Source organism: Lysinibacillus sp. RS10 (assembly GCF_041956855.1).
GTDB classification, from domain to species: domain Bacteria; phylum Bacillota; class Bacilli; order Bacillales_A; family Planococcaceae; genus Lysinibacillus; species Lysinibacillus xylanilyticus_A.
Genome location: NZ_CP167122.1, coordinates 1,898,558 through 1,956,077, shown reverse-complemented (window position 1 = coordinate 1,956,077; position 57,520 = coordinate 1,898,558). Strand labels below are relative to the sequence as shown.

At 37.0% G+C, this 57,520-nt stretch carries 65 protein-coding genes (2 of these 65 cut by a window edge); 8 read left to right on the top strand and 57 right to left on the bottom strand.

What is annotated here, in order from left to right:
* The 11 genes from ACB089_RS10020 to ACB089_RS09970 all read right to left on the bottom strand — a co-directional run.
* A protein-coding gene (locus tag ACB089_RS10020; protein ID WP_374966271.1) for a sigma factor-like helix-turn-helix DNA-binding protein crosses the window boundary here: on the bottom strand, positions 1-352 show its 5' portion. Its footprint begins 146 nt before the window's first position; 352 of the gene's 498 nt are visible here — the first part of the coding sequence; it begins with the start codon at positions 350-352; the stop codon falls past the left edge of the window.
* A gap of 61 nt (positions 353-413) precedes the next feature.
* Positions 414-557, bottom strand: a complete 144-nt coding sequence (locus ACB089_RS10015) for a hypothetical protein (protein ID WP_374966270.1) — start codon at positions 555-557, stop codon at positions 414-416.
* A 2-nt stretch (positions 558-559) separates the two neighbouring features.
* A complete protein-coding gene (locus ACB089_RS10010) occupies positions 560-736 on the bottom strand; it encodes a hypothetical protein (protein ID WP_374966269.1) in 177 nt (58 codons plus the stop codon).
* Entirely contained in the window at positions 729-995 is a 267-nt protein-coding gene (locus ACB089_RS10005) for a hypothetical protein (RefSeq protein ID WP_374966268.1), read from the bottom strand. Before ACB089_RS10005 ends, ACB089_RS10010 begins: the two co-directional genes overlap by 8 nt.
* A 15-nt stretch (positions 996-1,010) precedes the next feature.
* Entirely contained in the window at positions 1,011-1,199 is a 189-nt protein-coding gene (locus tag ACB089_RS10000) for a hypothetical protein (RefSeq protein WP_374966267.1), read from the bottom strand.
* Positions 1,200-1,312: 113 nt separating this feature from the next.
* The gene (locus ACB089_RS09995; RefSeq protein WP_374966266.1) at positions 1,313-2,098 is read right to left on the bottom strand and encodes a hypothetical protein; all 786 of its coding nucleotides are present in this window, start codon (positions 2,096-2,098) and stop codon (positions 1,313-1,315) included.
* A gap of 13 nt (positions 2,099-2,111) precedes the next feature.
* Complete coding sequence (locus ACB089_RS09990) at positions 2,112-2,285, bottom strand: hypothetical protein (RefSeq protein WP_374966265.1); 174 nt, start codon at positions 2,283-2,285, stop codon at positions 2,112-2,114.
* Positions 2,286-3,036: 751 nt separating this feature from the next.
* On the bottom strand, positions 3,037-5,169 hold the full coding sequence (locus ACB089_RS09985; RefSeq protein WP_374966264.1) for a phage/plasmid primase, P4 family: 2,133 nt from the start codon (positions 5,167-5,169) through the stop codon (positions 3,037-3,039).
* Between the two features lie 113 nt (positions 5,170-5,282).
* Positions 5,283-5,597 carry a hypothetical protein gene (locus ACB089_RS09980; protein ID WP_374966263.1) on the bottom strand — a complete coding sequence of 105 codons (315 nt, stop codon included), beginning with the start codon at positions 5,595-5,597 and terminating at the stop codon, positions 5,283-5,285.
* An 80-nt stretch (positions 5,598-5,677) separates the two neighbouring features.
* A complete protein-coding gene (locus ACB089_RS09975) occupies positions 5,678-5,947 on the bottom strand; it encodes a hypothetical protein (RefSeq protein ID WP_374966262.1) in 270 nt (89 codons plus the stop codon).
* Between the two features lie 3 nt (positions 5,948-5,950).
* On the bottom strand, positions 5,951-6,187 hold the full coding sequence (locus ACB089_RS09970; RefSeq protein ID WP_374966261.1) for a helix-turn-helix transcriptional regulator: 237 nt from the start codon (positions 6,185-6,187) through the stop codon (positions 5,951-5,953).
* A gap of 179 nt (positions 6,188-6,366) precedes the next feature.
* Here ACB089_RS09970 and ACB089_RS09965 point away from each other — a divergent pair, with 179 nt between their 5' ends.
* The gene (locus tag ACB089_RS09965; RefSeq protein ID WP_374966260.1) at positions 6,367-6,939 is read left to right on the top strand and encodes a helix-turn-helix domain-containing protein; all 573 of its coding nucleotides are present in this window, start codon (positions 6,367-6,369) and stop codon (positions 6,937-6,939) included.
* A 50-nt stretch (positions 6,940-6,989) separates the two neighbouring features.
* Positions 6,990-8,192, top strand: coding sequence for a tyrosine-type recombinase/integrase (locus ACB089_RS09960; RefSeq protein ID WP_374966259.1), 1,203 nt, complete (start codon positions 6,990-6,992; stop codon positions 8,190-8,192).
* 214 nt (positions 8,193-8,406) lie between these two features.
* Here ACB089_RS09960 and ACB089_RS09955 read toward each other — a convergent pair whose 3' ends face one another.
* The 6 genes from ACB089_RS09955 to ACB089_RS09930 form a co-directional block, all read right to left on the bottom strand.
* Positions 8,407-8,655 (bottom strand): hypothetical protein, encoded by a 249-nt coding sequence (locus ACB089_RS09955; protein ID WP_068984663.1) that lies wholly within the window; start codon positions 8,653-8,655, stop codon positions 8,407-8,409.
* A complete protein-coding gene (locus tag ACB089_RS09950) occupies positions 8,648-9,151 on the bottom strand; it encodes an RNA polymerase sigma factor (protein ID WP_068984867.1) in 504 nt (167 codons plus the stop codon). Before ACB089_RS09950 ends, ACB089_RS09955 begins: the two co-directional genes overlap by 8 nt.
* A 7-nt stretch (positions 9,152-9,158) precedes the next feature.
* Positions 9,159-9,539 (bottom strand): group-specific protein, encoded by a 381-nt coding sequence (locus ACB089_RS09945; protein WP_374966258.1) that lies wholly within the window; start codon positions 9,537-9,539, stop codon positions 9,159-9,161.
* A gap of 304 nt (positions 9,540-9,843) precedes the next feature.
* Positions 9,844-10,968 carry an IS4 family transposase gene (locus tag ACB089_RS09940; protein WP_374963085.1) on the bottom strand — a complete coding sequence of 375 codons (1,125 nt, stop codon included), beginning with the start codon at positions 10,966-10,968 and terminating at the stop codon, positions 9,844-9,846.
* 118 nt (positions 10,969-11,086) lie between these two features.
* Complete coding sequence (locus ACB089_RS09935) at positions 11,087-11,707, bottom strand: ABC transporter permease (protein WP_374966257.1); 621 nt, start codon at positions 11,705-11,707, stop codon at positions 11,087-11,089.
* Positions 11,704-12,426, bottom strand: a complete 723-nt coding sequence (locus tag ACB089_RS09930) for an ATP-binding cassette domain-containing protein (RefSeq protein ID WP_374966256.1) — start codon at positions 12,424-12,426, stop codon at positions 11,704-11,706. Before ACB089_RS09930 ends, ACB089_RS09935 begins: the two co-directional genes overlap by 4 nt.
* A gap of 360 nt (positions 12,427-12,786) precedes the next feature.
* On the opposite strand from ACB089_RS09930, the gene ACB089_RS09925 reads away from it, so the two are divergent.
* Complete coding sequence (locus ACB089_RS09925; RefSeq protein WP_374966255.1) at positions 12,787-13,374, top strand: hypothetical protein; 588 nt, start codon at positions 12,787-12,789, stop codon at positions 13,372-13,374.
* A gap of 75 nt (positions 13,375-13,449) precedes the next feature.
* Here ACB089_RS09925 and ACB089_RS09920 read toward each other — a convergent pair whose 3' ends face one another.
* From ACB089_RS09920 to ACB089_RS09865, 12 genes are all read right to left on the bottom strand, one after another.
* Positions 13,450-14,553: a C45 family autoproteolytic acyltransferase/hydolase gene (locus ACB089_RS09920; protein ID WP_374966254.1), complete on the bottom strand. Its 1,104-nt coding sequence runs from the start codon at positions 14,551-14,553 to the stop codon at positions 13,450-13,452.
* An 86-nt stretch (positions 14,554-14,639) separates the two neighbouring features.
* Complete coding sequence (locus tag ACB089_RS09915; protein WP_374966253.1) at positions 14,640-15,509, bottom strand: MerR family transcriptional regulator; 870 nt, start codon at positions 15,507-15,509, stop codon at positions 14,640-14,642.
* Between the two features lie 418 nt (positions 15,510-15,927).
* Complete coding sequence (locus ACB089_RS09910; RefSeq protein ID WP_374967535.1) at positions 15,928-16,212, bottom strand: DUF3784 domain-containing protein; 285 nt, start codon at positions 16,210-16,212, stop codon at positions 15,928-15,930.
* 199 nt (positions 16,213-16,411) lie between these two features.
* The gene (locus tag ACB089_RS09905; protein ID WP_374966252.1) at positions 16,412-17,701 is read right to left on the bottom strand and encodes an alpha/beta hydrolase; all 1,290 of its coding nucleotides are present in this window, start codon (positions 17,699-17,701) and stop codon (positions 16,412-16,414) included.
* A gap of 13 nt (positions 17,702-17,714) precedes the next feature.
* Positions 17,715-18,794 (bottom strand): DUF1648 domain-containing protein, encoded by a 1,080-nt coding sequence (locus ACB089_RS09900; protein ID WP_374966251.1) that lies wholly within the window; start codon positions 18,792-18,794, stop codon positions 17,715-17,717.
* Between the two features lie 7 nt (positions 18,795-18,801).
* The gene (locus ACB089_RS09895; protein WP_374966250.1) at positions 18,802-19,179 is read right to left on the bottom strand and encodes a GntR family transcriptional regulator; all 378 of its coding nucleotides are present in this window, start codon (positions 19,177-19,179) and stop codon (positions 18,802-18,804) included.
* A 427-nt stretch (positions 19,180-19,606) separates the two neighbouring features.
* Positions 19,607-19,984, bottom strand: a complete 378-nt coding sequence (locus ACB089_RS09890) for a carboxymuconolactone decarboxylase family protein (RefSeq protein ID WP_374966249.1) — start codon at positions 19,982-19,984, stop codon at positions 19,607-19,609.
* Between the two features lie 210 nt (positions 19,985-20,194).
* Positions 20,195-21,568 (bottom strand): argininosuccinate lyase, encoded by a 1,374-nt coding sequence (argH, locus tag ACB089_RS09885; protein WP_374966248.1) that lies wholly within the window; start codon positions 21,566-21,568, stop codon positions 20,195-20,197.
* Positions 21,569-21,651: 83 nt separating this feature from the next.
* Positions 21,652-22,845, bottom strand: a complete 1,194-nt coding sequence (locus ACB089_RS09880) for an argininosuccinate synthase (protein ID WP_374966247.1) — start codon at positions 22,843-22,845, stop codon at positions 21,652-21,654.
* 323 nt (positions 22,846-23,168) lie between these two features.
* Positions 23,169-24,515, bottom strand: coding sequence for a serine hydrolase domain-containing protein (locus ACB089_RS09875; RefSeq protein ID WP_374966246.1), 1,347 nt, complete (start codon positions 24,513-24,515; stop codon positions 23,169-23,171).
* Positions 24,516-24,618: 103 nt separating this feature from the next.
* The gene (locus ACB089_RS09870) at positions 24,619-25,368 is read right to left on the bottom strand and encodes an SDR family NAD(P)-dependent oxidoreductase (protein WP_374966245.1); all 750 of its coding nucleotides are present in this window, start codon (positions 25,366-25,368) and stop codon (positions 24,619-24,621) included.
* A 14-nt stretch (positions 25,369-25,382) separates the two neighbouring features.
* The gene (locus ACB089_RS09865) at positions 25,383-26,330 is read right to left on the bottom strand and encodes an MBL fold metallo-hydrolase (protein ID WP_374966244.1); all 948 of its coding nucleotides are present in this window, start codon (positions 26,328-26,330) and stop codon (positions 25,383-25,385) included.
* 635 nt (positions 26,331-26,965) lie between these two features.
* Here ACB089_RS09865 and proC point away from each other — a divergent pair.
* Together proC and namA are read left to right on the top strand one after the other, a co-directional pair.
* On the top strand, positions 26,966-27,772 hold the full coding sequence (gene proC, locus ACB089_RS09860) for a pyrroline-5-carboxylate reductase (RefSeq protein WP_374966243.1): 807 nt from the start codon (positions 26,966-26,968) through the stop codon (positions 27,770-27,772).
* 197 nt (positions 27,773-27,969) lie between these two features.
* Positions 27,970-28,980: an NADPH dehydrogenase NamA gene (gene namA / locus ACB089_RS09855; RefSeq protein WP_374966242.1), complete on the top strand. Its 1,011-nt coding sequence runs from the start codon at positions 27,970-27,972 to the stop codon at positions 28,978-28,980.
* Between the two features lie 157 nt (positions 28,981-29,137).
* Here namA and ACB089_RS09850 read toward each other — a convergent pair whose 3' ends face one another.
* The 6 genes from ACB089_RS09850 to ACB089_RS09825 form a co-directional block, all read right to left on the bottom strand.
* Positions 29,138-29,752: an Imm43 family immunity protein gene (locus ACB089_RS09850; protein WP_374966241.1), complete on the bottom strand. Its 615-nt coding sequence runs from the start codon at positions 29,750-29,752 to the stop codon at positions 29,138-29,140.
* 234 nt (positions 29,753-29,986) lie between these two features.
* Positions 29,987-30,538, bottom strand: coding sequence for a hypothetical protein (locus ACB089_RS09845; RefSeq protein WP_374966240.1), 552 nt, complete (start codon positions 30,536-30,538; stop codon positions 29,987-29,989).
* A 34-nt stretch (positions 30,539-30,572) separates the two neighbouring features.
* Positions 30,573-31,079, bottom strand: coding sequence for an imm68 putative immunity domain-containing protein (locus ACB089_RS09840; protein ID WP_374966239.1), 507 nt, complete (start codon positions 31,077-31,079; stop codon positions 30,573-30,575).
* A gap of 7 nt (positions 31,080-31,086) precedes the next feature.
* Entirely contained in the window at positions 31,087-31,809 is a 723-nt protein-coding gene (locus ACB089_RS09835) for a hypothetical protein (protein ID WP_374966238.1), read from the bottom strand.
* A gap of 390 nt (positions 31,810-32,199) precedes the next feature.
* Entirely contained in the window at positions 32,200-32,526 is a 327-nt protein-coding gene (locus tag ACB089_RS09830) for a DUF5713 family protein (protein ID WP_374966237.1), read from the bottom strand.
* Between the two features lie 63 nt (positions 32,527-32,589).
* On the bottom strand, positions 32,590-33,201 hold the full coding sequence (locus tag ACB089_RS09825) for a hypothetical protein (RefSeq protein ID WP_374966236.1): 612 nt from the start codon (positions 33,199-33,201) through the stop codon (positions 32,590-32,592).
* 868 nt (positions 33,202-34,069) lie between these two features.
* Here ACB089_RS09825 and ACB089_RS09820 point away from each other — a divergent pair.
* A complete protein-coding gene (locus tag ACB089_RS09820) occupies positions 34,070-34,165 on the top strand; it encodes a putative holin-like toxin (protein WP_223553293.1) in 96 nt (31 codons plus the stop codon).
* Positions 34,166-34,494: 329 nt separating this feature from the next.
* On the opposite strand, the gene ACB089_RS09815 is transcribed toward ACB089_RS09820, so the two are convergent.
* A complete protein-coding gene (locus ACB089_RS09815; protein WP_374966235.1) occupies positions 34,495-35,376 on the bottom strand; it encodes a LysR family transcriptional regulator in 882 nt (293 codons plus the stop codon).
* Positions 35,377-35,498: 122 nt separating this feature from the next.
* Here ACB089_RS09815 and ACB089_RS09810 point away from each other — a divergent pair, with 122 nt between their 5' ends.
* Entirely contained in the window at positions 35,499-36,524 is a 1,026-nt protein-coding gene (locus ACB089_RS09810) for a DUF2332 domain-containing protein (protein WP_374966234.1), read from the top strand.
* Positions 36,525-36,593: 69 nt separating this feature from the next.
* Here the strand turns inward: ACB089_RS09810 and ACB089_RS09805 are convergent, their stop codons facing one another.
* The 11 genes from ACB089_RS09805 to ACB089_RS09755 form a co-directional block, all read right to left on the bottom strand.
* Positions 36,594-37,160 (bottom strand): NADPH-dependent FMN reductase, encoded by a 567-nt coding sequence (locus ACB089_RS09805; protein ID WP_374966233.1) that lies wholly within the window; start codon positions 37,158-37,160, stop codon positions 36,594-36,596.
* Between the two features lie 10 nt (positions 37,161-37,170).
* Positions 37,171-38,226: an LLM class flavin-dependent oxidoreductase gene (locus ACB089_RS09800; RefSeq protein ID WP_374966232.1), complete on the bottom strand. Its 1,056-nt coding sequence runs from the start codon at positions 38,224-38,226 to the stop codon at positions 37,171-37,173.
* Positions 38,227-38,241: 15 nt separating this feature from the next.
* On the bottom strand, positions 38,242-39,183 hold the full coding sequence (locus ACB089_RS09795; RefSeq protein ID WP_374966231.1) for a ring-cleaving dioxygenase: 942 nt from the start codon (positions 39,181-39,183) through the stop codon (positions 38,242-38,244).
* A 52-nt stretch (positions 39,184-39,235) separates the two neighbouring features.
* Positions 39,236-39,679, bottom strand: a complete 444-nt coding sequence (locus ACB089_RS09790) for a MarR family winged helix-turn-helix transcriptional regulator (protein ID WP_068984690.1) — start codon at positions 39,677-39,679, stop codon at positions 39,236-39,238.
* A gap of 98 nt (positions 39,680-39,777) precedes the next feature.
* Complete coding sequence (cdaS, locus tag ACB089_RS09785; protein WP_374966230.1) at positions 39,778-40,398, bottom strand: sporulation-specific diadenylate cyclase CdaS; 621 nt, start codon at positions 40,396-40,398, stop codon at positions 39,778-39,780.
* 584 nt (positions 40,399-40,982) lie between these two features.
* Positions 40,983-42,164 carry a thiolase family protein gene (locus ACB089_RS09780; protein WP_374966229.1) on the bottom strand — a complete coding sequence of 394 codons (1,182 nt, stop codon included), beginning with the start codon at positions 42,162-42,164 and terminating at the stop codon, positions 40,983-40,985.
* A 15-nt stretch (positions 42,165-42,179) separates the two neighbouring features.
* The gene (locus tag ACB089_RS09775) at positions 42,180-42,926 is read right to left on the bottom strand and encodes a 3-hydroxybutyrate dehydrogenase (RefSeq protein ID WP_374966228.1); all 747 of its coding nucleotides are present in this window, start codon (positions 42,924-42,926) and stop codon (positions 42,180-42,182) included.
* A complete protein-coding gene (locus tag ACB089_RS09770; RefSeq protein ID WP_374966227.1) occupies positions 42,919-43,875 on the bottom strand; it encodes a 3-hydroxyacyl-CoA dehydrogenase NAD-binding domain-containing protein in 957 nt (318 codons plus the stop codon). Before ACB089_RS09770 ends, ACB089_RS09775 begins: the two co-directional genes overlap by 8 nt.
* Before the next feature lie 19 nt (positions 43,876-43,894).
* Positions 43,895-45,205 carry a GntP family permease gene (locus tag ACB089_RS09765; RefSeq protein ID WP_374966226.1) on the bottom strand — a complete coding sequence of 437 codons (1,311 nt, stop codon included), beginning with the start codon at positions 45,203-45,205 and terminating at the stop codon, positions 43,895-43,897.
* Positions 45,206-45,229: 24 nt separating this feature from the next.
* Positions 45,230-45,865 (bottom strand): CoA-transferase, encoded by a 636-nt coding sequence (locus ACB089_RS09760; protein ID WP_374966225.1) that lies wholly within the window; start codon positions 45,863-45,865, stop codon positions 45,230-45,232.
* A complete protein-coding gene (locus ACB089_RS09755) occupies positions 45,849-46,535 on the bottom strand; it encodes a CoA transferase subunit A (RefSeq protein ID WP_374966224.1) in 687 nt (228 codons plus the stop codon). The genes ACB089_RS09760 and ACB089_RS09755 overlap by 17 nt, the downstream gene beginning before the upstream one ends.
* Positions 46,536-46,634: 99 nt before the next feature.
* Between ACB089_RS09755 and ACB089_RS09750 the strand changes: the two genes are divergently transcribed.
* Positions 46,635-47,234, top strand: a complete 600-nt coding sequence (locus ACB089_RS09750) for a TetR/AcrR family transcriptional regulator (RefSeq protein WP_374966223.1) — start codon at positions 46,635-46,637, stop codon at positions 47,232-47,234.
* A 661-nt stretch (positions 47,235-47,895) separates the two neighbouring features.
* Here ACB089_RS09750 and ACB089_RS09745 read toward each other — a convergent pair.
* The 10 genes from ACB089_RS09745 to ACB089_RS09700 all read right to left on the bottom strand — a co-directional run.
* On the bottom strand, positions 47,896-48,126 hold the full coding sequence (locus tag ACB089_RS09745; protein ID WP_068984691.1) for an acyl-phosphate glycerol 3-phosphate acyltransferase: 231 nt from the start codon (positions 48,124-48,126) through the stop codon (positions 47,896-47,898).
* Between the two features lie 97 nt (positions 48,127-48,223).
* The gene (locus ACB089_RS09740; RefSeq protein WP_374966222.1) at positions 48,224-50,218 is read right to left on the bottom strand and encodes a methyl-accepting chemotaxis protein; all 1,995 of its coding nucleotides are present in this window, start codon (positions 50,216-50,218) and stop codon (positions 48,224-48,226) included.
* Positions 50,219-50,570: 352 nt separating this feature from the next.
* Entirely contained in the window at positions 50,571-51,503 is a 933-nt protein-coding gene (gene rnz, locus ACB089_RS09735; protein WP_374966221.1) for a ribonuclease Z, read from the bottom strand.
* Positions 51,504-51,598: 95 nt separating this feature from the next.
* Positions 51,599-52,435 (bottom strand): class I SAM-dependent methyltransferase, encoded by an 837-nt coding sequence (locus tag ACB089_RS09730; RefSeq protein ID WP_374966220.1) that lies wholly within the window; start codon positions 52,433-52,435, stop codon positions 51,599-51,601.
* Entirely contained in the window at positions 52,432-53,931 is a 1,500-nt protein-coding gene (locus ACB089_RS09725; RefSeq protein WP_374966219.1) for a cobyric acid synthase, read from the bottom strand. The genes ACB089_RS09730 and ACB089_RS09725 overlap by 4 nt, the downstream gene beginning before the upstream one ends.
* A 119-nt stretch (positions 53,932-54,050) precedes the next feature.
* Positions 54,051-54,587 carry a cob(I)yrinic acid a,c-diamide adenosyltransferase gene (locus ACB089_RS09720; RefSeq protein ID WP_368636722.1) on the bottom strand — a complete coding sequence of 179 codons (537 nt, stop codon included), beginning with the start codon at positions 54,585-54,587 and terminating at the stop codon, positions 54,051-54,053.
* 14 nt (positions 54,588-54,601) lie between these two features.
* The gene (locus ACB089_RS09715) at positions 54,602-55,162 is read right to left on the bottom strand and encodes a nitroreductase (protein ID WP_374966218.1); all 561 of its coding nucleotides are present in this window, start codon (positions 55,160-55,162) and stop codon (positions 54,602-54,604) included.
* 39 nt (positions 55,163-55,201) lie between these two features.
* Positions 55,202-55,969, bottom strand: coding sequence for a uroporphyrinogen-III C-methyltransferase (gene cobA / locus ACB089_RS09710; protein ID WP_374966217.1), 768 nt, complete (start codon positions 55,967-55,969; stop codon positions 55,202-55,204).
* Entirely contained in the window at positions 55,966-56,604 is a 639-nt protein-coding gene (locus tag ACB089_RS09705; protein WP_374966216.1) for a bifunctional precorrin-2 dehydrogenase/sirohydrochlorin ferrochelatase, read from the bottom strand. The genes cobA and ACB089_RS09705 overlap by 4 nt, the downstream gene beginning before the upstream one ends.
* On the bottom strand, positions 56,597-57,520 hold the 3' portion of the coding sequence (locus ACB089_RS09700; protein ID WP_374966215.1) for a cobyrinate a,c-diamide synthase. 444 nt of this gene lie beyond the right edge of the window; only the last 924 of its 1,368 coding nucleotides appear in the window; the start codon falls outside the window, past its right edge — the gene reads right to left on this strand; its stop codon occupies positions 56,597-56,599. The genes ACB089_RS09705 and ACB089_RS09700 overlap by 8 nt, the downstream gene beginning before the upstream one ends.

The following is a 57,520-nucleotide window of genomic DNA, read 5'->3' as shown; positions in this document are numbered from 1 at the left end:
TCATTTGCTGAAGCGCAAACATAATTACTCTTTTATCATCATCTGATATGGTACGCTCTAAATGATTAGTACCTGGTTCACGCAAAGAAGGAACTTCATCGTAAACCCCAAACCATCGTAAATCCATATTCACTTTACGTTTATCATAGCCGTATCGCTTATTCGCGCTTTTATGGATCCCTTTCCTTGTTTCCTTTGGGTTAAAACCTTTACTCATCCATTCAATTGCTAGTTCCAAATCTGATAGCATTCCAGCGTATATTTTTTGTTCTGGATCCTCTTCATCTAGTGCAACACGTTCGGCTTTTAACCGTTTATAGGTTGCTCTGTACTCTTTTAATAAATCATTCAAAAGAAATCACCTTACTTCTTGATGATTATTGGTTTCTGTTATTTCGGAAACCATAAGTTTTCTATTTAATACGTATAATCACATGGTTACTGTTTTCGCTTAAATCAGTTGGTGCAGGCTCATTATTAGCTAATACAATAACATTCACCTGTTCATCTTCACGCTCAACTATTTCAATCTCAATTGATTTCACTTTACGGCTCATGTTCATACCTCTTTTGGCATTATGATAATAGCGTGTAATTGTTGATTTCGCTTCATGCGCACACTTCGGTTGTTGTAAGCGGCACGCCCACGAAAAACAGCTACTTGAAAAGTATTTATTCCACTAACAGCTTCCATAAGCTGTTCCAGGCGATTAAGACGTTTTTCAATATTACTCATCTCCGAACACCTCAACTCCCTTGTCACTCAAATACTTCATAAATTTTTCAGCTTTTTCAATACGCTTCTCCAGCTCACAGTCACGTAAGTTCATCTGCATAAGGCTGGCAAGATAACCGAGAACACGTGCCTTTTCAATTTCATCTTTTGGTGCCTTTGTCTTTACCTTTCGTAGGTTGTTAATTGTTTCAGTTAAAAGCTGTCGCACATGGGATTGTGTAGTTAGCCTTTTGTTTTTCACCTCTACTACTTCTGTCATCTAAATCACTTCCTGTCATCTAATCGTTTTTTCCCACTTAAAGATCTCACCTATATGAAACACTTTGCCAGCTGCTGAAGCGTTATCTTGAAAATAAGCTGTTAAATGCGTGAAATACTTTCTTAATTTTGTTTCTGTAGAAGGCTCTCGCTTCTCCATTATCAACTGCTCGATACGAGCAATACGCTTCTCGAGGTTGCTCACACCCCCCACCCCCTACATTGAAATGCTTATATACCATAGGTTGAGCGCTATTTTACGATTACATTTTGTAGCTCTCAACCTGTCAAATCATTACTTTACGTGGTCTAACAATGTCACCATTTTGGTGTATGGCCGTTAAATAGTTGACTGCCGTCTATATATGTGACTGTTTCATATAAGAATGCTCGGTCAGCATCTGGTGTAGAACCTACCAACATTAAGTTTTCATTAATAAGAGCTTTTTGCTCTTTTTCCAAATCACGTAACCCTTCTGGGTATGTCACATCTTTATATCGCTCAAGAACAGCTTCGTGTAGCGCTCGTACATTTTGTACGGTGTAGTCTGGTGAATTTCCTCCATGGTTATCAGAAATACGGGCACCTGTGCTTAGTTTGCCATTTTCCCAGGATTCTGCTTTTATAAATGATGGTTTGAAGTCATTTGCAGTAATACTGTATAAGACCTCAATAGCCTGTTTATTATCACTTTCAGTAATTTCAGTAATAGCACGTAAATAATCGTCATAATTATTGAGACGTGATAGGGTATTTTCTACATATTCACTTAGATACTTAATTCCCGTGATGTATTCAACATCTATCACCTTTTTCGTTCCTAGTTTTGTACCGTATTCGCCCTTGATATCTTCATTTTTGAAGTAGTGTTCAAAATTAAAAATCGGTAATGGTTTAGCCGCTGAGATTAATTCATCCAGTTCCTCTAATCGTGCTTGTACTTCAGCTTTTCGCTGACTTGCTTTGTTGTTATATTGATCTAATAGACTCTTTGCTTTCTTTTGGTACTCCTTACGCTTTACCTTTAACATGTTTTCGTTATAAATGCCTTTTGCATCATCATATTGTTTTCTGATTTTCTTCGCTTCTTCTACCCAGTTCATCTATAATCTCTCCTTAATATTCAACGTTATTTTGTTTTTTGATTCTATTGATAAATGCAGCTAAGTCCTGGATTTCATAGAGTTTGACTTCATAGAGTGGATTTTCATAGCTCAGTTTCTTAAACTCGCGTTCTAGTACATGTAGCTGCCGCTCAAAAGATTTAATAACCACTGACCTACGTTTCATTAGTTATCACTTCCTAAAATTCATATGCCATCCTTTTAAGCTCTTTATTGCTTGGTCATATAAAGTCATGAACATCCTCAATTGAAGATGTAGCTGATCATTCTCATAAGATTCCCGTGTGTAATTTTCCGATCTAGGGACCATCGCATAGTTCTTCCTACAACAAGGCGTTTTACGCGCACATCTAGGGCGATATTCCAACCCCCACCGTTCTTTAATTTCAGTTCCGCAATAAGGGCAATTGAACACATTGAAAAACTCATAGCGGAACACCTTGGCTTTTGGATTCGTTTCTACTCTTTCGACTTGCACATTAGTAACATCTAATCCTCTGGCATAACGATTGTTTCTTACCCTCATATGATTCTCACCTGCCTGTCTGTAATAAATTTCATAGAAGTGATGTCACTGTTTTCATGGCAATCAAGTTTATTAGCTTGTGCAAGTTTTAGTGCAGGTTTTTATACACTGTTGGTATCCCCATAAACCGTTGGTACTTCTAGCTTTTCAATCCATCCAATCTCTATTAGTGCAAATTCAAACTTTTTTTATTTTGATTCATATAAAGCTATTTATATATCACATAAGCATAAATACCTATATAACTATATATATACTTTTATTAGTTCTATAAAAAAGTTTGAATAGTTGCTATAAGATAGAGTAGAGCCTTGATACATAAAGGTTTGAAAGCATTCAATAGTTTGCACAAAACTTGAATAAAAGCTGCTTTTTACTTTCAAAACTTGCACTAACTTAACAATTCATCAATATCACTCGATTGGTCTTTTATTAAACCGATTCCGTAGAATTGGAAGGGTTCGCTGCTACTAGGACGTTTCCTTTCAAATCCTCTATTCTGCATAGCTCCATAGAATTTATTGCGCCCGATGTTGTGCTTTATTCCAGCTTCAAAAGCGTAATCCTTAAAGCTGTCGAATAATTGCTGAGTATCAATCAAAAGGCTTTTATTAAACTCACAACATTCCGAAAGAAATGCTTCGACTGGATCACTGGCAATCTTGTAATTTTCCAAAGCCTTACGCGTGCTGTCGTTTTCATCGAAGTGTCCACGCTTTTCAAGCTCTCGTAGTGAGAAGATAGCCTTTGTGAGAAGCCCGCTTAATTCTGCATCCGTTGACAACTTGTCCAATAGGTTTACATCTGCTTTCTTTCCACTGTCGCCACCAAAACGATTAGGAAAATTAAGAATGATAAGCCTTCTTAGGAATCCGTTTGATGTATCGCTACTGTGTGGTATGCTATTTGCCGAAAACATCAACCTGGCATAGTTCTTAAAACTGAAAGGATCCTTTCCTTTATGTTCAGCAGTGATTGATTCTCCAGAGGTGACAACCTTGAAAATATCGGTTTTATCTAGTGCTGTATCTGCTAAGTCGCTGTAGATATTTAGTAGCTTGTTTTTCATACTCGCTACCTTAAATCGGCTTCTCTCCATCTCCTGAAGTGATATATTAGATATTTGAGCTTTACCTATAAAACGCTCTGTTAGTTCAAGTGCGACAGACTTACCATTACTTCCAGTCCCTGTTAGAAATAAAGCTTTCTGATACTTCGTTGAAGGAATCAAAGCATATCCTAGCCACTCATAGAAAAGCTGTATACTATCTGCTGGCAATACATCGCTTACAAAGCTTTCGATGGCTTCACACGTAGCGTTTTCATCGTAGAGAACAGGAATCTGTGAAAAACTTAGAAAATCGCTTGTGTGAGGCTTTAATGTGCCAGTACGCCAATCCAGTAATCCATTCTTTACGTTGATAATGTCCGTATTCGGCTTTAAATCATCATCTGTAATGCTCTTTTCAATATGAAGATAGTTTAATACTTCACGGCTGTGCGCCCCCTTGTAGCGTGGGCCGAGCATGGATATAACAATCTTTTCTACTCGATGTTTTGTGTCAAGCTCATACACACCGTTGCGGTAGATATATATTTGACCATTCAAACTAACAAGTGGCATATTGTCTGCAATCACCTTACCGAGCGAAGCCGGCTCGAATCCATACCGACCAAAGAACACATTTGAGAAATCCTCTCCCTTTTTCCGTGACTCGGACGGCGGTTCATCGTCTAAAAAATCAAATTCCTCTGCAAGTCGCTTTAAATCATAATCCTTGCCGCTTTCTAACTTTTCAGCCTGACCACAAAGTACACGCATCTCATCATCTTCTAATGGCGAATCTGTAAAATGATCATTCAAGAAGTGTAATGCAGCTGTTACTTCACCTGTTTCTACATTTTTCGTTCTAAGCATAGTTGCCCACTCAAATAGAGTACTGTTGCGACCACCCTCACCTATAGGAAGTGAAGGGATATATTCATCCTTTAACTTACCCACGTTCTGCAAGAAACTCGGTAGCTCTTCCGTACCACTATTAATGGATTGCAGCCACATACGCCCTTCTGTATTGTCCGTTGGAAGAACAATATAACCTTTTCCTGATAACCTGTAGTCGACAGCAATCCCTAGATGAGTGATAGCTTTCACAGTTTGCTTTTCAACTGATCCGTTGTCTTTGAAAATAAACTGATAGCCGTTTGGTGTACGAATCGCTCCGAAGTTCATTACATTATCAGACAAAGCTTCATACAAGATTTCACCTAATTCACTATCATCAATATCTACAATGACAAATCCTTCAGGAACTGCAGCACCTAACCAATGCCCTGTATCCAGTAATTGTTGTTGTTGCTTTATACTTAGAACTGCATCAGCAGTAGTCCAGCTTTTACCTTTCGGTGTTTTCGCTTTATAATATTCAGCTCCAGGGTTTGTACGTTTATTCAACCCTTTAAGCGCGAATATATGAGAAAAGCACAGAGGTAACTTTTTAAGCTGGGAATCTGTAATCTCGTTCATGTTTCTCACATCACTTTCAATAGTTGAATCTTATAAGCTAGTTTGCTATGATGTACGTATAATGAATTGACATTTTTATCTAAACCACTTTCCTCCGAAGATAGTAGTTTTCTTTAGGAACTAAATATCATTTGATGGTCCAATACATGTAATAAAGCGCTAGCTTCAGCTGATATACGGCCTAATTCACGTAAAATATAAGAAGCATTTCGTGAATGATCAAATGTGAAATGGAACTGCATCATTTTTAACCTTTGAATATCTTCAGCATCCATTTCGCTTTCGTACAGTTCGTTAATGTCCTTAATTGCCTTAAGCATTGGCGTAGCATCTACTAAAAGAGCTTGAAGCTCCACTGCTGTGTTCTCTACTTCCAATACTAGTTGTTCCGTTGACATAGTATTGATTTGTTGTGGGCAGTTGATCATTTCTAATTCCTCCTATGAATAATATTTTCTAAAACACTTCGTACCCTAACCCTGTACACACGCCGCCAAGCTGTGTAGTTTTACCATTCACTTGTAATTTCTTTGATAACCTCAAAAGCTTGCTTATAAGGCCACCAACGTTTTCGATTTTTTTTAACTTCGATTGTCCTCATCCTTACATCACATAGAATTACATCCTCTAACCAACGTTTAGACATACAAGTGAGATCTGCCATTTTGTCTAAATCTATCAACCACAAAACTTCTCTTATCTCTTCATTAAGTTGTTTTTCGATGTATTGACGTATCGCCTGTTTATCAATATTCACCTCAATGTGAGCGGGAAACATAAATTAGTCACCTCTTTCCTCATTCCGATCGTTTGAAATTTCAAAAATAATATCAAAATCCTCTTTTAATGCCTCACAAATTTTCTTTGCCGTCCCTGGTCTTGGAGACTGCTTACCATTTGAGATTTGAATCATGGTTGCTTCCGAAACACCAATTGATCTGGCAAAACCTCGTTTGGAGAATCCTAGCTTGATTATTTTCTGATCAAAATCAGTTTTAGATTTCAAAATTATTACCATAAAGTTTCCACCACCTTTCTAAAAACAGCATCAATTAACCAGTATGTTGATTAAAATGATTTATGAATTGATGATAATACTATAATAACTTATTGTCAATCAATTTTAATTAGTATATTGGTTATTTTGATTTGATTATGATATAATTTAGATATCTTTTAAAAGGGATTGGTGAAATAATGACAGGATTTATTCATTGCAATTTAAGGGTTCTGATGGCTGAAAGAGGTTTAAATATACAAAATGTAAAAGATCAAACTACTTTATCCCGAACAACTATTTCAAATCTTTACAATAACTATGGTTCGGGTGTTCAATTCGACACATTAACGCAATTATGTAGCTTATTAAAATGCACACCATGTGAAATATTAACTTTCGTTAATATTTCTGTGAATTTTGAAGACATAACATCTAACATCGACACAGAAATTATGAAGAATATATTTATTACGGATCCGAGTGAAGGTGACGGATATGAATATGTTTCGCAACTTAATATGTCATTAATGATTAACTGCGAAATCAATTATGGAGAAAAGGCCCTAGAGTTTGAATTTAAAATAAATACAGTATCTGAGATAGATGAAAAGAAGAACGTCTTACAGACTGACAAAGAAATACACAAGGAATATCAATCTAATTTAGATAACTTAAAGGCTCCTATATATGTTGTTGATTATGTGAATGAACAACTAGATCAATTTTTATTTGAAAAAATCAATGATACTGTTAATTCGATAATTTTATAAAAAATATATACTCACCTATTCCTGTACACACGCCGCCAAGCATGAAAGGAATGGACAAGGTGAAATTATTTAAATCAGCAAAAGAACCTGAAATATATCACTATTTCAATACTAATAAAGAAAAACTGTGGATGTTTCGACATAAGTATTATGATGCTACAGGGAAACGTCGTGAGAAGAAGAAAAGTGGCTTTAAAACAGAAAAAGCAGCATTGAAAGCCCTACTGGAAGTGAAGGCTGCAACGCTGCGCGGTGAAACTAAACATATAGAAAATGATAACCTAACTGTCGGGCAATGGCTAGATATATGGTATGAAGCCAATCGAAAAAAATGGAAAATCGCGTCACAGAAACAACGTGAAATGGCTATTCGTTTACAAATGAAGCCGTTAATCGGTCATTTTAAACTACAACAACTGACTAAAGCAATCTATCAAAAACATTACATTAATGAGTTAGAAAAAAAATATAAACCTAGTACGGTCAGATTACTTCACAATTTATTTAAAGTTGCTATCAATGCAGCGGTAGAAGAAGAAATCCTAACACGGAATAAATTACAGGGTACTGTATTGCCTTCTCTAAGAGGGAAAGAAGCAAAGAAGAACTATCTTACACCTGAGCAATTAAGTATTTTACTGAATCATATTAAGCAACATGAAAACATTGCCTATTATAGTTTATTTTTAACGATTGCTTATACAGGCATGCGTAAAGGTGAGGCATTGGGGCTTCAATGGAGGAATATCAACTTTACTAATCAAACGATTACCATTGAGCGTCATAGAGGTAATAATGGTGTAGACTCCACGAAAACAAAGAATAGCGAGCGGACCATAAAAATAGATGAGATTGTTTTGCAGCAGTTAAAGAGTTATCGAATAGCTGTTAAAGCTTTTTTACTGTCACATGGCCGGAAATTACATGACGATATTACAAAAGATGATTCCTTTATTTTTATATCGCCTAACACCGCTGAACCTTTTATTTCTACACGATTAAATGCCATTTTTAACCGAATTGTAGCAGCGGCTGGGTTGCCAGCTACCACTATACACGGATTACGGCACACACACGCTACAATTTTGATGAATAATGATATTCCTGTAAAAGCCATTGCCGAACGATTGGGGAATACGCCTGAAATGATTCATACAACATACGGGCATGTATTGAGAGAAATGGAAGATAAAATTATAGACACATTTGAACGTGCTATTGAAAATGGGGCTAAAAGTGGGGCTAGTTCATAACTACCCCCCACTCAAACCGCTATATATAGGCACTAACAATACCTTTAAGATTCTACTGCATATAAAATTTTTATTTGATACTCTTTTTCAATTTCTTTTAATTTATTTAGTATTATTTCTTTCATTTAATACACCACTTTCCAAATTCTTCAAAACATTTAAAAGCCTTCTATCACAGCTATAATTGTGGCAGCGGGAAATTTAGTCGATTCTTTTATTGCAATAAAATTTGAAGAATTGTAATACATACAGCCGCAACAATGGGCACTACTTTTAAAGATGTGTAGCCGACCGAAGATGTACATATTGGTTCTAACGGATCCTTTGTTGGTGAAGCTAAATATTGAAGAAAACGTTGCCAGCGACTTTTCTTATATGTCATTAGCTGCTTGGGAATCTCCACTTCATCTTTATCTAAGCTGTCTTTTAACCATTGCTCTTTTTGAAATTCATCCTTAAGCATCGAAATCCTCCTTTAGCTCTTCCTTTAAAGTTCTTATCGCATTATGTAGCCTCGATTTAACGGTACCAAGCGGAATGGACAAAATTTGTGCAATTTCCTCCTGTGGCAAATCATGATAGTAAACGAGCAAAATAACTGCTCGTTGCTTTTCGGGTAATTGAAGTATCGCCTCTTGTATCGTTAATTTCTCGTCAGCAGACATTCGATGACTTGACGTCGGTACTAAAAACGGGAAGAGCGTGCGCCATTTTTTTCGCCGATTCAATTTATTAATCATTAAGCGATACGCGATTTGAAATAAAAAAGCTTTAACTGTTCCCTTTTGCTGGTCAAAATCTTCTTTTATATATTGTAAACGCTCAAAGGTATCTTGCACAATATCAATGCTTAGCTGTTCTTCCCGAGTATAGCGAAATAAAAAGCAGTACAATGGCTCATATAACCGACTATAGAGCTGTTCAAAGCCCTCGATATCGCCACTTTTATAGGCCTCCATCCACTCCTCATTGTTCATCATCTAGCTCATCCCCCCAATGAGCCTTAATGGACTTCAATGTTATGGACACACGTGAAATTAAGTATGCGACTGTTACAATGACCCATACTTGCGATTGATTTGTAAAAAACTGCACATATGGATTTTCGATTGTTTGGCCGGTAGATACGAGCATATTTAATGCCTGCACACAAAATATCGTATAAATAGCTAAGACAAGCGTTAACGTATCAAACACATTCCAGCGTAAAAAAACAGTTGATTTTTTATAGTTAATTTTCCCATTCTCACGTACAATATATTTTCGCTCCATGGAAATAGCAATCACCATGAATACTACCATCATGATACCACCAATAATAAGAGACACCATCCATCCAATTCCCATCAAATCACCTACTGTTATATACTTTTTTAGCGATGGCTGCTAACACCAAGCTAATCACTGCTAAAATCATAAAATACTGATATTGCGGAAGCCAAGTTTCGCCCATTAAATTTAAAGACACTTGCAAGCTATCAAATAAATATAGCATTGGATTCCAGACACTAATGTCGCATTGATTTTAATTGAATTTTCTGTTTTCTATTTCTTCCGTTTTTAAAGAAAATGAAAGATACTTAAATAGAGATAGTAAACATCCATTTTTTTACTATAACCTTTGACTGGGGCAACTGACAGTTCTAAATCCTTATGGTACCGTAGTTCCTTCGATTTCCCGAAGCCAAATACGTGCGGGCTTCCATAGTGTTGCTTTTAAGTACCTACTAATTTGTAAGTACGTCAGTGAACTGTTTGTGTAAAGCTGTGCTAGCACGTTTAAGCAGTAAACGATCATCGCAATGTACACCTGATTATGCACAGCTAGCTCGCTTTGCCCGTAGAACTTTTTAATGTTCAGATGCTGTTTCATCCACTTGAAAAACAGTTCGATTGCCCAGCGTGACTTATACAGTTCAGCGACTTCATCTGCGCTTAAATCAAAACGATTCGTAATCAGATGTAGCTCTTTACCGTTTGGATCTAGTACTTCGATACGGCGAAATACATTTTCAGCACGATTTTGCGTGTTGCCAATCAGAATCATTTCATCCGATAACACCGATGACTGTTCAGGTACTTTAAATGATTCAATCACACGTGTTACGGCGTTTTTTCGTAAGCGTGAGACAAAGAAAAGTCCGTCATCTGTCATGCGGTCAAAGCGCTCATAATCTAAGTAGCCTCGGTCAAACACGTACATGCACTCCTTGTCATCAACGAGAATTTCAAGCTGACCACGATCATGTTCTTTCGCATTCGTCAGCACCGCTTTATCAGGGTACGAACAACCTTTTTCTAGGTAAACAAGGCGCAAATGTAACTTCACACCTGATTTTGTTTTACGGAATTCAGCCCATCTATGGTTGTTTAAGTTCAATGGCAATGTGCTAGAATCAATGATTTTTAGTGGTGTTGTGGTTTTTCGGCGCTGCTCAAAATGCGTTTTCTCATGAATTTGCCCGACTAAGTCTAGAAAAATTTGTTGGAAAAACTCAGTTGGCACTTGGTTTAATCGCCGACCTAACTGCGAAAAGCTGATGGACTCTAAATACGTTGCTTTTTGTAAGTCGTCTGATAACAGCGTGTCACTAATGGCACGTAGACTTTCGGTTTCATTCAGTTGCGCAAACAGTAATAATTTCAAGAATGAAGCGATGTGAAGCTTCTTTGTATAGTAATTTAATTGATGAATTTCAACTAATTTCTCCATTTGTGTAGAAGAAATAGGTGAAAACCATTGTTCAAATGAAGTTTTTCGTGTAAACTTATCCATGCTTATGTCCTTTATTTTGGATTTGGATGGTTTACTACCACCCAACCATTATAAAGGCTTTTTTTATGCACGGATAATATTGCGGAAAATTCAGTTTTTTAAAATCCGTTGAATTATTTTAATGCGACGCTAGTGGATTCCAGATTAAAAAAATAAAATAATCTTGGGGGTTTTTTTCCGCTAATGTTAAAAACATCGATGTCATTTGTATTGAAAACATAAATATCAACATAATCGGTACCAACATACTTGTTGCCACTTTTTCATTTTTAAATAGACCTGCCAATATAAAACTCAATGGATACAATGCCAGTAACACAAAGTTACTCATTAAAATAATTAGAATAAATGATGATAATGAAATATCAATAATAAAAGAGTAGCCAATGAGTAGTAACACTAAAAATAGATTTAATAAAGTAAAAACACCGATTCCCATCCCAATATAGTAAGTGTGTGGCTTAATGCCTGTACGCTGCACCCATTGGAGGGTTTTATTGGCCTTCATATCTGCTAAATAAATTGTAGCACTAGAAAAAGAAAAGAAGAAGATTAGCATTATTATAGAAATCGGTAGAAACTGACCTTTAATCAAAAATTCAAATGATTCTTCAGTCATCACGCTTTTAGCAAAAAATGATATGCTCATAAATAAAAAGGCTGGCAGTATATTTCCAATAGCCATTCCTGGATTACGTACACTTTCCAACATATACATACGTGCAATTTGTTTCATCATCCCGCTTTTCCTCCTAAAATTTGACCTGTCACTTCATAGTAAAGACCTTCAATTCCCGGCAATTTCGCCTCTGTGTATTTTCTATGGAGCTCATCCTGTGTACTATTTTCAATAAGCTTCTCATCTTTTAAGATCACTACATAATCAAATAACGATTCTAATCCTGCCACCTCATGACTAATAATAATGATCATTTTGTTACGTTGACTTATTTCATGTTGTAAGTAAAACATCAATTGCTTTTTCTTCGTTAAATCTAAATCAGCAAACGGCTCATCTAAAATAATAATCGGTTTATTTAATAAAAATGAAAGGAAGATTGATACTGCTTTTCGCTGACCACCTGACGCATTTTTCAACAAGATATGGTCGTAAGTTGGTAAATCTAATATTTCATATAGCTCTCTCAAATCAACCTGATTGTTCGTTAATGTAGTAAAAAGAGCCATCACTTCACGAATTTTCAGATGCTGATAACTCGTAAAAAATTGGTATTGCAGCGCTACTTGATCATGTACTTGTAGCGACGAATCATTGAATAAAATAGAACCTCCATCAGCTTTTTCATCTCCAGCTATACATTTCGATAATGTAGATTTCCCCGCTCCATTCTGCCCCAACAATAAATAACAATAACCCATTTTAAATGTGGCCGACACTCCATCTAAAACGTTCACACCATTATAATTTTTCACAAGATCCTTCACAATAAGCTTCAAAATAAACCCTCCCTATTTTGTATTTTCACTAACTATACAAACGAGGATTGCAAAAGGTTCACTTTATTTTTAAAAAAATGAAATAAAATTATATGTTTCTATAAAATGATTTTTTATGTAAAATAAATAATTATTGGAAATTATTTAAAGACAAAGGCTCATCACCATAACGTGGGGCGATTTCCTGAATATACACGGAAAATATTTCAACAAATGTTCGATTAGAATTCACCCTTCAATATCCTATTGGCTACGGTATTTCACAACGAACAAAACTAAAATCGTATTTATATAGAGAAAAAAATTTTATTGTTTTTACAGTACGAATAATAGAAAACTATGTTAAAGGGAGTTACATAAGTGAGCGATTTAAAAGAACTTAAGTATTTTTTAGGACCATATTTTGGTTCAGAGATTGGCTGGGAGCTAATCGAGTACGCTGTAATTAATCATAGAAAATTAAGTAGTGAAGAACGTTCCAAATTTAAAGAAGAACTTCTTTATATAAAACAACTATTAGAACAAAATCAGTATGATAAAATACAACAAATTATTGAGAAGAATGATTTTGAAGATACAAAGCTTTACGATATAGACAAAATACAAAAATTTATTGATGAGATTTTGCCTATTATTGAGAAATATGAATATAAGGAAGAGATCCCCTATGTCCCTTTTAAAGCTTTAAATTATTTATTTGATACAATTAATATCCCCGCTAAAGCATTTTTATCTTTTGACTTTATTGCTATAGATATTAAAAGAGAAGGGGATACATTTATACATCATATCTTGCAGGATTTACAATATGTTAAAAAAGTCTTTATAGAGAAAGATGAGACTAAAATTCAAAAGTTACTTCAACTTGCACGAGAAAAAGGAGTTTATATTTTAGACTCTCAATATCGTGATGAATTTATCCAAGTCGTAACGAATGAGTTAAGTTAATGAACAAGAAAGTCCTTTGATTAGCTTGCCAAACATCACAAAAGACCTCTCATCAAAGAAAGGTCTTTTTGTTGTTTAGGATTTAATGATTTTCCAAAATTCTGTTCCATAGCTTTTATGACAAAATTCAACAGGTATTTGTGTCTTCTCTAAGTTGTCACCGACACCTATTTTATTAACTTTATTTTGTAATGGTGAGCCAAATGAAAATGCCAGTTGCAAATCAGTAAGGTTAAATAAAATTGAATGCACTGTGCCAAAGCCTTCTTTGTAATTATGAACAGATAACCCTTTAGGAAACTCTGCTAAAAGTAGTTCTTGGATTTCATCAATAGATCTTTTTCCACTTTCCTTACATTTTTTCTCTATAATATCGTATCTTAACTGAGAATGCTCAAGTTTACCTGGCTCCATTTCTTGTATTGTTGAAAACAGACCATGGTTAGTTGCAATTAAATAATCTAATGCGGCACGTTTAACTTCTTTTACACCGTCGTAGGTTCCAATCAATGCTGCATCGCCATGTGCATCCGCTATAAGTAAATTCATATTCGTTCCTACCGGCATATTGTTAACCATATAAATTGCTTCTTCAACATTTTTACAATTTTCTAATAGCGCTCTGACGATAACCATAAACTGTAAACCATGTACTGCGGGTGGTCTCATACCTGGATATTTACCAATAGGCATACCACACGATGCATAAGCAACACACAGACCTTTTTCGTTTAAACCTTCACTTCGTCCGAATGTGGAAACAGAAAATCCTGTATGGGTATATTTCCCTTCTACATTTGTTGTACATAAGCGCATATCTGAAATATCAGGTGATAGATCATAATTTCTTACAACATATGTTTTACCATCAGCCATTTTTCCTGGCAAAATAGCCCCTAAACTACATCCTCCAGGAATTAACCACGCATTTTGATAATAATTTAATTGGTTAGGTTCATAGCCAAAGCCTTCCGCAAAGCCTTCTAATTCTTCGTTTAAACCTGGGCAATACTGTGCTATTTGTGCTTTCATTTCAAAATAAGTTTTATCAGAAGTGATATTTTCCGTAAAAAATAGCGATTTAGCAATAGGATTTTTTTGAAATTCTCGCGCTTGTTGTTTTCCAATCTCGTATGAACTGCCTTTAAGAAATGTAAATTGACCTGTATTAGTTCTCATTGATAAACTCCATTCTGTTTGTTACTAGCAAGCCATTGTTACCTTGCTAATTACAGAATAAAGTCTCCATCTACTGGAGAGTTTAGCTAGTATCGTTCTTCCTTGATCGACTTTCTTACCTTCACAAACACTTTTGTCAAAAAATCATTTGGATGTAACTCAATATTCGGTTTAATATTTATTGGGTTCACTACTTCAGATGGGATTAACCCCTTTATGTATTGCTCCATAAACATCCCTTCTACCTGAAGTGATTGCTTTGTAAGCCATTCCTGCAAACGACTATAGCCATAATGTAGCTCTGAATATGGTCCTTTTACATTGATACAAGCATACATGCCTTCTGGTATTTCTTTTATATTCGTATTCTGTTGAGATGCTTTTACTGGTAACAGTAGCTCAACATCTGCTGCATTTTGATGTCTATCATGTTGATGAAAAATCGCAAGAAGCTCCCCATCAATCTCTAATTGATAGGCGTATATTCGTTCAAATAATTTTTGCACTAGCCTATCCATGTCAATGATGTTTATCTTTTCACGGATGGATAGCACGTGTATTTTAGGTCGTTCTTCTATGTAACAAGTGGATAATGTTGGCTTTGGAGTAAATGTCTCAGCGCTCCTTAGAGAACTTTTCACCTGGACAATATTATGAATTTGTTGCGCGATCATTTCTTGTTGGTGCTCTAATTCCTGAATTTTATTAGTTAATCTCAGCTCTAAGTCTTGCCTATCATTTTGTCCTTTAGTAACCTGTTCAATTTCTTTTAATGAAAAATGGCAATTTTTTAGAACCTGTATAGTCTTTAGCTCTTTCATCTTATCGTAATCATAATAACGATAGCCGGTCACTTGATCTATAAAAGATGGCTTGAGTAATCCAATATCATTATAATATCGAATCGTTTTTACAGGGACATCGCACAGTTTTGAAAATTTTCCAATGCTATACATAATAAAACCTTCTTTTCAAATTTTGTTGAATTCGATTAATCAAGCTATTTCCTTCAATTTCAAATCGCTCCTTGCTTAGCTATTATATATCGTACGATAGAATGTGGTAAATGTTTCAAATCGTATGACCATAACATGGGGTTGATTGGGTCGTTCGATGAACCGCTCCGTTCTCAGTCTCATTGATCAACTTGCCCAAATACATAAGATGGTTTATATAAAGAGCCCTAAGAAAACAAAAGAGCATGCTCTGATTTGAGCATACTCTTTTGTTAGATACTAATTATGAGCATTTCTGATACTATGCCATGGATGATCATACTGTTTCGTAGGAGCATCGTCTTTCTTCCGCGGGTATTTACTAATTTCAATCGTTTCACCTCTTAATAAACAGGAGATGAATTGTTCATATAGAAACTTACTTTTTAAAGCGATTGCTTGTATTGGCGTATACAAGTGCGAAAATTGTAAGCCCTATAAGGAGAATTAGCCCTACGATAAATAGCCATTCCGTCTTGAATAGCTCATTCAGCCCCCATAATAGCATGCAAAAACAGTAGCCATACATCACTTTACCCATAAATTTAGCAAGTGCTTTTTCGTTATATTTCTCTTTTTCACTGTCAGACATCGTATTATAGCCAGCTAGTAAAAATGCTCCTTTTCCTTGAGATAAAGCGATCGCAAAGATTAGGAATGGAATTATGAATCCGCCGGAGGCTTTGGGCCAACAGATGTTTTCTGCGCGAAAGCGTAGTGCTAACGCAGCGGCAGCAGCACGATGTTGGTCACTCAGTCGTTGCCACAGGACGTGGCGTTCTTAGACTGAGTTCCTCTATTTCATCGGATGTTTGATTATCTGTTGAAATAAGTTATAAAACAAACAATGGCTTCCATCATACTTAGTCTCTATTTTCATTCATAATAAATTGCTCAATGGCTGGTAGTAGTTCCTTATGAAGTGGCAATGATGGATCTGAATACGTCGCTAAATTGCCTGCACGATCTGCTGGGGCATCCTTTAACACATGATTCATACCGTCCATATATAAGAGCTCGGCATCTTGTTTACTTTTCTTTAACGCTTCCGCATCAGTTGCTGTTACTTGTAGATCATTCGTACCTTGGACAAGTAGAACACGGCTATTCACTTTTGCTAACTCACTTGCAGGGTTATATTTTAACCATGACATCATATAGGGTTGAACAGAAAAACGGAATAATGCTTGTAAATCTGGTGAAACGTTCTTCACTAGTTCGCCTTTTTTCAAGGATGCAAGTATATCTGTTGATTCCTTTAGAAGCTGTGGTGATAACTGACCTTTTATTTGCTCTAGCAGAACTTCATCTATTGGTCTTCCAGTGCCTGCTATGGAAACAAAGGACTCTACATTTGTTTTTTGTGCTGCTAATAAACCGATTAGTGAGCCTTCGCTATGTCCAATAATATGAACACTTGAATAAGCTTTATTAGCTAAAAGGGTATTAATTACTTGAACTGCGTCGTCTACATAATGGTCAATAGACATATCCTCTTCCTTTGTTGAGAGAGATTTATTGTCCCCAATTCCACGCTTATCGTAACGAACAGATGCTATCCCTTCATTTGCTAAGCCTTCTGCCAGCATTTTCAAACTATCATTTTTCCCAGCTAAAGCTGAATTACCGTCCTTATCAGTTGGACCAGAGCCAGCTAAAATTAGTACAACTGGAGATGGCTCCTTACTAGCCTTTTGAAGTGCCACTGTTAAATCACCATCTTTAACAGGAATCTTCACTGTTTCATAAGTCACAGGTTGTTCTTTATAAGGTTTTAACACTAGTGGGAATTTGCCACCATTTTGTTGGAATGTTGCCTCAATTTGCTGATCTTTTAATGTCCCGTTAATTTTAATATTAGAGCCATTTAAGTTGATCGCAACCGTTACTTGATCGCCGTTATATTTAATGTTGTTAAATGGATAATTGGCTAAGCCTTGTACTGGTACTGATAATGTCCCACTATCCTTTTGTAACTCAACAATAATTGGAAGTGCTCCGTTTGGTGTCTCAATATTCCCTTCCCATTTGCCTACTAGCTGTTCATTCATTTTCTCATCCCTCTCAGTCACTTTTCCTTTTGCGTTATCTTCCTTCTGAGTGCAGGCTGCTAGTAGAAAAAATGCGCAACATAAACAGAATAGTTTTTTCATAAAATCTCCCCCTCTATTGAAAGATGGTCAATACGATTGGTAAAAATATGACGAATAAAATGATATAGCTCCATTTATTTGCCAGATTCAGGGTCCAACCAACACCGAATTTTTTTTGTACTAATAATGAAGGGTCATTTTTATTAATGTATAAAATACCCCATTTCCAGTATCGATCATCGGCAACAGCTGTTTCATTTGTATGTAAATCATCAAAACGTTCATTACTTTTATTGAACTTCCAAATTAAGAGGATAAGCCCACCTAAAGTGACTACATTAAAAACGATAAAGAGCGGGAAAAAGTAAGGAACTATTTGATCCTCTAAAATCACTGTCGTGTAATGTGAAACTACAAAAAGAATGGTTAAACTAAAATTAATTGCAACTAAGTACCAGCTTCCATACTTACGTTGTTTAAGCTCTCTATTGGATGAAGCTTCTTTGTCTTGTGCACTCAATTGTACTTTGGCACTTTTCATACCTTTACTCATGATGAAAAAGCTGATTTGTAGCCCTAGTAACATAAGTGGCAGTTCGATAACTGATAGCCATGTTTTTTCTGTCCAGGCATCTACCTCACCTGCTGCATTCCAATGGGTAGCAAATACATCTGGGATGGAACTGTAATTCATATAAGTAAAGGTAATCAATGCTAAAGTGATAATAATTGGTAATGTAAAAAATGTAGATGAAAGTGCTTCATCTCTGTCTCGTATAGATAAATCCATGACATAAACAGTTTTTACGTGAGCTTCCCAATTTTCTTGTTTTTTCAGTTTTTTTGTTTTTAAATGATAAAACATATAAAGTCCAGCTGATATGAATAGCATGACGTATAGTAAGATAAAGGATAATAAAACAAATTTCTCTTCCTGAATGGACGTAAATAGTAGTGAAATTTGGCCTAAAAGAAAGGCCGCGGCTATGCTCCCAACGAACATGCTGTAGTGCTTTTTGAATATTCGTAATTGCTGATGTTGCACATAGGGCTCTGGAATTGAAACACCAAACACGATTGTTTTTCTAGTTAAATGTGGTGTTATTGTTTCCAATACTCCTACGAAGATAAAAATGCCTAATATAAAAAGCATATTTTCCCTACTTCCATTGTTTTAAAATTCGATGAAACAAACTCGTCATCTGATCCTTTTCAAGGCCACGTGCAAATGCTTCAGCCATAATTGGCTTTAATGCATTTTCTACTTTTTCCACTTCTGTCTCTTCCAGTTCTTTTTTTTGACCACCGATAATGATCGCCTTTGCTTTCGGCTTTAATTCGATTAAGCCTTTTTCTTCAAGTTCATGATAGCTTTTACTTACCGTACTGACATTAATACCTAAATCCGAAGCCATTGAACGAACTGACGGTAATGTATCACCATTTTTTAACTCACCCTTAGCAATTAACTCAATTAACTGATTCGCTAACTGTTTATAAAGCTGTAATTCACTGCTTGGATCTAAATGAATTTGCATCTTACCTCTCCAATCTGTATCGCTTATTACCAAACAGAAATCTGTCACACTTAGAATAATACAGATTTGTATTTAATGTCAAATTAATTACAATCTTTTCATATAAAAAGGACCCAGAAAAATTCTGGATCCAAGAACACTTATTACTATTTGATTTTATTTGTATCGGTTTTTGCTTCTTCTTAAGCTACAGCAAAACAGAAGATCCTCTGCCTCACCAATTCCTTAAGATTTTTAGAAGCTCACCTTATACAACTGTGGCGGACTTTCCTGAGATTCCTGGTCTTTGGGTGTTAGACTACTCATTCTACATCCTCCTAATCATATTAGATTAATAAGTGATTCCGCACTTAATATGAGCCGTTTAACCAGTATTTATTCATGGTTTTTCTTATTTTTTAATGGTTGCCTTAAAGGCGTAATATCTTTACGCTTGTTCTTTAAAGACTTGTTGCGCAATGGTTAGTGCATTTTGTACACGTGGAAAACCTATGTAAGGCACTAATTGCAATAATGCTTCCACAATTTCTGTCTGTGTTAAGCCTGCATGTAAACCACGTTTAATATGTGTTTTTGTTTGTGGAGCAGCACCTTGAGTTACTACTGCCGTCATGACAACAAGTGCACGGCTTTTAGCATCTAGCCCTAGGCGTGAATAAACTTCGCCATAAGCAAATTCAATAATCATTTTGCGTAAATCTGGTGCCACGTCAGCTAGTGCGTCCGACTCAATCATTCGTGCTGCTTCTTCCTCCGTGACATACTGTTTAATTGTTTCGTACCCCTTTGAAAAACGATCATTCATTGAAATCCCTCCCATTGTTATTTCTTTACACAAAAACCCCAATTCCGCGTCTCCAGAATTGGGGATTGTCCTTCACGTATGTAAGGGTCTCTTTTTCATTTCACCCTCCGGCTCTAACGAAAAAGGATAATGGTTTTCATAGTGCCTCACTGGACAGCTTTAATGAATATCTATGCAAAAGTCACGAGGACATGCACGCTAAGGTAATTATTAAAAAAGACAAGTTTTTGCATTTTCGATTTGGATTTTTACTTGATCAAATCCTGTACCACCTAAAGAATGACGACGGCGAACTGCTGCTTCAGGCGCTAATACATCGTAAATATCCCCATCAATAAGTTCACTTTCTTGTTTCATCTCTTCAAGCGGTAAATCTAATAAATAGATGCCCTTTTGAATACATGTGAATACAAGTTTTCCTGTCACTTCATGTGCTTCACGGAAAGGCATTCCTTTTGTTGCAAGGTAATCTGCAAGCTCCGTAGCATTGGAGAAGTCAGAGTGTACTGCCTGGTGCAAACGCTCTGTATTGACAGTCATTGTGCGAATCATACCTTCAAAGATTTTTAGGGAACCAAGAATTGTATGGACTGTATCGAACATCCCCTCTTTATCTTCTTGCATATCTTTGTTGTAGGTTAACGGTGTTCCTTTTAACACAGTTAATAGGCCCATTAAGTTACCGTATACACGCCCAGTTTTTCCACGAATTAACTCGGCCATATCAGGGTTTTTCTTTTGAGGCATAATGGAAGAACCTGTTGAGAAGGCATCATCCAATTCGATAAATTTGAATTCATCTGTTGACCACAAAATAATTTCCTCTGCAAAACGAGATAAATGCGCCATTAATAATGATGAATGGCTTAAAAATTCAACGATAAAATCACGGTCACTTACTGCATCCATAGAGTTGGCATAAACCTCGCTAAAGCCCAGAAGCTCCGCTGATTTTAATCGGTCGATTGGGAAAGTTGTACCAGCCATGGCACCTGCACCTAAAGGCAGAATATCAATACGCTTCATCGATTCCGTAAAACGTTGTTTATCACGTTCTAACATCCAGAAATAAGCCATTAAGTGATGAGCAAACGAGATTGGCTGTGCACGTTGTAAATGTGTATAGCCTGGAGCAATTGTTTCCACATGCTCTTCTGCCTTTTCTAACAATGTTTTTTGGAATGTTTCGATTAAACCGATTGCTTCCTTCACACGCTTCTTTAAGAAAATATGCATATCCGTTGCCACTTGGTCATTTCGGCTACGACCTGTGTGTAGTTTTCCACCTACAGGACCAATTAAATCAATAAGCATTTTTTCCAAATTTAAGTGAATATCTTCATTGGCAACTGTAAATTCAAGCTCACCTGCAATTGCCTTTTCTTGTAATTGTGCTAGACCACCAAGAATGGCGTCTACATCAGCTGCTGGTAAAATCTCAGTTGCGCCAAGCATCGTAACATGTGCTACGCTACCTTCTAGATCTTCTAGAACAAGCTGTTGGTCAAAGCCAATTGATGCGCCGAACTCGTCCACCCATGCTTCTGCTGATTTTTGGAAACGTCCGCCCCAAAGTTTTGTCATAACAGCTCACCTTTTCCTTAAATTCTTTTTGAAAAAGGTGCAGTACAGCGTTTAATGCTACACTACACCCTGCTGTCAAAAGATTATTTTTTATTTACTGAAGAGTTAACCACTGTTGGCAGACCCCATAATTCGATGAAGCCTACTGCTGAAGCATGGTTGAATTGGTCTTCTTTTGAATATGTTGCTAATTTTTCATTATATAGTGAATTTGGAGATTTACGTCCTTCCACAATTGCATGACCTTTATAAAGCTTCACGCGTACAGTTCCGTTCACAAACTTTTGTGATTCAGCAAGGAATGCTTCCAATGCATCACGTAATGGAGAGAACCATAAACCATCATAAATTAATTCAGATAGCTTTTTCTCAATGACTGGTTTGAAGTGTGCTAACTCTTTTACAAGTGTTAAGTCTTCAAGTTCTTTATGAGCCGTTAATAGCACTTTTGCTCCTGGAATTTCATATACTTCACGAGATTTAATGCCGACTAAACGATTTTCAACGTGGTCGATACGGCCAACACCGTGTGCACCAGCTACTGCATTTAGTTCTTGGATTAAATCAGCAAGCTTCATTTCTTTTCCGTTTAAAGATACTGGCTTACCAGCAACAAATTCGATTTCTACGTATTCCGCAACGTCTGGAGCATTTTCTACAGAAACTGTTAAACCATATGCTTCTTCTGGTGGAGATACCCATGGATCTTCCATTACGCCCGCTTCATTTGCACGACCCCATAAGTTTTGGTCGATAGAGAATGGTGAATCTAACGTTGCAGGAATCGGTACATCATGTTTCATTGCATATTCGATTTCCTCATCACGGCTCCAGCCCCACTCACGTACAGGTGCTAATACTTCTAAGTCTGGATTCAACGCTTTGATTGAAACTTCGAAACGAACTTGGTCATTCCCTTTACCTGTGCAACCATGAGCTACTGCGTCCGCACCTACTTGGTTTGCAATTTCCACTAATTTTTTAGAAATTAATGGACGAGAAAGTGCCGATACTAGTGGATATTTTTGTTCGTACCAAGTATGAGCTTGTAATGAAATTAATGCATATTCTTCAGCGAATTCGTCCTTCGCATCTACCATATATGATTCAATTGCTCCTACTTGAAGAGCTTTATTTTTTACAAATTCAAGATCCTTACCTTCACCTACGTCAAGACAAACTGCAATAACGTCCCAACCTTGTTCTTTTAACCATGGAATTGCTACCGAAGTATCAAGACCGCCTGAGTATGCTAATACTACTTTTTTATTTGCCATAACAAATGCGCCTCCAATTTGCTCTATAGGATATGTATTTTTATACATTCACTTAAAAGTTTATACACGAATAGTATCATGTTATAAAAATAAAAACAAGTGTATTTTTATAAATTCATAGACTTTTATGTTTATTGCAAAAATGTGAGTCATTCCAATACTTTAAGACCTTGTAAGACTGTGAATATTTTTACTCGAAAAAACAAGTTTTTACAAGCACCCTGAATGTATACAATATAAATTCTAGCGATAAATAAAAAGAATCCATTGGGCAAAATGGATTCTTTTTGTTTGTAGTCAAATTATAAAACTACAATAATATTTTATTTTTCACTAAGTGTGTGGTCATTTATTTTACTAGCGATTGTTTTTTGATTTTCACTAATAACCGTTAATGTGTTTTGCTTGATTGTTACTAGAAAATCTATACCGCGCAAGAAAAACTCATCTTCCTTTAACGCATATAATTCAAGTGGCATTGAACCTGGTAAGAAAATATATAAGTGACCATCATCCTGTAAGGCTACGTCAACTGTGTGTTCAGGATGTTTTTGTAGTTGATATTTACCTTCATAACCCTGTAATGTTTCAATTGGTAAATGCACAGCTTTATATTGCTCTGGCTTTTTCGGTAAATGGAATTCATGTGTGGTAAGCGCTCCTTCAATCGCTTCACCAATAGCTATTTCATAGTTCAATTCTTGCTCTTTGTTACGTAAAAATACGAAGATCGTCTTAGATTGTAGATAAATTTTAAAGGTTGTTGCATAGCCCAGCCAGCCACCATTGTGCCATACACATTTCCCTAGTTGTTCATCTTCATTAATAATCCAGCCCATACCGTAAGAAAAAGGTTGTTCTACAGTAAAAGTTGATGGGGTGAAGGCTTGCTCAAGTAATGCTTCATTCCAAAGTTGTGCCTCAATGACAGCACGACCTAATTTCCATAAGTCCTCTACCGTTGAATAGATCCCACCATCACCAGTTATATAATTTAAACAGGTAGCACCTTTCATTTCTTCGTGTTGAGAAGGGTCTACATATTTTCCAGCATACACATCATACACATAGCCCTGTGCAATTTCGTTCGCAAATTGTTCCGTAAAAGTAGTTGACGTTACAGTTGTGTTCACCATATGTAAAGGTTTAAAAATAGCCTCAGTCAAATATTTAGAAAAGCTTTCATTTGTTATACGCTCAATTAAAAGAGCAAGTAAAACATAGCCTGTATTGCTGTATTCCATTCGCTCACCTGCTTCAAAAAGGCTTGGTGGCGCATATTGAGTCAATAGATTTAGCACGTCTTCATTTGTAGCAATTGTCGTATCATCCCAATGATTCGAAAACAATTCCATATAATCAGGTAAACCTGAAGTATGTTGTAATAAATGGCGCACGGTTATATTTGCGTAAGGAAAATTATCGAACCATCTGTTAAGATGATCATCGAATGTCATTTTATTTTCTTGTACTAAAAGTAAAATTCCCAATGCTGTAATAGGCTTTGATACAGAAGCTAAGTTAAAACGTTGATGAAGTTGCATTGGTGCATGTGTTTGAATAGAGGCTTCGCCATATGCCCCTTGTAAGAAAAGTGTCTCTCCTTGTGCAAGTAACACTGTACCATTAAACGTATTTTCGAGCTGTTCTTTTACTTTATGCCAATCCATTTGTCATTTCCTCCTCAACAATTTGATACAAGTGCTGTATTAAACTGTGTAGTCGTTTTATATTATACAAATGTTTCCAAAATAATCAATTGTAGAGACACTACTATTTCTTATTGAAAAATGATTTACCTAAAAATTCAACTGTTGCAGGAGCGATCGCATAAAGCTTGCTCGATAACCCCATGATTTTTGGTAAATTTACCTCTCGCACAGGGCGTTCAATTGTTTTTACAGTAGCCTGCGCCACTTCTTCTGCTGTTAATAAAAATCTTCCTAAAGACTCTCGATAGCCACTTTCATCACTCGCTTTATCTAAAAATGGTGTATCGATTGGACCTGGATGTATCGCTGTAACTTTAACATGATAAGGAGCCAGTTCCATGCGAAGCCCATTCGTAAAGCCGACAATCGCATGCTTTGTAGCCGCATAAACACTGGCCTTCGGTGTTGCTACCTTTCCTGCCTGTGAGCCAATGAAGATTAACTGACCTTGCTGACGTTGTATCATTGCTGCTGCTAGACGTTTTGCTAAATACATCGGTACACTGACATTTAGCTCTACCATTTGTCTAATAGCTTCATCTGATAAGTCAGGTGCAATGCCAAATTTACCTACCCCGGCTGATAAAATAGCTACATCAAGAGGCGGTAGCTGTGCACATACTTCATCAATTGTTGCTAAATTAGTTAAATCTGCTTGGATCACGTTGGCGCCTAAGCGTTCTAATGCTTTCAATGCCACTGTATTACGTCCTGTTGCATAAACCGTATGACCTTGTGCGACTAATAATTCTGTAATTTTCAATCCTACACCACTTGTTGCACCTGTAACGAAGATCGTCTTTTTATTCATTTTCTTGTATAAACCTACTTCCTTTTATATAAATAGATACCTTCTTCCGTTTTCGTCGATGTAATATAATTGTTTGCTTCTAAGTAATCTATATGGCCAAGCGTTTTGGACAGTGTCAATCCAAATTGACGCTGAAAAATTGCCGGATATAAGCGTTTCGTTACTTGCACGACAGTTAATGGTTCGTCCTCAAATAATTCGCAAACTTTCAGAGATTGCTGATGTTGGCGTTCTAGTCGTTTATCAATTAAATCAGGAATATCCTCTAACTCCGCACCATGTCCTGTATACATCGTTTTTACTGGTAATTTACGTAAAATTTCAAGCGATTCATTATATTGTAGTATCGATTTCGTACGCCCGATTGTCCGATCCAATGGTGGTTCAATTAATGGATTTGGCGTTATTTTTTCAAGCAATAAATCTCCACCAATGACATGATGAGATTTTTCATCCCAGAAGATGAGGTGGCTTTGTGCGTGACCTAATGTTTCAATTGCCTTTAATCCCGGATGTCCTGGCACTTCATCCCCATCATTAAGAATTTGTGTTAATGGGCGTTCCCCTACAAGCTCTAATTCACGACGGACATGTACATTTGTTTGGATATATTGTTGAGGAACACCGTGCTCAAACAAGCGTTCACTATAAAACTGCTCATGGTAACGTAAAAATTCCTCATCATGACGGAGCCACTTATCATTATAGGCATGCCCTAAAATTTCTGCATGTGGAAAGGCATCCACCCAACCTGCATGATCTGGATGATGGTGGGTTAACACAACCTGTTCAATATCTCGCATATCAAAGCCCGCTGCGCGAATACCCCATTTTAGCGCATCATAGGCATCCATCGTTTTTGGACCTACATCAAAAATTGTCAATGCATCACCTTTTACAACAAAAGCATTGACATCTCCTACTTCATAGGGTGTTGGTATTTCTATTTTGTATATAGACAAAAGCTGTTTCCCCCTTTAATGCAACTAGTGAATACTGATTCATTCTATTTTACAAGTTTTTCTTCTTTTCGTCACCCTTCTGTTGACAGGTTGACGTATTATCAATATAATTTTGAATAATTAAATTATTTTCGTGCGTTGATGAAGCCAAGTACGTATTTGGTGAAGGTGTTTAGAGAATGTTACATTTGCTGAAAGTAACATCACCCGCTCCCATTACCGAACCTACTTCTGAGCAGTTATGAAAACATAACCGTTTCCCTTGCGATAAAAGGGCTGTGAGTTGTGCCAATTGGCAAACAAAGGTGGTACCGCGGAAACAATAGCGTTTTCGTCCTTCTATATAAGGACGGGAGCGCTTTTTTATCTTCATTCAGCAGATGTTTTGGTAGCGTAAGCGAAGCGTCAGCTACAGATGTTTTGGTAGCGTAAGCGAAGCGTCAGCTACAGATGTTTTGGTAGCGTAAGCGAAGCGTCAGCTACAGATGTTTTGGTAGCGTAAGCGAAGCGTCAGCTACAGATGTTTTGGTAGCGTAAGCGAAGCGTCAGCGGCAAATGTTTTCTGTAGCGAAAGCGAAGCGTCAGCTACAATTACGCCAAGGCGAAATTGATTTTGAGAACTGGAGGTTTTAATCATGAAAAAAATACTATTTATTGGTGCAGGCTCTATGGCAGAGGCATTAATTCAGGGCTGGATTAAACAAAAGGTATTTACAGCACAAGAAATTTACGTCACCAATCGCTCAGACAAAGAACGTTTACATTTTTTACACGACACATATGGTGTAAATTGCAATTTTAGCCATGATATTTATCAACAGGCTGATTTAATCATTTTAGCCATGAAACCTAAGGATGCCGTGGCAGCAATGCAAATGTTAAAACCTAAAATCACAGAGCAATCAGCCGTTCTTTCCATTTTAGCAGGGATTGCTATTACTACTATTACAGAACATTTAGGTGCCCGTCCAGTCGCACGCGTTATGCCTAACACTTCTGCCACGATTGGGATGTCTGCAAGTGGGATTGCCTTTAATGACAAAGTTACAGCAGCACAGCGCTCAATTTTCTTACAGCTTTTAGAGGCGGTTGGTTCAGTCATTGAGGTGGATGAGGATCAATTACATGCGGTAACGGCCCTCTCAGGTAGTGGTCCAGCTTATATTTATTATTTAATGGAGGCTTTTGAACGCGTCGGTACAAAGGTCGGGCTCTCAAAGGATACTGTACGACTATTAATGACACAAACACTTGCTGGCACTGCTGAAATGTTGAAGCAATCTGTTGACGAGCCTGATGTATTGCGTCGAAAAGTAACAAGTCCAGGTGGCACAACGGAAGCTGGAATCAAGGCTCTTGAACAATATCAATTTAATGAGGCCATTGAAGCATGTATTAAAGAAGCTGAGGCACGATCTCGTTCACTTGCAAATAGTAAGTAATATGTGCAAAATAAAGTGAAACTTTAATCAGTGGGTTTTTCTTTATCCCCCACTGATTATTAGTTGAACGAATAGGGCTTTTACGGTCAGTTTATCCCCCATCTAATTTCTTTGCTTTTGCTAAAATTTTGAGGTGGGCGTATTACTGCCCGTTAATGCGGGATAAAGTATATTACTAGGAATTAGGGGGCTTTATTTTGACTAAATTATTCGAACCTTATCAATTACAAACTATTTCTTTAAAAAACCGTATTGTTATGGCACCGATGTGTATGTACTCAGCACAGGATGATGGGCTGGTCACACCATTCCACCAAGTACATTATGCAACGCGAGCGGCTGGTCAAGTTGGTTTAATTATTGTCGAAGCTACCAGTGTCGTTCCAGAGGGGCGTATATCTAGTAACGATCTTGGGATTTGGGATGACGCTCATATCGAAGGGTTAAGTCAATTAGTTCAAGGCATGAAGGCGTACGGAACAAAAACCGGCATACAACTTGCACACGCTGGCCGTAAAGCAACTGTAGAAGGAGAAATATTTGCACCATCAGCCATAGCATTTAGCGATGCTTATAAAACACCAACTGAGATGACTTTAGAAGACATTGAATATATAGTAGCAGCATTTAAGCTAGCAGCTGTTCGAGCAGCGAAAGCAGGCTTTGATATACTTGAAATACATGGCGCACATGGCTATTTAATTAGTGAATTTCTATCACCAGCAACGAATAAACGCAATGACCAATACGGTGGCTCTCAAGAAAATCGTTATCGCTTCCTTCGTCAAGTCATTGATGCTATTCGTAGTGTTTGGGAAGGTCCTTTACTTGTGCGTGTTTCTGCTGAAGACTACGCAGAAGATGGTACAACTATGGACGACTTTATCGTCTTTAGCCGTTGGATGAAATCACAGGGTGTCGATTTAGTGGATGTTTCTACAGGTGGTGTCGTGCAAGCACATATGCATGTTTTTCCAGGCTACCAAGTGCCTCATGCTGAAGCGATAAAGCACGGTGCTGATATTCCAACTGGTGCAGTCGGCCTAATTACGACTGCCATTCAAGCAGAGGAAATTTTACAAAATAATCGTGCTGACTTAATTTTCCTAGCACGTGTTCTTCTTCGCGAACCCTATTGGCCACTACATGCTGCCAAGGAATTAGGAAAAGAAGTGAAACCCCCAATGCAATACGTACGAGGCTGGTAAAAATAAACGGTATACTTGCTATACACCATAAAAAAACAGCTTGTGCATCAAGCTGTTTTTCATTTTAATAAGGCCGCATCGGCGGCGATTCGATCATATTGACTCAATAGATATGTATTCTTTGTACTTGCTGCGGCACGTAGCTCTTTCACTAACTCTAAGGTTTATACACACCAGCTTCATTTGAAGGGACAAAGGTAATACCCTTCAATTTAAGTTTTTCAGCTTCTTTTTTAAATTCTTCTGAACAAATTAATATACTTAAAAGCTTCGTATTATTTAGTATAAAAACATCTGGGAGAATATTTGATTTTTTCAGTTGTAAATCCCATATTTTTTTTATATGTCCATCTTTCTTATAAAATTCAATATTTGATTTTTCCATATCTATTACATCTTCTAACCTATTATAAAATCGCACATAAAAATATTCCTTTGAAGATATACTTTCTTTATTCCTGTTCACCACATGCAATTTAGTGTATTGAAAATTATTGATTTCAAATTTTAATAATAGATTTAGAAATTCTGTAGAGATGAAAAAACCTTGACTATCCCACCTCAAATCAAACGCATATTTTATATCCTTTGTAATAAACCATAATTCTTCAGGCAACTCTGTCATAATATTTCTTGTGGTTCTCCATTCCCCAGCATCAGAATCTCTTGCTTCAAATGGATCTTTTTCAAAAAATTCTGTATGCATTATCCCCTCTAAGTAAGTAGGACAGAATATACTTTCTTTTTCAAAAATCGCAAATGTATTTCCCATATTAAAACGACATTCCCTTCATTTAAGATATTCTATCACTTGGTGTTTTAGTTTTTATTTTTTCAGAGGTATTTTCTTACTTAGATTTCTTTGTAGAGATTCAGTATATTTTTACACTTGATTCAATTTGGTGAAAACAAAAGCCTAAATCGCTTCTCTAATTTAGTTCCCACAAAAATGGCTCTCAATATGTCTACTATATTTTCTATTGCAGCTGTTTCTCCGAAGCACTTTTTATATAGATTTTTCTATTTTTTGTATATATTCAAAGATGATGGCCCAACCGTCCATAGGGCTACCATATCCCCATAGAGGTCCCGTCATTTTATCCAATTGATTGAGCTTTTCCTGATATTGCGTCACCATGGCTTGACGCTCTTCTTGCGTATATGTGTTCAAACGTTCGTCACTTACCTTAAGTCGCATATTATGCAGGAAGTTGATCATGTCACAATAAAGTGAATCATCCTCAAATGTAATGAAATCTGGGAAAATCGCAATAACTTCGTCAAAAGCATGCTGCAAATGCTGCAAGCCAAATTTCGCCAAAACCTCGGAAATATACGGCACGAGATGCGGCTGATACGCGATGATACCGTCCCAACCATCACACTGCCAGTTACCGATCATATTGATGGCGATGTGAAGTTGAAATAACTCTGGCGACACCTTCTCTTGGATGGCATCCAGTTCGCCAATCTCCCATATTTTATCGGACAATTCCGCTAAATTCATTTCATCTGCAGGGATTTTTCCATCCCATATCTCATTCAATCCAATACTCATAGTGACACCTCTCGAGGAATTCTTATTTGTGATTTTACATGTTTAGTTCTGTAATAATCTCCTTGCATTGCTTTGCAATTTCTCTCATATCATCTTCTGGGCAAAACTCCGCCAAATCATAACTTAAAGGGTGATGAATAAAGTCGTCCAATATTCCCCTCAACAAAGCCAGTTCTTCTTTTTCCACTTTTAATGAAATAACAGCATTTTTGTCCATGATGCCGCCAGCTAAATCCGTTAGATGAACCTTACCGTTTTTTTGACATTCCAGAATAATAGCCGTAATATCCATCATCAAATTGATCACACAGCCTATATCTTGAAAAAAACCTTTTTCTCTAATAAAATAAATGTCTTTCGTATGGCGTAAGTCTTTTATTTCCCGAGCATTATTCAGTTGAAAGTCTTGAAAAATATTTTTAACGTTTATTTCTGTTGGAATATCCAACTCAAATTCTCTGTTAACGAAATAGGCGATTAAAGTGCATGTATCATCGGTTCCGCCAATATATTCTCCCCACCATCGTTCAATGTACATCATCGCTTTTCTAGCCCCTTCCAAAGTTTTGTTTGTTTAGCAAATTGGGAAAAATGGTTGTAATTGTTTCCGCCATTCCCTTCGTGTATCGTGGCAACAGATGAAGTTTTCTTATATTTTCCAATTTTAGAATAGGCGTAATATCTCGGCTCTTATTCTCTAATACCAGAATTAAGGATAAATATTCCAATTTTATCAATTTTCCAACAGGCTCAAAGCTTTTAACTGGCTTTCCAGTCCCGCTCATTCGTCCATGATTAAGACTTAATTCCTTTAAATTCGATAAAGTGGCAAGCGCCGTTAAATCGTACAAGTGATTCATACCAAAGATATATAATGTTTGCAGGTTCTGTAACCCTATTAGAAAGTTCAAATCTTTTACTTGGGACAAATTTGCCAGAATCAACACTTCTAAGCTATGTAAACATGACAAATTGGGAATGTTACCCATTTTTCCAGAGGAAATATGCAAGTACTTTAGATTTGGCAATGTAGAAAATATTTGTAATCGCTCTTCATCTAGATCAGTGAGGTAAATACCTTCTATCATTTGATTACCGACCAACGATTCATAATTCACATATTTCTTCTTGGATTTCTTCAGAGGTGTCGATAATGCAACAATCCGAGTATCTTCTTCCAATGTTGCAAGATCAAAGTTCTCCGTTCTCCGAGCCCCCTCTATCAAGCCCAAATGAGCATAATCGGAAACAGGAGCTTTGTCGTCAAGCAAATACCTCTCCCAGTTCATCGTGTTCTCTCACATCCTTCTCAAAGACGACCGTGCTGCATTAACACAGTCTGTCAGTATGTTTTCGTATTAAAGCGAATCGTAAAGAAGAAGCTTTTTACTGAATACAGCATAAATATACAATTGTCCTGCTTGACTATCACCCGATTCAAAGCCAGCGAACGTTGCCAAGTACATTAATACCATTTCAAACCAAGCCAGAGTTTCAAAGAGCGCTATTCTAATTTAGAACATTCATACAACAAAAATAATATTTATCAAGAGCTTTCTCTCTCACAATAGGATAACCAGGTGGAGCCTTATCAGATATCGACAAACGTACTTTTCTTAACACAGTGAATCAACAAGGAAGATAGAATCACATACAAATTTTCACCAATCTCGTTCTCTAAGAGCTTCTTCAATATCGATATCAATCTCAAAATATTGTAAAATTTCTTCTACTGTTAATCCGATTGAATCCCGTGCAAACGTTTCTATTTCACTGCCATTTTCATAAAACTCATTTTGTAGCTCATTGATAGCTATAGTCATTTCGTCTAACTTTTCCTGAATCTCTTCCACTGTATGAGTGCTCTCCTCAATAAAATGAACTACTTTCACAATATGCAATTTAAGTTTATCCACTAAAAATGTTGGAAAAAAAGTATTCTCGTACATATCTACTAAATATTTGAATTCAGAATCAAGTTTTTTCACAATGTTTCCTCCTTTGATATAAAAAATAAAATCTAAGCTAATTTTTTTTAGAAAAATTTCCACTTATTCATACTTTGGGACCCCAGAGCGCCACATTTCTTCTACTGTTTTTAACGGATAGTTATCTTTACCAAGCAATCGCTGTTCTTTTAATGGATCGATCCAACGGCTATTCTCAAAAGATAAAATTAAGCGACGTACAAATTCATAACCAGTGTTGTATCCAACAATTTCATAGTTATCTAAAATTTCCAGGTCATTTCTATCGATATTATATTGGATAATTTCATTACCCATAAGACCCTTATCACCGACTGTGGGATCAATTCTTACCAAATTATATATAAGTTCATCATCACTAAATTCCGATCGCTTTCCCCACTGTCCTCTGTCACTACTAATAAAAATCTCTGGTAGAGGGATATTCAAGTTAGGTTTTACATTTTTCACCTTTCCGACAGAACACTTTTTAAAAAACGCGTTTAAAACCATACATACCCCAAAAGGTTTTAAAACATTTAAGTCAAATGGCTTCTCGTTAAAATTATTACTTTCACTCGAGATATTAAAAAATGAAACATATGGACTTTCCAATAATTGAGCAATGATATATAAATTATCTTTTAATTGAATTGAATGAATGTCGTTTTTCTTCCAACTAAACCTTTTTAACATTCCATCAACCTTTCTTATCTTTTTTGCCAGTCGGATTATTCTTTAAACTTTTAGTATATTTGTTATCAGTATCTTAGAATCATAACTAACCTATGATTTAAACTATATTCGCAACACTAAAGTTATATTTTTCATCTTCGCATGATCATTAAAACCTTCAAATTCATTTTGAAGATAAATATTGAATATGAATATCCTGAAAATTTTTTAAAAGCTTTTTTGACCTAACTTTTTCTTTATTTTAAAATCTTCTAATACGTCTAATGAAAATAAACAAATTCCGTAACCGGAGGCAGTTAAAATTCTCATCAAATAAGATTTCCTTTTCTCCTAATGCAAGTCCAATCCAAAATGTTTTAGGTATACGTAAAGTTATTAAATCGCCATTATCGTAATCCTCACTTCATATACTATAATTACCATAAATAGTTTTATATTTCCACAAAAGTTATTACATTTTGTTTTCGCTGTAAACGTTTTATGTATTGTTCTAGCCAAAATGCAATAAGCTTCTTGGCTACCATTATTACAAATTCAGTCGTTGGATGAAATCACAGGGTATCGATTTAGTGGATATTTCTACAGGTGGTGTCGTGCAAGCACATATGTATGTTTTTCAAGGCTACCAAGTGCCTCATATCAATTGAGTTATTGAGTGATAAAGTTTAAAAAATCGAAGAAGAGAATAACTAATCAGTTAGAGGAATTAGAATCTAGTTAGAGATAGCAAAGTTATGATAATGATAGAAGAAATGGTATAATTAAAGAGTAACAAAATAAAGGTATTTAAGGGTGATTGGCGATCTTCTCTACTACTCCTAATTCAAATTTTGCTATTTAGTTCTAGGAGAGAAAGGAGGGATTGCTTATGACAACATATGAAGCATTAAACATAGCTATTGGTCTCGGTACTTTAATTATAGCTATCCTTGCATTGTCATATACTTTTTCACAAAAAAAGTAAAAGCACCCTTCAAACCTAAGCAGGGTTAAAGTGCTTTTACTTTCGCTCTTGCCAATCGCTCTAAAAGCGTTTGTTTTGTTACTTGACCGCATGGTGTTACAGCACCATACGGTCTTTTTCTTACCCCTATTATAACACATCGCTTTTATTTCTCAAGAATTTATACCCCTATTACCCAGTATCTATGCTAAACCTGCTTGCTCAAACAATTCCTTTAACCTTGCATTTACATCTTCATGATCCTCGACCATTAAAATTCTCAATACAATCACCCCTTTTTAAAATATATCTCTCATACTATATAAAACTTAATTACATTTATAAAAATCTCACAAATAATCCCTCGTTTGAAATAAACTTAATAATTCTTCTGGAACTTGTACAGAATCCTTATAAAAAAGATAAACAGGAACGCTAGGTAAATCTATTTCATCGAAAGGAACGATGTTAAACCGCCCTTCCATACGCTCTCTTCTAACAATCATCCGTGGCAAAAATGATATACCGAGCCCATCTTTTATTAAGCGCTTTACGACATAAGATTGAGATATGGAAACTTGCTTGGTAACTACATATTTTTCTTGTATTTTATGTAATAAATCCCCCCAAATAGTCGGATGATGGTGCGTAAATAACGTGTAGGTTTGAAATAATTCCTCATAATCAATATAAGCCCCTGTCTCATCATCACAAGCATCCAGTGGAATAACCAATTCTAAAGGACTCTCTACAACAAGCTCCTGGCGCCAATGTCGATAATGAGTTGGCAATAAAGAAATACCAATATGTGCCTTGTCATTATGGATTAAATCTTCAATTTTTGCTGATTCCTCCACTAGAATAGATATTTCGATAGAAGGATTTTCATTGATAAACTGATAAATAACATGAGGCAATATTGTTTCCACCATTAAAGGGGTCATGGCAATAACTAGCTTTTCTTTAATTCCTTTCGTTGCTAACTGAAAACGTTCAATACTTTTTTCCCATTGATAGATGATTTGCTGAGCTTCTATTAGAAAGAGCCTTCCTGCCTCCGTTAATTGCACACGATTTTTCTCACGTTTGAATAATTTTACATTCAAAGATCGTTCTAACTGATGAATATGGACTGTTATACTTGGCTGCGATAAATGTAATTCTTCTGCGGCCACTCGAAAATTACAATATTTAGCTGCTACTATAAAAGACTGTATCCATTTATAATCCAAAACCGCACCTCTTTAATTAATATTTCTAATCAACTTCATTAACTATATTTAATTTACTAAATTATCCGATAATAATAAACTCTAAATTAGATAAATTAATTTTTTACAAAGGGGAGAATCGTATGTTAGCTAAATTAAGTAAACAATTCCGTACTTTTGCAAAAAATGAATGTGAAAACTCAAGTCCACTTTATGAACACTTAGCGTATAAAATTGCAGAGGATGATGAGCTATTACAGATTGCAGATGCCATACCTCAAGGACAACCTGTACCTAATTTATTATTAGCTGGGGTTCAATATTTACTGTCATCATCAAAAGACGAGTTAGTTCATTTTTATCCATCCTTCACGACAACGCCAAAACCATTCAATGAAGTGTATCCTGTTTTTAAAGCATTCGTTTTGTCACATTCAGACGAATTAAAGGCTTTATTTCAAGAAAAACTTGTCCAAACTAATGAAATTCGCCGTTGTTCATACCTTTATCCGATGATGACAGAAATCTATGAACGTCATCAAAAACCATTAGCCTTCATAGAAATCGGTGCAAGTGCAGGACTTCAGCTCGGCATGGATCGATACAATTACTGTTATAATGAACAGCTTCACATAACGAATTCTGATAGATCTTTCGTTTTGTCTTCAGAAAATCGTGGAGAATCACTGCCAGCCTCTATAACGAACCCTCCTGTAGTTTGTCAAAGGATTGGCATCGATTTAAATCCTATTGATATCCATGATGAAGAAGAACTTCGATGGCTCCAAGCGTTAATTTGGCCAGAGCATCAAGAACGAAGACTTTTATTAAATCAAGCACTCCCTATTTTAAAAGAGCTCAATTTACAGCTGATTAAAGGAGATGCGATTAAACTTATAAAGGAGATTAGTAGTGATATTAATCCAGATGCAATGTTAGTTGTCTATCATACTCATGTGGCCAATCAAATCCCAATGGAATTACGCCTTGAATTAATCGAACAATTAAAAGAGGTAAGCAAGGAACGACCGCTCTATCATTGTTATAACAATTTATTTGATTCACAACTGCATCAAGATTTTATTGATCAAGGAGAAATAGAATCTATACGTATAATGGAACGCCCTGATGGTCATGCGAGATGGTTCAAGTGGTCCAACCCAAAATAATAAGCACGGAAAAACGCTACATAAGATTTCCTCTCATGTAGCGTCTAAACTTTATTAAATTCGTAATCTCTAAAAATCATATTCCGCATCTTTTTTCGCACGGATTGCTGTAAACGCATCAGCTACCATCACAGTATCTTCAGCTAAACGCTCTAGGCGAAACAGGACGTCATCATTCACAATTTCCTTGCGTAAAAAATCCTTTTCTTCTATAAATACATACGTTGGAACGATATGAGCTTTCATATAAGCAAGAATTGGCTTTAACTGCTGCTCAATCATTAGATAGTGTTTAGATGTGCCTGCTGTGACAACTATACTTACCACTTTATCACGAAAAGCATTGACTGGTAGTAAGTCAAAAATATTTTTCAACGTTGCCGGAATCGAAGCCTGAAATGTTGGTGTTCCAATGACAATTGCATCTGCAGACATAATTGTTTCGGTCACATATTTTGTATCCCCATCATATTCAAAATAATTTCGTCCATCACTGAATTGCATGTTGTATTCGGCAAGATCAAGTAACGTTACTTCATGCTCTGGATATTTTTCTTGTAAAATTTCAACCACTTTACGAATAGCTGTTTTTGTTTTTGAACCGACAATGGAACCAGCTAGTGCAACAATTTTCATACTATCCCCCCTATTTCGCTGTATATTTTTTTATGGCAGGTAAAATATCGTTCCCGATAATTTCAATATTTTTCATTAATTTTTCAAATGGCACACCGCCAAAATCAATTTGTGCCATAAATCGTTGCATGCCAAATAGCTCGTATTGATACAGTAGCTTTTCAATAATTTGTTCCTTACTTCCGATCATTAAGGCATCACGTGTATCTGGCGCTTGTGCGAACTGTTGCTTTGGATAACCGCCGCCACGAATTGCTTGGAAACCACCATTTATATGTGGATACATCCCTTGTAGTGCTTCTTTCGTCGTATCAGCAACATAGAAAAGGCTTGTTGTAGCAATCGGTAACTCTTTCGGATCAAAGCCACTTCGCTCTGCCGCTTCTCTATAGGCATCCACTGAAGCTTTAAAATTAACAGCTGGTCCGCCTAATGTCGTCAACATCATTGGGATGCCCATATAGCCTGCTTTAATGGCACTAGCAGGTGGTCCGCCGACAGCCCGCCAAATTGGCAACGCGCCATTTTTAGGTTGTGGCAAAATTTGCGCATTATGAAGCGGTGCACGGTATTGTCCTTCCCAAGTGATAAGCTCCTCTTCATTAATTTTTTTCAGCAGCTCTAATTTTTCCTCAAAAATCTCTTCATAATCCTGTAAATCAACGCCAAGTAAATGATAGGCGCCAACACGAGACCCACGCCCTGCAACGATTTCTGCACGTCCATCTGAAATTAAATCAATCGTCGCAAAATCTTCATATACACGTACTGGATCAGAAACACTCAGTACTGTTGCCGAGCTTGTTAATTTGATTGTCGATGTAGCTTGAGCGATCGCTCCTAATACAACCGTGTGTGCCTGTGTTGTAAAGTACGATTGATGACTTTCACCTACGCCAAATACATCAATGCCTGCTTGCTCTGCTAGCTGACTTACTTCAATAAGCTCCTGAATGCGTTGCTGAGCTGGGATACGTTCACCTGTTAAAGGATTTGGAATATGATCACCTAATGAATACAAGCCAAATTCAATGCCTTTTGATTGGTCAATACGATATTTTTCCATGTTTACGCTCTCCCCTTAATCTAGTGGCTCTAGAATGGCCTCAATTTCAGCACGTTTTTCTTCTAAAAATGGAGGAAGATCAAGCTCTTTACCAAGATCTTCTACTGCCGCATCAACTGTAAACCCTGGGCCATCTGTTGCCATTTCAAATAAAATTCCATTACGATCTCTAAAATAAAGACTTTGGAAGTAATAACGATCCACTACCCCAGTACTATCTAAGCCCCGTTCCTTAATTTTGGTATCCCATTCCTGCAATTCCTCGACGTTTGCGACACGTAGCGCAAGATGATGAATACTACCTCTCCCAGGTTTTTCACTCGGTCCTTCTAATTCTTTAACGACGATTTCTCCAAGTACTTCACCAGGTATAGATTGTAAAACTGCTTCTTTCTCACCTTCTGCAACAACTGTGTAATTAAAGAGCCCTTTTAATAAATTCACTGTGCGTTGCAAGTAACGAACTGTAATTTCAACTGTACCCATTCCTAAAATGCGATGTTCTGCAGGAATTTCGGAGCCGTCCCATGGTTGCCAATGAGCCGGTTTTTCGTGACCATGGTAGTTTAAAAGCACCATTCGTAACCCTTCATGATCCTCAAAAAACAATGCATCTTTACCTGCATATGTGGAAATTTCACTATGTTCAACGTCTAGCTGTTGAAAACGATTTTTCCAATATTGCAGACTGTCATAGCTTGGCACTAGTAAGCCAATACGTGTAATGGCATTTGTGCCTCGAACGGTTCTTCCTGCTACGGGCATTTCAAAAAATGTTAATTCTGTACCTGCCGCCCCTGTTAAATCTCCATAAAATAGATGATACATGGATGGTGAATCTTGATTGACTGTTTTTTTCACACGACGTAATCCAAGAATCTTTGTATAAAAATCATTATTATGTTTGCCGTTTTTCGTTAGCATGGATATATGATGGTGTCCGCTTAGTTTGTTCATATATATTTCCTCCTTGTTTTCACTTGACTAAGCAAGTGATAGTGTAAAAAAATCACGCTGGTGGTAATTTTTTTTCACGACTATGTTTTTCTATTTTTGACATAAGTGTATATAAAGATTTCATTTCTTCTTCTGTTAATACTTCTTCAAAAAATGAGGATTGAAAGTGAAGCTGACTTGGCGTCGCCGCATCAATCATCTGCTCGCCTTTAGCTGTGAGCGAGATTGTTTTCGTCTTCCAATTTTGCTTTCGCTCAATTAGTCCCTCTTTTTCAAGTCGAGCAAGCATTCGAGACATACCACCTTGCGTGACTGTCACTTTCTCTGCTAATTGTGATTGCGTTAACGGTGCATAAGTCTTTATTTGTATAAGGACATCAAATTGTGCAGTCGTTAAGTCAAAGCGTTTTAAAAATTCATTGGATAGCTGGTTACTTTGATTTGTAAAGCGCATCATCCGAATCCATGTCAGTGATCCAAGTGTGTGTTTTCTCATCGCTTCATCCTCCTTTCAAATATCACTTTACTACGCAAGTAATAAACATGCAAGAAAAATATCTTGAATTCGAGATATTTTCCAGTGTGAAGATCACACTATATAATGCCATGCGTAGTAATAGGATATAAGTTTCCTTGAAAGGCAAACGAAATTCTCCCTGTTTCTTCAGACACCACTATGACGAGTGCGTCACTTACTTCACTGAGCCCTAAAGCTGCTCTATGTCTTGTGCCTAATTTCTTTTCTCCAACATATCTCTCTGAAAGCGGCAGTACATTGGCTGCTGACTGAATTAAATTTTTGCTTACTAAAACTGCTCCATCATGAAGCGGATTTCCAGGAAAAAAAATAGTTTCTAATAAGGAATGTGTTACTTCTGCCCCAAGATGAATACCAGGCTGAATAAGAGACATTAAAGAATCCTTTCGTTCAATCACAATTAATCCACCGTGTTTTCTTGCAGACATATTTTGTACACTATGCGAAAGCTCAGGATATTTTTCAGTAAACGGGGAAAGATAGCAATTTAAATAAAACGTTGCAGCTTTCATTTCAATCGTGACAAACTTCTCTTTAATTTTTTCAAAATCCCCAAGAAGACAGTTTGTATCAGTATCCATCGCTTCTACACTTTGTTGTAATGAATTAATCACCTGCTGAAGCTCTTCCTTTAATGTTTGTTTCATTGGTGAAAAATCGCAATTCGTTGGATCCACGAAAACACCCCGCTTTTCAAATTTATGATAAAAAAACTCATATTTATTTTTAGTTTCTCTATCTGGAATTATTTTATCCGCATTAAATTCAACAATACACCCTACATAAGTTGTAGATTGGATCAATAATAGGTTTTCATTAAGCAAATCGAGCACATTTCCACAACTATTCAACGCCTTCACTTCGTTTCATCTAATACTTTTTCTTATAAAAAGGTCTCCGAAAAAGTCCTCAGTAAATTGGTATTGCACCTCTAGTTGGTGTATTTCGAATGAAGTCGCGTATCATGGAAATTATCCAAATGATTGAATATAAACTAGATGTGCGCCAAGTGAATCGTAATCAAGAAGCCGTAGAGTACTAATGTATAGGCTCTTGCTCTTGCTAACTGTATTGTTGTTTTCTTTCAAGTTAAAAGCGTATTCAAATTGTAATTGAATACGCTTTTTTTGAAATAGTATAAATAACACTGACCTTCTGCTGATAACTTTTAAAAAGTTTTTAGAACCCCTATTTATATATGACAATGATTTTTTATAATCGAAGTCTCTAAGAATTTTAAATCCGTATTTCCCTAAGGGTACTACAATGTTGGATTCTCTAATAAAATAGCAATTCCTTGTCCACCACCGATACATAAGCTCGCTATACCGTATTTGATACCTCGTTTTTGCATCTCCAATGCAAGTGAATAAGTAATACGCGCACCACTTGCACCAACTGGATGTCCAAATGCCACTGCCCCTCCATTGACATTTACTTTTTCTTGATCAATATCTAATTCCTTTAAAACTGCTAAAGCCTGTGCTGCGAATGCTTCATTGAGTTCAAATAAACCAATATCATCTAATGTTAAATTAGCTTTTCTCAAAACTTTACGAATTGCTGGGGCAGGACCAATTCCCATAATAGTCGGGTTTACACCTGCCGTTGCTGAAGTGACAATCTTAGCTAATGGATTTAACCGATGCTCCTTTAAAAAATCTTCTGATACAAGTACAACTGCTGCGGCGCCATCATTAATACCACTCGCATTTCCTGCTGATACAGTTCCATCTTCTTTAAATGCCGGCTTTAGTTTTGCAAAGTCTTCCATCGTAATCTCTTTGCGAATGTGCTCATCTAAACTAACTTCAACTGTGCCTTTACGTGTTTTCACCGATACAGGTACAATCTCTTCGGCCAAACGACCCGAACGCATAGCCTCAGCTGCACGCTGATGTGAATTATAGGAGAATTCATCCTGTTCTTCACGTGAAATCCCATATTTCTCGGCTAAGTTTTCAGCCGTCAGCCCCATACCGCAACCTGCAACTTCATCGTATAAAGTTGCCCATAACATATCTTCTACGATTGGTGCTTTATTGGGCGAACCAAAGCGTGTACCACGTAATACATGAGGTGCTTGGCTCATGTTTTCGGTCCCACCAGCAACTGATGCTTGACCATTCCCAAGTTCAATTTCCTGCGCGGCAGAGATAATCGCTTGTAAGCCCGAACCACATAATCGGTTCACTGTAAGTGCTGTACTTTCCTCCAGTAATCCACTTTTTAATCCAATATGTCGAGCTAAATATGCTGAGGAATTCGTAGTATGGATAATATTCCCGAATACAATCTCATCAATCTGTGTTGCTTTCACCCCTGAACGCTGCAAGGCTTCTTTTACAACAGCAACGCCAAGATCAATATCTGTTGTGTTAGCAAATGCACCTCCAAAATTACCAAATGCTGTTCTACTACCATTTACAATATATACAGACATAGTCAATCCCCCTTTTTACATACCACCTGAAACATTTAATGCTTCGCCCGTTATCCCCGTTGCTTGCTTCGAAGAAATGAAGAATACACTATCTGCAATTTCTTCTGCTGTAATAAAACGTTGCATCGCTTGCTTTGGATATACAATTTCATTTAATGCCTCAATTTCCGACATGCCTCTACTTTCTTCAAGATCTTTTAATTGTTTTATAAGTAATGGTGTTTTCACAGGACCAGGTAAAACAGCATTCACAGTAATTCCATGCATTGCACCTTCAAGTGCTGCTACACGTGTCAAACCAATGACACCATGCTTCGCTGCGACATATGCAACTTTTTCAGGTGTAGCCATTTCACCATGAACCGATGAAATATTAACGATACGCCCATGTTGTTGCTTTTTCATATAAGGGAACACATACTTAGTCATTAAGAATGGTCCTTTTAACATGACATTTTGAAGCAAGTCCCACTTATCTTCTGGAAAATCTTCAATTTTAGCACGATATTGTATACCTGCATTATTCACAAGAACATGCAGTTCATGCTTTCTGCAAATGATATCAATTACATGTTGGACAGAAACTGCATTCGAAACATCTAACTCAATTGCCTCGACCTTTCCTGGATATAAATCTGCCACTGACTGAGCTGCTTCTAACTTTAAATCTGCAGCAAATACATAATCCCCTTCCTCAACAAACTTTTTCACCATCGCTGACCCTAAACCGCCTCCTGCACCTGTCACCAAAATATTACGCATGCTCAATCTCCTTTTGTATTTTATCGAATGTTTTTAGTTGCTGAATTAGCGAGCGATCACGCTCAATTACGTATTCATCTAAGCCTTGCCCTGGATATTCAAAGAAACCTTTCGAAGATTTGACACCTAGATTACCTTGATCGATTTTATCTTTAATTACGCTAAATGAACGCACATTAGTTTCAATCTCTGGTTGTAATTGTCCTAATACAATATCCCAAATATCTAACCCACCAAAATCAATAATTTTCAGTAAACCACTTGACGAAAATCGGAATCCAGGTCCTGCAAAGATAGCACTTTCTAAATCTTGCTCTGAGACAACACCATCTTCTAACAATGACAATGCTTCACGTGCTAATGCTACTTGGATACGATTGGCTACAAGACCTGGCACCTCTCGTCGAACTTCAATTGTAACCTTCCCCATTTTTTTCAAAAATGCATCAACTTCATCGTACGTCTCTTGCTTCGTATCAGGACCTTTTAGAAGCTCTACAAGTGGAACAATATGCGCAGGATTAAAAAAATGTGTTAACATCACTTTATCCTTATGTTTTTCTACATTACGAATGATTTCTGAAAGTTTTAAACTTGAAGTATTAGATGTTAAAATTACATTTCCCCCGCAAATTCCATCCAGTTGCCTGAAAATTTCCTGTTTGAGTTCAAGGTTTTCTGTTGCAGATTCAATTACCAAATCACATCCAGCAACACCTTCGATTTTTGTAGTAAAGCTTAACCGATTTGTAATCGTCTCATCTGAATCGCCAAACAATAGCCCTTCCTCACGAAACACTTTTAGATAAGTTTTTAATTTTTCACTTGCTAATTGCAAAGATTCCTCCTTAACATCTTGTAAAACAACAGGCATTCCATTCGTGATAAATTGAAATGCTATCCCAAATCCCATTGTTCCAGCTCCAATAACTCCAACCTTTTGAATCATCTTCCTTCCCCCTTAGGCATTAATATAATAAAACCGTTGCAATCAACATTGGAATACTTGCAATTAAAGGTGCAATAACCGAAACAACGAAGATATGTTTGTAAGCGTCTTTATGTGTTAACTTTGAAGCAACTAATATCGTAATTACAGCACCATTATGCGGCAGTGAATCAAGCCCCCCCGAGGCAACTGCCATTACCCTATGCATGGCATCTGGATTTAATCCTAGATTTAGATAAGTAGATGATAGCGCTTCCATCGCAATTCCTAAACCACCACTTGAAGACCCAGTGATTCCTGCAAGTGCCGTTGTTGCTAAGAAAAGCGAAATCATTGGACTACCTGGAATTTGCGTCATGGCTTCATTGAAAAGACTGAAACCTGTTGTAATCGCAATGACAGAGCCATAACCAACGTCAGCACTCGTATTAACAATTGGTAGTACGGCTGATACTGCACCTTCATTAAGTGTATCCTTCTTTATTTCAATATAATTCCAGAATAATATCGTCGCTAATACTACAACACCCATTAATGTATAGATAATGTCAATTTTGAAAACATTCAGTGTCACTAGTAAAGCAATTGGTGGAATTAAACTTACAACAATATTTGGTAATGCACGACCCTCGTAGATATCCTTTATTCCTTCTTGACCATCTTTATCTGGGTTTGTCATATTTGCATAAGTTTCCTTACGTTGTTCTGAACGTTTTAACGCGAACTTCATATACCATAGGTTAATCGCAATGACGAATACTGCTGCGATAATACCTAGTAAAGGTGCTGCTGTAACTGTTGTCCCAAGGTACTTTGTCGGGATAATGTTTTGTACAGAAGGTGTCCCTGGCAACATTGTCATCGTGAATGTCCCAATCCCTGTAAAGAACGGTGCCATGAATAGATGCCACGGAATATCTAGCTCTTTGAATAATGGTTTTGCGATTGGTAATACTGCAAAAATTACTACGAATAAGCTGATACCACCATACGTTAAAAACGCACAAATGATCATTATTGCCACTAACACTTTGTATTTGCTATTTTTACCGATAATTCTCAGTAAAAGATTAGCAATTTGGCGAGCTGCACCACTATCATCCATTAACTTTCCAAACATAGATGCAAATAAAAATATCAGAAAATATTTCTGAACATAACCTATAAATCCTGTCATGTACGTATCTTGGAACGTTTCTAAAATTGGAAATCCATTCGTTACCATTACAAATAAACTTACAGCAGGAGCGATGATGATAATACTAAATCCCCTTAAGGCTAATACGATTAAAAGAATTAATGAAATCACAATCGTAATTAAACTCCACATCCACTTTTCCCTCCCATTAGTTGTTTATTTTTGTCTCAACGGTAAACCAATTCGCCTTTTTAATTCTTCAAATGTCAAATCCCCATAAATATCATCTATGAAAATCTCACCATCTTGGAAGATAAAATTTGCATACTCCGTTACAAATTGATTAACACGTCGTTCACCACTTGAATCAAGTGTTAACGATTCTACTAACTTAGGAGATCCATCTTTTTTAAAAAGAGTACTAGCCACAATTACTTTCTTTGCTCCAGCGACTAAATCCATTGCACCTCCAACACCTAAAATTGGTTGATTCGGTACAGACCAGTTTGCGATCTCACCATAACGGTCTACCTCAAGTGTTCCTAAAACAGCTACGTCGATGTGTTTTCCTCTAATCATTGCAAATGAGAAAGCGCTGTCAAAAAATGACGCTTCTGGTGTAATTGTTATGGGATCTTTCCCGGCATCAATTAAATCTATATCTATTTCATCCTTGAGTGCTGATGGCCCCATGCCTAGTAGCCCATTTTCAGTTTGTAAATATACTTTTTTATCTTCAATATATTTAGAAACAAGTGTTGGAATTCCTACCCCTAAATTCACTACGTCCCCATTTTTTAGATCAAGTGCAATACGCTTTGCGATTATTTCTCGACTATTTAATTTCAACATAAGTACCTCCCTGTTTGATGTACTTACTTTCAACTACGAAATCTACAAAGATGTGTGGTGTCACAATTTCTTCAGGATATAGCTCTCCAATTTCAACAATCTCATCTACTTCAGCAATAACTACCTCTGCAGCAGTAGCCATTAGAGGATTAAAATTCCTTGCAGTCGTGTGATACACTAAATTTCCTGCTTTATCGGCTTTCGATGCTTTAATAAGTGCTATATCCCCTTTAATTGCCTTCTCAAATAAATAACGAACCCCATCAATTTCGCGAACTTCTTTGCCTTCAGCTAATCGTGTCCCAACAGCTGTTGGTGTATAAAAACCACCTATTCCAGCACCACCGCAACGAATTGCTTCTGCTAACGTTCCTTGTGGCATTAAATTAATCTCCAACTTTCCAATTGACCAAGCCATAACAGCTTCTTTGTTAATTGTAAAAAAAGAACCAATCGCTTTAGCAATTTTACCTGCCTCGAACACCTTATGAAGCCCTTTACCTTCATCACCTAGGTTATTACTGACAATCTCATAATTTCCTGCCTCAAACTTTGCTACAGCATCTAATAATGTTAACGGCGTTCCTGAAATGCCAAATCCTCCGACTAATAAACGCATATTATCCTTAAATAATGATTCTAAACCCTCGGAACTTCTTAATTTTTCCATTTATAAACACCTCCATAGATTAGACTGTGGTCTAATGATATAATGACATTACCATCAAAGTCAAAATGTTTTTAGAATTTTTTGAATAAAGGAGAAAGTATGGCTAATTTAGAAAAAAAAACAACAAAAGGGATTAAAACTCAACTCCATATTATGAATGTAGCACTCGATTTATTTAAAAGTCTGGGATACGATAATGTTTCTGTGGATCGAATTGTCAAGGAGAGTAAAACATCTAAGGGGTCTTTTTATCAACATTTTCCTTCTAAATCAAGTATTTTCATGATGCGTTTTATGGAGATGGATGAACATTATGTACACATCTATGAGGAATTAAAACAACACCATTCTTTAGCAATAGAACGCTTGGAAGCCTTTTGTCTTGCTGTATTTCGTTGTATTGAGAAAGAATTAGGGAAAGATTTGATGCGTGTCATCTACTCCGCAGCAATTATTAGTAATGAGCACACTTTTTTTACAAATGAAAATCGTAAGTTGTATGTAATTCTTCGACAAATTATTGAAGAAGGAAAAAAAGATAACTCCATCCAAAACATTGACTCTACAAAAGCTTTTTTCCAAGTAATTGTACAAAGTTTTATGGGAGTCATTTATTTTTGGGGTTTACAATTAGATGACGCTAAATTGGAGAATTTAGGGGAACCACTTGTTAAGCAGCTCATCATGAGCCTTCGTTAATTAATGCATTTTTATAGCAAATTCTAACCATAAGTTTATCACCCAAATTTGAAACAACAGTAACTCTTATAAGAAAACTCTACTAAATAAAAACTTTTCAAAATACAGCCTGAGTAAAAGCAAACAAAGGCGAACTATTGCACCTTCTGTGAGGGTACCGTCTATCAATATAATTCCAAACAGTCAATAACAATCGGCGTACAAATAACGCCCATTGCTATTGTATTTAACAAGGGCCGGTACCGCCTTTATAAATGGATGCAGGCCCTAGTCACCAGCCTGTTTTCATCGTGGAAATACCGCTGAAAACCCCAGGCAAAAGACGGGATGACTTGGGGTGGGAGCCAAATTCAGACCGACGCTCCGCTTATTCGGTCTGAATTATCGGCTAGTTACTAGGGTTCCATTTAGTTGTGTTAGATACTGTAAAACCGTTTTAAAGTTAAAACATTTGTACCTGCGGCTACGCTTTCGGTACACAAAACATTTGCTGAAAGAAGTTAAATAAACACAGATTTTTTACATTTAAAAAAATTATCACATAGTCTTTTTCCAAACTTCAGATAGCAGAAATAACTTTAACAATATGAAAATAAAGACTCCAAAGAAAAAACACGTGTATCCATTAGATCGTCTAACGAAATCACGTGTATTAATATAGTTACATATGGCCAGCACGAATTTTCTTCACAATGCTGAATGTCGTGTAGGCAGCAGCTGGTGCAAGCACTACGATAAAAATAAGCCAAACCGTCAAGTTGTCCGTTGCTTTTAATGTGTCATAATTAGTTTTAACAAAAACAATAAGTCCAAATAGTAATAAATAGCTCAGCACATTTGGAAAAATAACGATTAAACGTAATAGTGCTGGTGGCATTTTTTGCTGATTCATATAAACCACTCCCCTTTATTCAATTATACGAAAATCTACTATTAACCGCATTATATTTCTTTAATATTCCAAATATCTGTTTTCACTATCTATTATTTTAGACTTTATATTTGCCTGCTGATTGTTGTAAATTGTCTGCTGTTGTATTTAACCTATCAATAATTGATGTCATTTCATTCATATTTACTGCTTGATTTTTAGCCTTTTGCGCGACATCGGCAACACTTGCTGAAGTCTGTTTTGCCAATAATGATACATCTTCCATTGTAGCCGTGACTTCCTCTGTGCTGGCTGCGATTTCCTCTGTCGTACTCGATACTAAATCTACTTGATCTGCTATTACTTGGACATCATTGTTAATGCCTTCAAAAGATTGCTGTGCTTCATGGACAATAGTTCGACCAGCATTTAATACATCAGCAGTAGAATAAATGACTGATACAATGTTAGCTGTTTCCCTTTGTACATTCATCACAACTTGAGAAATACGCTCAGCCGCTAGTTTTGAATCCTCTGCCAATTTGCGAACTTCCTCTGCCACTACGGCAAATCCTTTACCCGCTTCACCAGCTCGTGCCGCTTCAATAGATGCATTTAGCGCCAATAAGTTTGTTTGTTCTGAAATTCCAGTAATGACATTTGTAAACTCACCAATCATGCCAGATAATTTTTCTAATTCCTTTGTACTTTCTACTGAAAGATTTGTCTTTTCATTAACTTCTACTAATTGCTTCTGTAACTTGTTCATAATTTGTAAGCCATTATTCGCATTTTCTTCTGTATTGCGAGAAATGGTAGAAATCTCAACAATGGATTCTGAAATATGTTGGATACTGCGTGCTAATTCTTCCATTGAAAGTGCGCTGTCTTCTGTATTTTGCTGTTGCGCACAAGATGCTTGAGCAACCTGACTAGATTCTTTCTGAATGATTTCAGATGAATCAAGTGTATGATGAGCATTTTCTTGAATTATGTATGTTGCCTCCTGAATTTGGCTAGCTTCCTGCTTCAATTCACGCATTATGAATTGAAAGTTTTCCATCATTCCGTTAAATGATACTACTAATTGACCAATCTCATCCTTAGAGTTTACGTTTATTCGCTTAGTTAAATCCGCTTCGCCCTTACTAATTTCCTCAAGTGAATCGCGTACACTTATAATTCGGGAGACTTGTTTAGAAATAGAAAATCCAGTAATGATGAAAATGACACATACAACGATTAATGAAGCAATAATTGTTCCTATCAAAATATGTGAAAGTACTTCATTTGAAACAACGATAGCTAAATATGTACCATTTGATAACGGTTTTACGTATTGAGTAACACGAGTTCCATCATAACGTCCCGAAAAGTCAGATGCTTTTTGTGTTGAAAATTTAGCTGGTAAAAACCCAATATTCGCTAGATTTCTTTCTGCTGTGGCTGCTATTGCTTCGCCTTTGTCATTCACGACAGCTGCATAAAGGACCGTTGAGGATAATGATTTGTTAAGCTGATCAATGTAATATTCACTACCGATACTAGTCTCTAAATCTAATAGCTGCTGTCCTTGTCGAGCAACCTGTACAATTTGAGGTGTTGCTGGATTCCAACTACTTACCCCAACGAACTTGTAAAATTTATCGTCTACATCACGTATTTGCGCCTTCTGTACAATTTCTTTTGCACGTCCATCTACTAGCTGCATATATTCTGCTGCTTGTCCGTCTGGATCAGAACCGAAGTTAAAATCAATTGTCGGTGCTACAGAAGTGACGGTGGTATTTCCTTTATCATCCGTACTCCATATTTCATCAATGCCTCCACGTTCAGCAATCGCCTTCAAATCTTCATATGTAGCGCCTTTATCGATAATATAAGAAGCCATTACTGATTCAGCAATCATTTCCTTTTCCATTATTTCTTCCGCTTTTTCTCTTGATTGAATAGCACCCTCCATCCCCATAACAATGGAATTAGCGAGCGCCTCCCCGTTATTCTTTACACTTTTATATGTTGCTTGATAAATATAAACAGAAAATGCACCGATAATAATTACGACTATGCACATGATTTCCAGCAACATTTTCCATTTCATTGTTTTCCCCATCTCAACAATACCCCCTAAAATATGCGATTATTTCCATTTCATCATACAATATCAATTTTAGGTTTTTCATTACTTTTCTTTCGAATTTAATATAATAATTTTCAATAATAAAAAATTCGTCACAATTTTGTCATTTTAAAATCAGGATAAAATACTTAGATAAAAAAGACTATATTACAAACACCTTTTATAAGAGAAATAAAGACAATAGCTTAACATATACAAGACGTTTTTAAACAAAATCTAAATAATTAACGAATTAATTTCACCGGTCTTAAAGTACTAATTTAAATAAAAGAACCTTCTAAATGACGAATCATCTAAAAGGTTCTTACTTATCAAAATTATTATTTTAAGATAATTCATTGTTGTGCCATGTAAACACTGATTGATCGGATGTTAGGTAGGTCTGTGGGAAAATCTCCTGTGCATCCGCTAATAATAGTGGTAAATCGTGAGGTAAGAAGCGGGCACTTAAATGGTTTAAGAGTAAATAGTTTGCTCCTGCTTGTTGTGCCACCTTTGCAGCCTCGAGATTTGTAGAGTGTCCGTAGCTGGCTGCTAAATCTGTCGTAGTGCCATCAAAAGTCGCTTCATGAATAACGATATCTGCGCCATTGGCTAATAAAATTGCCTCTTCGCAATATTTTGTATCTCCTAAAATTGTGAGCGTAAAGCCTTTTTTCGGCGGAGCAACAACATCTTGCGCATGAACAATGGTGCCATCCTCTAGTACAATATCTTTCCCACTTTTTAATTGTCCTAGCAGAGGACCTTTTGGAACACCAAGAGCTTGAGCTTTTTCCATTAATAATTCACCAGGCAAATCCTTTTGCTCAATACGGTACCCAAAGCATGGAACTACATGTCGCAATTCACTTGCGCTTACGGTAAAATGTTCATCTTCATAAATTACACCTTCATGGACTTCAACAAATTGTAATGGATATGTTAAATGCGTCTTTGACAAGGCAAAGGTTTGCTCGACCCATTGCTGTAGACCTTGCGGGCCAAAAATTGTTAATGGCTCATCCCCGCCTTGAAATGAACGAGAGCTTAAAAAGCCAGGTAATCCAAAAATATGGTCACCATGTAGATGCGTAATGAATATTTTCGTTACTTTTCGGGGCTTTAACGATGTATGCAATATTTGATGTTGAGTCGCCTCCCCACAATCAAAAAGCCACATTTCGCCCACTTCATCTAAAAGCTTTACCATCAGGGCACTTGTATTTCGTTCCTTTGAAGGCATTCCTGCGCCTGTCCCTAAAAAATGTAGTTGCACATATGCCACCTCATTTCTATTTCTATCGCTTTATTGTACCCTATCGTTGACAATAAGAAAAACCTTTGGTGACTAGCTTTCCAAAGGTTTTGATATTATTTTGGCTCCCATGATACGAGTGCAGCATGGAAATCATGACGATAATAATAACGTCCGTTCTTTTCCTCAATAAACGGCAAGAGCGACTTCTCAACATGTGCTCTATCAAAAGTATCATTTAATATTTTTTTACTTTGTGTTGTTACAAGCTGCTCATAGCTTTCATATTCATACACTCGTTCTAATGGGATGATTTTGCACTCTGCATAAATATCCATCTCATATAGCAAATTTAAAAATTCTATATAATCTCGGCGTGGAAATTTAATATCATAACCATACTTTTCATACAAAACCTCATAATGGGGTTGAATAGGCCCTGTTGTCATGCCAATAATAGCACGCTTTTTTGCTAGACGATTCATATGGTAAAGTGCTGATTTGATTTCATACATACGATAAAAACAATTGACTCCAATCACGATATCATGAGCTTCTACCTCATTTTCAGCAAGGCTTTCCCATTTTGCATGAATATAAGACACATGCTGCTTATCCTGCATGCAATTTTGTAAATAACTAAGGATGCTTTCGGAGCTATCTATACAAGTTAGCTGTCGCACATTATTAGCTAGAGGAAACGTATAATTGCCCCAGCCTGGACCAATTTCCAATACAGAGTGCTCCGGCTCAATACTTTTATTTATTTCTTGAAAAATTCTTGCAGCATAAGGATCTGTCTGTCCCGTTTTCTTTCGTGCAATTGACTGCGCCCAAAATTGCTCCTCTAACTGATCATTAACCATTCTTTCAGGCATATGACCATGCCAGTCCTTCATACCTTCCTGCCATAATGCCTCATAACTAATAGCTAACGGTCCTTTTCTTGTCATACAGATACCTCTATATTCATGATTTCGTATACTTTTTTCAAATCAAGATTTGCGCGCACGTGCTCTGCTAGCATATTGTAAGCGTCCTCTCTACGTTCTGCGTCACTTTTCACATCGCTAGGTAGAGCATGAAGCCCTTTTTTCACACGTATGTCATTGACAAGCTGTCGTGTAAAGGTGCGATTATGGAATAAACCATGGAAATATGTTCCAACAACTTGATCATCAGCACTTACCGCTCCATCCACTCGCCCATCTGCAAGTTGTAAAAATGGTGACACTTCGTTACGTAAAATCTTTGTACGTCCAAGATGAATTTCATAGCCAGTAAACGTATCTTGTCCTCTTGTTCCTGTCATTTGAACCGTTTTTTTATCACCAACAAAAACAGTTTCCATTGGCAATAACCCTAGACCTTGTGCAGAATCGCCGTTCCCTTCAACTGCATCAGGGTCTAATAACGTTTCACCGAGCATTTGGAAGCCACCACAAATTCCAATAATTTTTGTACCTCGTTGACGTAAATTAGTTATCGCTTGATCAAAGCCTTGCTCCTTTAACCATACTAAATCATCCATTGTACTTTTTGTTCCAGGTAGTATAAGTAAGTCAGGCGTACCAAGCTCATTGACATGGCCAATTAGTCGTACACCAACCTCTGGCTCATCAAAAAATGGATCAACATCCGTAAAATTTGAAATACGTGGCAAGCGAATCATTGCTACATCCACAGAGAATTCCCCTGGCTTTGGCTTTTTAAAGCGTAATGAAGAGAGTGCCAACGAATCCTCAGCTTCAATATTGACCTCTACATACGGCACAACACCAAGTACAGGAATGCCAGTTTCACGCTCTACCCATTCAATACCATCATCGAGTAATTCACGCATTCCTCTAAATTTATTAATGATGAGACCCTTTACACGTGCACGTTCTGCATCGTCAAGCAACGCGAGTGTTCCAACAATCGATGCAAATACACCACCTCGATCGATATCAGCAACTAGCACAACTGCAGCATCTGCTAAATGGGCCATTCGCATATTTGCAATATCACGATCCTTTAAATTGATCTCTGCCGGGCTTCCTGCTCCTTCAAGGACAATGACATCATATGTATTTTGTAAAGTTCTCACAGACTTTTCAACAATCGGCATCGCTTCTTGTACAAATTGATTACGATAGCTTTTAGCGTCCATATTTAAAAAATGCTTGCCATGAACAATCACTTCTGAAACCATATCCTGCTTCGGTTTAAGCAATATCGGATTCATATCCGTAGTGGCGACAACGCGTGCCGCCTCTGCTTGTACCCCCTGTGCACGGCCGATTTCTCCACCATCATGAGTTACAAATGAATTCAAGGCCATATTTTGCGATTTAAACGGTACTACCTTTAGCCCATCATCTGAGAAAATACGGCACAGCGCAGTACAAATCATACTTTTCCCAACATCAGAAGCCGTTCCTTGAATCATAATAGATTTTGCTGGCATAGTCTTTTTCCTCCGTATCTATAGTTGAAGCGTAGGTACTCAGCTTCTTAGCGCGGATATTCCCCTCGCTTCCGCGGGTATTTCCCCGATGCGCGGATATTCCCCTTATTAATAACTGCTTAGAATTCTAGGCCCTTGACTGCTGGAATTCCTTCGTCATAATAATGCTTTGTCGCATCAATGTTCGATACTAAATCTGCCATCGCGATAAGTGCTGGATTTGCACTTCGTCCGGTAACTACTAAATGCATTGTCGATGGACGCTGTTGAATGGCTTCAATGACTTCGGCTAGTGGTAGCACATCATCAATAGGGAATTTTGTTATTGCCAGTGCATTATTCAGCTCGTCTAGCACGAGCAAATCAATACTGTCGTCTTGCAAGGCTGCTTTTGTTTTCTTCCATGCTTTTGCTAAAGCAGCACGATGCTCTTCCGGTGTTTTTGTCCAAGTAAAACCAATACCCATCTGCTCCATCTCTACGCCAAGCTTACGAAGTGCGATTTGCTCTCCGTATGTACGCTCTGGTGATTTAATAAACTGCATATAGCGTACATTTAGACCTCGACCAACTGCGCGCAGTGTGACACCTAGAGAAGCTGTTGTTTTGCCCTTCCCTTCACCTGTATAAACTAAAAACAAGCCTTTTCTAGCCATTGTTCAAGCCTCCCTTAAAGCCATGTTGTTTTTTCTTCAAATGGTGTGCGTTTCTTGTCTTTAAGCTCCTGCTCTTCTGGATAGCCAATAAAAATAGTACCTACTACTTTTTGTGATTCATTCGCTCCGATAAATGCATGCATTCTTGCATCATGAACAAGCCCTACTCCGCGTGTACGCCATACAAAGCCAAGTCCTAGCTCCTCCGCAACAAGCCACATCGACATGATCGCACTACATACAGCAAAGACATTATCCTCTGTCGCATCAGCATCGTCTTCCACCATATCTGCCGTAACAACAATGGCAACAGGCGTCGTTTGCACAACTTTTAATGAGCTTTCTACTAAATTTGGCTTTGTTGGGAATCGCTCCTCTAAATAAGCATTAGCCATTTCCTCATAGCGTTTCATTGCTTCGCCTTGAATAACATAAAAATGCCAAGGCTCGCGCATACGGTCATTTGGAGCATAAGTAGCTGCTTGTAAAATTTTCTCGATTTTCTCTTGTTCAACAGGCTGTGTCGTGTAATTGCGAATCGCCCGACGATTTTTTAAAGCCTCTATTACTGGCATGATGTTTCCTCCCTTGTTAAAATCTTTGCACTCATTTCATTACGATAAAGCAAGTCCCTGCTCTTCAAACCATTTAATTTTCTCGCGGACATTTACTACTTCACCCACAATAATCATAGAAGGATTATGATAGCCTTCACGTTCAATAATGCTAGCAATTTCCTCAAGTTGCCCTGTAATGGTACGCTGTTGATCTGTTGTTCCCCACTCAATCACTGCTACTGGGGTAGTTGGCTTACGACCATTTTCGATGAGCTTTTTAGAGATATACGCAATATTGCCAACACTCATATAAAAGGCAACTGTATCGATACCTGTTGCAAGTGCAGACCAATTTAAAAAGTCCTGTCCTTTTTCCTCACGACCATGCCCTGTTACTAGAGCAAAGCTTGTCGCAAAGTCTCGGTGTGTTACAGGTATACCTGCATATGCTGGCGCAGCAATCCCCGCAGTAATACCTGGGACGATTTCAAAAGCAATACCATGATTTTTTAAGATTTCGGCTTCCTCTGCACCGCGACCAAAAACAAATGGATCGCCACCCTTTAATCGTGTGACAATCTTGCCTTCTTGTGCTTTTTCGACAAGTAATGTATGAATCTCATCTTGAATGAGGTGATGCTTACCGGGTAATTTACCACAGTACACAAGCTCAGCATCTTTTTTTGCAAACTCTAGCAATTTAGGATTCACAAGACGATCATACGCAATGACATCAGCCTTTTGAATACATTCTAGCCCGTACACTGTAATGAGCTTTGGATCTCCTGGTCCAGCTCCAACTAAATACACAATTCCGTCTTTCATCGCGCTTCTCCCATCAGTAATTGTTGTAAATAAGCTTCACGTCTATCAATCTCTCCACTACGTGTCCATTCTAGTAAGCTCGGTTCAAGTAATGCTTGTAATAAAGCACGTCTTTGTGGACCTTTCTCAAACTTAGCAGCAATCATTAAACGTGCCTGCTGCAAGAAGCATACATAGTCATCATAAATCTCATCAAATTGCTCTTCGAGATCCGCTTTGATTTTACGCGCTAGTGATGGACTGGCACCTGACGTTGATACAGTTAACACTAATGGACCACGGCGCACTGTTGCTGGCGTTATAAAATCGCTCTCCGCTTGTGCATCAGTACGATTGATTAGCTGCCAATGCTGTGCTGCTTCTTGTACAGCTTCATTTATTGTCGTATCATCTGTTGCCGCAATGATGAGAATTGCATCATCTAAATCACGTGGTTCAAATGCTTTTTCACGCCATGTAATTTGACCTGATTCAGCAAGCGGTAGTAATGAATCATCTAGGGTTGGACTTACTATAACAATATTTGCTTTAGCCGGAAGCAGTGATGCTACCTTCTGTGTTGCTACGTGACCTCCACCAACGATTACTACCGTTTTATATTCAACATTAATATGAATAGGAAAATAATTAGTCATAATTTTTCACCTTCTTACAAGCTGTTAACCAGTTGTCAACAAGTTTTGGGTTAGATACAAAATGAAAATGCGTATAGCCAGCCACTAGATTTCCTGCTTGGTAGCCCTCTTGTTTGTTACCAAATCGCCCTTTCGTTTGGTAAGCTGGTGTGTTATGTGTGCCGCTATACTTTGAATAGTGGAATTCATGCCCCTTTGCTTCTTCATCCGTACCAATTAAGAAATTATCTTGTGTGCCAAAAATTTCACGGTAACCAAGGGCCGCTAATTTTGTTTGCATTGCAACTTCACCTGGAATAACACCTACCATGTCATAACGGTCCCCATTACTATTCGTAATAGCCTCCGTCAAGTACATATAGCCCCCACACTCTGCTAATGTTGGTAACCCTTTGTCGATTGCTTCACGAATAGATTTTTTTACAGCAGTATTTTTTGCCAGGATATCAGCAAATTCCTCTGGGAAGCCCCCACCTATATACAATCCGTCTGCTTCAGCTGGAACAGGTTCATTTGCTAGTGGAGAGAAAAATTGCAGTGTTGCTCCCTTTGCACGTAACAATGCCAAATTTTCTTCATAATAGAAGTTAAACGCGGCATCCTTTGCTACAGCAATGCAAATATTTTGAGAGGGTTCTTCCACAAATAGTTGCCCGGATTCTTGTAAAACAGGAGCCTTTGTTAATGCAAGTAATTGATCTAAATCAATCGTCTCTGCCATTAATGAGCCTAGCTTATCAAAAAATGTATCGAGTTCTCCTCGTTCAATCGCAGGCACTAACCCTAAATGACGGCTAGGAATATCAATCCCTACCTCACGCTTCAAGTATCCGATAACAGGGATTCCACATTCCTGCTCAATGGCAGCTTTCGCAATTTCATAATGTCCGACACTACCGACCTGATTGGCAATAAC

Excerpts from the sequence above, each read along its gene's own strand:
- ACB089_RS09985 (WP_374966264.1), bottom strand. The coding sequence starts at position 5,169 with ATGAACGAGATTACAGATTCCCAGCTTAAAAAGTTACCTCTGTGCTTT.
- ACB089_RS09780 (WP_374966229.1), bottom strand. The coding sequence starts at position 42,164 with ATGTCTGTATATATTGTAAATGGTAGTAGAACAGCATTTGGTAATTTT.
- ACB089_RS09995 (WP_374966266.1), bottom strand. The coding sequence starts at position 2,098 with ATGAACTGGGTAGAAGAAGCGAAGAAAATCAGAAAACAATATGATGAT.
- ACB089_RS09870 (WP_374966245.1), bottom strand. The coding sequence starts at position 25,368 with ATGAATAAAAAGACGATCTTCGTTACAGGTGCAACAAGTGGTGTAGGA.
- ACB089_RS09960 (WP_374966259.1), top strand. The coding sequence starts at position 6,990 with ATGGACAAGGTGAAATTATTTAAATCAGCAAAAGAACCTGAAATATAT.
- proC (WP_374966243.1), top strand. The coding sequence starts at position 26,966 with ATGAAAAAAATACTATTTATTGGTGCAGGCTCTATGGCAGAGGCATTA.
- ACB089_RS09805 (WP_374966233.1), bottom strand. The coding sequence starts at position 37,160 with ATGAAAATTGTTGCACTAGCTGGTTCCATTGTCGGTTCAAAAACAAAA.
- ACB089_RS10005 (WP_374966268.1), bottom strand. The coding sequence starts at position 995 with ATGACAGAAGTAGTAGAGGTGAAAAACAAAAGGCTAACTACACAATCC.
- ACB089_RS09765 (WP_374966226.1), bottom strand. The coding sequence starts at position 45,205 with ATGTGGAGTTTAATTACGATTGTGATTTCATTAATTCTTTTAATCGTA.
- ACB089_RS09720 (WP_368636722.1), bottom strand. The coding sequence starts at position 54,587 with ATGGCTAGAAAAGGCTTGTTTTTAGTTTATACAGGTGAAGGGAAGGGC.
- ACB089_RS09725 (WP_374966219.1), bottom strand. The coding sequence starts at position 53,931 with ATGCCAGCAAAATCTATTATGATTCAAGGAACGGCTTCTGATGTTGGG.
- ACB089_RS10015 (WP_374966270.1), bottom strand. The coding sequence starts at position 557 with ATGAGCCGTAAAGTGAAATCAATTGAGATTGAAATAGTTGAGCGTGAA.
- ACB089_RS09740 (WP_374966222.1), bottom strand. The coding sequence starts at position 50,218 with ATGGGGAAAACAATGAAATGGAAAATGTTGCTGGAAATCATGTGCATA.
- ACB089_RS09880 (WP_374966247.1), bottom strand. The coding sequence starts at position 22,845 with ATGGCAAATAAAAAAGTAGTATTAGCATACTCAGGCGGTCTTGATACT.
- ACB089_RS09945 (WP_374966258.1), bottom strand. The coding sequence starts at position 9,539 with ATGGGAATTGGATGGATGGTGTCTCTTATTATTGGTGGTATCATGATG.
- ACB089_RS09825 (WP_374966236.1), bottom strand. The coding sequence starts at position 33,201 with ATGTTAAAAAGGTTTAGTTGGAAGAAAAACGACATTCATTCAATTCAA.
- ACB089_RS09890 (WP_374966249.1), bottom strand. The coding sequence starts at position 19,984 with ATGAATGATCGTTTTTCAAAGGGGTACGAAACAATTAAACAGTATGTC.
- ACB089_RS09795 (WP_374966231.1), bottom strand. The coding sequence starts at position 39,183 with ATGAACAAACTAAGCGGACACCATCATATATCCATGCTAACGAAAAAC.
- ACB089_RS09810 (WP_374966234.1), top strand. The coding sequence starts at position 35,499 with ATGTTAGCTAAATTAAGTAAACAATTCCGTACTTTTGCAAAAAATGAA.
- ACB089_RS09940 (WP_374963085.1), bottom strand. The coding sequence starts at position 10,968 with ATGGATAAGTTTACACGAAAAACTTCATTTGAACAATGGTTTTCACCT.
- ACB089_RS09705 (WP_374966216.1), bottom strand. The coding sequence starts at position 56,604 with ATGACTAATTATTTTCCTATTCATATTAATGTTGAATATAAAACGGTA.
- ACB089_RS09770 (WP_374966227.1), bottom strand. The coding sequence starts at position 43,875 with ATGATTCAAAAGGTTGGAGTTATTGGAGCTGGAACAATGGGATTTGGG.
- ACB089_RS09955 (WP_068984663.1), bottom strand. The coding sequence starts at position 8,655 with ATGCTTAAGGATGAATTTCAAAAAGAGCAATGGTTAAAAGACAGCTTA.
- ACB089_RS09775 (WP_374966228.1), bottom strand. The coding sequence starts at position 42,926 with ATGCGTAATATTTTGGTGACAGGTGCAGGAGGCGGTTTAGGGTCAGCG.
- ACB089_RS09950 (WP_068984867.1), bottom strand. The coding sequence starts at position 9,151 with ATGGAGGCCTATAAAAGTGGCGATATCGAGGGCTTTGAACAGCTCTAT.
- ACB089_RS09750 (WP_374966223.1), top strand. The coding sequence starts at position 46,635 with ATGGCTAATTTAGAAAAAAAAACAACAAAAGGGATTAAAACTCAACTC.
- ACB089_RS09935 (WP_374966257.1), bottom strand. The coding sequence starts at position 11,707 with ATGATGAAACAAATTGCACGTATGTATATGTTGGAAAGTGTACGTAAT.
- ACB089_RS09990 (WP_374966265.1), bottom strand. The coding sequence starts at position 2,285 with ATGAAACGTAGGTCAGTGGTTATTAAATCTTTTGAGCGGCAGCTACAT.
- ACB089_RS09920 (WP_374966254.1), bottom strand. The coding sequence starts at position 14,553 with ATGAGAACTAATACAGGTCAATTTACATTTCTTAAAGGCAGTTCATAC.
- ACB089_RS09900 (WP_374966251.1), bottom strand. The coding sequence starts at position 18,794 with ATGCTTTTTATATTAGGCATTTTTATCTTCGTAGGAGTATTGGAAACA.
- ACB089_RS09975 (WP_374966262.1), bottom strand. The coding sequence starts at position 5,947 with ATGTTTCCCGCTCACATTGAGGTGAATATTGATAAACAGGCGATACGT.
- ACB089_RS09845 (WP_374966240.1), bottom strand. The coding sequence starts at position 30,538 with ATGAGTATTGGATTGAATGAGATATGGGATGGAAAAATCCCTGCAGAT.
- ACB089_RS09980 (WP_374966263.1), bottom strand. The coding sequence starts at position 5,597 with ATGATCAACTGCCCACAACAAATCAATACTATGTCAACGGAACAACTA.
- ACB089_RS09790 (WP_068984690.1), bottom strand. The coding sequence starts at position 39,679 with ATGAGAAAACACACACTTGGATCACTGACATGGATTCGGATGATGCGC.
- ACB089_RS09800 (WP_374966232.1), bottom strand. The coding sequence starts at position 38,226 with ATGGAAAAATATCGTATTGACCAATCAAAAGGCATTGAATTTGGCTTG.
- ACB089_RS10010 (WP_374966269.1), bottom strand. The coding sequence starts at position 736 with ATGAGTAATATTGAAAAACGTCTTAATCGCCTGGAACAGCTTATGGAA.
- ACB089_RS09965 (WP_374966260.1), top strand. The coding sequence starts at position 6,367 with ATGACAGGATTTATTCATTGCAATTTAAGGGTTCTGATGGCTGAAAGA.
- ACB089_RS09840 (WP_374966239.1), bottom strand. The coding sequence starts at position 31,079 with ATGATGTACATTGAACGATGGTGGGGAGAATATATTGGCGGAACCGAT.
- argH (WP_374966248.1), bottom strand. The coding sequence starts at position 21,568 with ATGACAAAACTTTGGGGCGGACGTTTCCAAAAATCAGCAGAAGCATGG.
- cobA (WP_374966217.1), bottom strand. The coding sequence starts at position 55,969 with ATGAAAGACGGAATTGTGTATTTAGTTGGAGCTGGACCAGGAGATCCA.
- ACB089_RS09745 (WP_068984691.1), bottom strand. The coding sequence starts at position 48,126 with ATGAATCAGCAAAAAATGCCACCAGCACTATTACGTTTAATCGTTATT.
- ACB089_RS09850 (WP_374966241.1), bottom strand. The coding sequence starts at position 29,752 with ATGGGAAATACATTTGCGATTTTTGAAAAAGAAAGTATATTCTGTCCT.
- ACB089_RS09895 (WP_374966250.1), bottom strand. The coding sequence starts at position 19,179 with ATGCAAATTCATTTAGATCCAAGCAGTGAATTACAGCTTTATAAACAG.
- ACB089_RS09760 (WP_374966225.1), bottom strand. The coding sequence starts at position 45,865 with ATGTTGAAATTAAATAGTCGAGAAATAATCGCAAAGCGTATTGCACTT.
- ACB089_RS09715 (WP_374966218.1), bottom strand. The coding sequence starts at position 55,162 with ATGCCAGTAATAGAGGCTTTAAAAAATCGTCGGGCGATTCGCAATTAC.
- ACB089_RS09915 (WP_374966253.1), bottom strand. The coding sequence starts at position 15,509 with ATGTATAGCATTGGAAAATTTTCAAAACTGTGCGATGTCCCTGTAAAA.
- ACB089_RS09970 (WP_374966261.1), bottom strand. The coding sequence starts at position 6,187 with ATGGTAATAATTTTGAAATCTAAAACTGATTTTGATCAGAAAATAATC.
- ACB089_RS09905 (WP_374966252.1), bottom strand. The coding sequence starts at position 17,701 with ATGAAAAAACTATTCTGTTTATGTTGCGCATTTTTTCTACTAGCAGCC.
- ACB089_RS09820 (WP_223553293.1), top strand. The coding sequence starts at position 34,070 with ATGACAACATATGAAGCATTAAACATAGCTATTGGTCTCGGTACTTTA.
- ACB089_RS09730 (WP_374966220.1), bottom strand. The coding sequence starts at position 52,435 with ATGACAAGAAAAGGACCGTTAGCTATTAGTTATGAGGCATTATGGCAG.
- ACB089_RS09875 (WP_374966246.1), bottom strand. The coding sequence starts at position 24,515 with ATGGATTGGCATAAAGTAAAAGAACAGCTCGAAAATACGTTTAATGGT.
- ACB089_RS09755 (WP_374966224.1), bottom strand. The coding sequence starts at position 46,535 with ATGGAAAAATTAAGAAGTTCCGAGGGTTTAGAATCATTATTTAAGGAT.